Here is a 48,261-nt window from a genome sequence, read left to right as displayed (position 1 = left end):
AATGATGTGACGTTCTGTTAGCTGCATTCTCAACCTCCTGACCACATAATACCATGCTTGATTACTTATGCTTACAAACTGAATGAAGTTTTACAATACCCAAATTATCCATTTTGATACCACTTCAAAAAAAGAATGCAACCAAGCGTCGAAATTTTGTAGAGTGGAGGCAAGGCGATGAGCGATTAATCTGTAGCACCTGCGCGATAAATCTCCAACCGTACCGCCACCCAGCACGAACCAAAAACTAAAAAACGAGTAAATTCACAATTTTTGAAACCAGCGCTGTATCAGCCAAAAACCTTCGTACTATCGCGGTATTTTTCGGTCGAAAGCAGTCGCCAACTCCCATCACCCAAAAGTTCCAAAACCTGCTGGTGATATTTCAACAAACTCAATCGGTGGCCCACACTCACAAATGTAGTTTTAGTTGCTTGCAACTGTTCGTATAAAAGTTGCTCGTTCTTCAAATCCAAAGCACTTGTGGCCTCATCCAAAATAGCATATCGCGGTTTCGTCAACAACAATCTAGCAAAAGCTAAACGCTGCTGTTCTCCCAGGGACAAAATCTCGACCCAATCTAAAGCCTCATCAAAACCGCCCAATCTGTCCGGCAAATCTGCTAAGTTGACTAATGCCAAAACACAGCGCAATTGTTCCTCATCAACCTTGCTGCTGGTATTGGGATAGAGAAGTTGCGATCGCAAATTGCCCAAAATCAGATAAGGACGCTGCGGCAAAAACAGCATTTCTCCCAATTCCGGCCGCGCCAGACGACCCGTTCCCGAGTCCCACAAACCCGCAATAGCCCGCAGCAAAGAACTCTTCCCAGAACCGCTTTCACCGACAATTAACAGTCCTTCTCCCGGCGACACCGCTACCGACAAATCCTTAATCAAAGTCTTTTGATGCTTCGGAGTATCTAAAGTAACCTGTTTCAGCATCAACTGAGAATCTACTACGACATCTATAGTAGTTCCTCCGGCACGAGATACCGCCTTTTTTGCTTCCAAAGTATCTGTAAATACAGTTAAACGATTGATACTAGCTGCAAAAGAACTAAGGGGTTCAATGCGACTGACAATCAGTGAAAAAGCGGCTAAAACCTGACGGAAAGCAAAACCCGCCTGAGTGATGTCTCCAAACTGAATCGTATCGGTTGTGTCGGCAAAATAAGCAGGAGCGAGAAACAAAGCCGGAATAATCACCACAGCATACCCATATCCAGTTGTAAAATAATCCAAATTTCGCTGCCAGCCAATTAGCAAATTAAAATTGCGGAATACTTCCACGAACCGCTGCTTTATTTGGATCGATTCTCGCTCTTCCCCTCCATAAAAAGCAATGGATTCAGCATTGTCGCGAATGTGAACCAGTCCGTAGCGGAAATTAGCTTCTTGTTTAAGTTGCTCGAAATTCAGAGGCACTAATTTTTGACCAAAAATCAGACTGGCGGTCGTCCCCAACATAGCATAGACAATCAGGAAAATTGAAAGTTGTTTCGAGATTGACCACAGGATACCCGTGAAAGATATGATATTAACTATTGAACTCAGGAGCGCCAGCATAAATGTCAAACTTGTACGAGTAAACGATTTGACATCTTCAGAAATTCTTTGGTCGGGATTGTCGATTTCCTTGTGTGAATTTATTTCGTAATAAGCCCGATTCTTAAAATACTTGTCCAGGAACTTATTTGTCATCCACTGTCGCCAGTAGAGACTCAATTTATCTTGGATGTAGCCGTAAATTACCACAATGGGAGTGCCGACTGCAAAAACCCCTGCATAGACAAAAAGATACTTCCAATAATTGAGCTGGTCTTTTTTTGCCAGTGCTGTATTGAAAAAGTTACTGACGTAACTAATGATTACATTCAAACCGCTTACGGACAGGGACAATAACAGCAATAAAGCTAAAAAAAACCACGACTGCCAATGCGCTATCAATCTGCCTTTAAAAAACCAAAAAGCGCTCAAAGGAATAATTAGCATCAAGGCAACAATGATAATTGTCGGGGAATCAATAATCTGCTGCAACAAACTAACTAACCCAGCAGCAATATTATTGACAAAATCCGGAAAAAGAGCGGCACCCCCCAAACATACAACACTAACGAGTACAAACATAGCAGCGAACAGAAATATTAATAACAGCGCTACTAATCCCAGAAAAACCCTGCCTCCTCCAGGCTCTAAAGGATAAAAGTAAGGCTGAGCGATCGCAATAAATTTTTCCCACAACTGACGGTCAAATCGATTCATTTTTACTGTTTGCAAAACTACTTCAACTGTTCTAACATATCAAGTTTGATTCCCCATTGTCGCAGTAATTTATTTGGGAGTTTAGGGAAGAGATTGGTCTCCTATGAGGTGCGCGGTCACGACTACAATTAAATTGGTTTGTAGTGAGGACTTTAGTCCTCATGAAAATCAGAGGACTAAAGTCCTCACTACAAACCAGATCGCGGTTATTTTACCGGAGATGATGTCACTCACAGAGGAATATTTGTTTTCCGATTTAAGTCGTGGAGACGCAAACAGTTTGTAGGTTAGTTGTGGGGTAAATCTAAAATCTTAAATCTATGGGATCGGGAGAAGTGGTGGTTTCGCCGATCGACTCCGACGACGATAGATTGTAGTAAAATCGGTGGCTAATCCCCAAACTAACTTGCTTGAGCACCCAATACAAAACAGCAATAACGACAAATGTTGCAGCCATTACTACAACCGGACGCTTACCAATCAAATCATTCATGACGGTGTTAACCAACGCATCGGGGTTAGTCAGGATGTCCCAAGTGTTGAACCGGATAAATCGTCCTAAATAAATGCCGATCGCCGAAAGTGCGTGTATAGTTATCTCCGTTGCCAGAATAAATCTACCCCAACCCTGTTGCTTCAGATAGTAACCCAAACCCATCACCGACAGTACATAGGCCTCAAATCCCGCCAACATAAACACCAGATACTGCGGAATCAGCGCCAATGTCACCACCCACACCGAGTTCCCCTCTTTAATCTGCTCGATCAGGTGAATGATATCAGTTAAAACGTAGGGTGCATTGGGCAAAAACGCGATAAACCAGAAAAAACCGCCCCACCAGCGGAGAGAGCGAACTCCGCGCTGTCGCAGCACCCAGATATCTAAAGCCATTAGTGCTAGCGTAATTGCGATCGCCCCCAAAACGTAAGTTGTACCCACATCTTGCACAATGTGCTTGAGATAGGACACAACATGGCGCGTGCTAGGCAAAAAAGTAGCGCCCAGGAGAACCCACGTACCCCACAGCAGCCAGCGCGATCGAGGTTTGCGGAAGAGCCAAAAACTCAACGCCAGCGGTACTAAACCTAAAAACAAATTCCAAGACATCCAGCGGACATTCTGTCCCATTGCTGCGATCGCTTCCAGGATTAATCCCATCATGTCAGTTTTTATACAATTAAAGGTTTCATGCAGCACCGCTTTCTCAGCAGCGTGAATCTATCTTAGTCGCTATAGCATTCGGAAGAGTTGACAGTTGACAGTTGACAGTTGACAGTTGACAGTTGACAGTCTGATTTGTAGGGTGCGTCAGCTAGCCACTTCTCGCTCCCCGCTGTCACATTACATAAAGGTACGTTGTTGCGCTTCAGCGCTCTTCGACGATCTATGAAAGAGCGCTGAAGCGCAACAACGTACCTAAGGAACCTACAGATAGGTTTTGCCGATCGGAATTTCGATCGCAAAAGTCGTTCCGCCTCCGACTTGGGAGAAACAGTCAATCTTGCCCTTGTGCTTTTCTACCACAATCGAGTGCGCGATCGACATTCCCAAGCCAGTACCTTTCCCCACAGCTTTTGTCGTAAAAAACGGGTTAAAAATGCGATCGATCACCGCCTGCGGAATCCCCGTACCGTTGTCCGAAATTTCCACCCTCACAGTGCCCTGGGCCGTGACACCAGTGCAAATCACAATCCGGCCGCTCTTAGTCGCTGCTTCTGGAACTGACAACTTGTGATATTGTTCTTCAATAGCATCAATTCCATTAGCAATAATATTCATAAACACTTGATTCAGTTGGCTGGCATAGCACTCCACCGGTGGCAGTTTCCCGAACTCCTTAATTACTTCAATTTCCGGGCGCCTATCGTGACTCTTTAAGCGATGCTGCAAAATCAACAAAGTGCTATTAATTCCCGCGTGAATATCGACAGGCTTCATTGCCGATTCGTCCAGCCGCGAGAAATTTCTCAGCGACAGCACAATTTGCCGGATGCGATCGGTTCCCACCTGCATCGAACCTACAAGTTTTCTTAGATCCTCAGTCATGAAATCCAAATCAATCTCTGCAATGCGATCGACAATTTTTGCATTAGGTTCGGGATACTCATGTTCGTAAAGATTCACCAGATCCAGCAACTGTGTAGTATACTGGTGTAGATAAGCAATGTTAGCGTGAATAAAGTTAACCGGATTATTAACTTCGTGGGCGATGCCTGCAACTAATTGACCCAAAGAAGACATTTTTTCAGTTTGAATGAGTTGAGATTGAGCAGAGCGCAATGACCGCAGCGCTGACTCTAGCTCTGTAGCTCTTTCTCTTTCTCGCGCCTCGCTTTGTCGCAGAGCTTCCTCTGATTGTTTCCGAATCGTAATATCCTGGGCAAATCCAATTATTACCTTTGACTGACCCTGAGAATTTCTGCTAAAAATAGTATCCCGACTTTGCAGCCAAAACCATTCACCGTTTGCTGCCAGCATCCGGTACTCAATTTCCCTGATTTCGCCATCTTTAATTTCTGCAAAGCTCGCGTGATATTCCAAAATTTTTGGCAAATCTTCGGGGTTAATTAACTGAGTCATTAGTGATGAACCCATCGCTTTAATTTCATCAAATGTATAGCCAAGAAGCGTGCCCATAGAAGAATTAGCATAGACATTTCGCTGTTCTTCCAAGTCATAAAGATACAAAATGCCGGGAGTAGCATCCGCAATTTTTTGAATAAACTGCTGGCTCTCTTGCAAAGCTAACTCAGCTTGTTTGCGATTCGTAATATCAATAGTGATACCGTCCCAAAGAATATCGCCGTTTGCTTTAGCTTCAGGACGCGAAATTGACTGAAACCAGTGAATTTTTCCTGAAGGCAGCACGAACCGTCCTTCCCAGTACCAAGGTTGCAAAGTTTGCGCTGAAATAGCAACAGATTCGTTATAATCTTGGCGGTCGTCGGGATGAACCAAATCTATTAGCAAAGCCGCATTTTTACGAAGACTTTCTGGTTCTAGCTCAAACATTTCTAGGGAAGCAGGACTGACGTAAGGGAAACTTAAATAACCATCTCCACCAAGCAAACATTGATAAATTACTCCCGGCACATTTACAGACATTTTTTGGAATTTCGCTTCACTTTTTTGTAGTGCTTCCTCTGCTTCTTTGCGCTCCGTGATGTCAGTAATTGAACCAACAATGCGGACAGCTTTTCCAGATGCATCCCACAAAGCTTGTCCGCGACTGAGTATCCATTTGTAGGTGCTGTTGTAGCACCACAAGCGGTATTCGGTGATGTAATGCGGCGTTTTTTTGTCTAAATGGTCTTGGAAAGCTTGCATTACTAAATCTAAATCATCGGGATGCGTGTTTCTGTTCCATTCGTCAAAGTAATCGAGCATGGGGATGTGTTCGTATCCCGTGATTTCTTTAAATCGATCGGACAGAAATATTTCTCCTGTTTGCAAGTTCCAATCCCAAATGCCGTCATTGTTACCTTTGAGTGCTAACTGCCAGCGTTCTTCTGTTTGCATCAATTGAGCAGTTCTTTGTTCGACTCTATTTTCTAGTTCTTCATTGAGCTGTTTGAGACTTTCTTCTGCCTGTTTCCGCTCGATCGCAATTCCCGCTAAATGCCTGACAGATTCTATCAATTGCAGCTCAAAATTTTGGGGAGTGCGCGGTTGGGCGTAATACATACCAAAAGTTCCCAAAACTTGACCCCCAGATGAGACAATAGGAGTAGACCAGCAAGCTCTCAGTCCAAAACTCAAGGCTAAATCTCGAAAGTCTTGCCACAAAGGATCGCTGGCAATATCTGTAACGATCACCTGTTCGCAGCGATAGGCAGCAGTGCCGCAAGAACCGACATTCGGGCCGATGGCTACTCCATTAATAGCAGCATTATAACTTTCTGGCAAACTGGGCGCGGCTCCGTGCAGCAAATGTTTGCCGTCTGGAGCTAGAATCAAAATCGAACCCATGACATTTTTAGATTGCTGTTCGATAATTTTAATTAAAGTATTTAAAGTATCGCCAAGAGTTGCGTCCTGAGCAATCATTTCTAAAATTTGTTTTTGACCTGTCAACCAATTTTCAGCTTGCTTGCGCTCGGTAATGTCCCGGGCAATCCACAAAGCCGTGTTGTCTTTCATTGGCGAAATGGTAGCAGCAAACCACTTTTGTTCGCTGCCAATTTCCAGGTGATATTCACAATTCAAAGTTTGATTAGTAGAGACAGCGATAGTAATTTGCTCCAAAAAAAATTCTGCTGTTTCTGGATCGAATAGATCGTGAATTTTTTGACCTATAACTTCCGTCGGTGGCTTGTACAAAAGTTCGGGATTTGTCTGGGCAACTTTTAGATAGCGTCCCTCAATATCGAACACAAAAATTACGTCGTTCATGGCAGCGAACAATGCCCGCAATTCTGCTTCTGAAGCTTGCAGGGCGAGTTCAGCTTGTTTGCGATCGCTAATGTCGCGCCCCACTCCTTGGTATTCGATCGCCGCACCTCGATCGTCAAAAGTTGCCCTGTCAGTCCACTGTATCCAGCGAATTTCGCCCGTGTCGAGAATTACGCGGTGTTCCCAGGTAATAGCGGGATTTTGTAGGCTTAAAGAATTGAAAATATCGCTGCAAAAGTTTCTATCTTCTTCCCAAATCAAAGGCATAAAAGAATTGCCGATCAGCTCCGATCGCGATTTATTGAAATAGCGGCAGTAGGCATCGTTGACAAAAGTCACAACTCCGCTGGGCAAGAAACGGCAAATAAGTTCGGTTTGGTCTTCAATAATTGCCCGATAGCGAGATTCGCTCGCTTGCAGCGCGGCTTCTGCTAGGATGCGATCGCTAATGTCTGTACCGACGAACAGCAGCCCGATCGATCGCCCTTTGGAATCGACCACAGGTTTGTTTCTCCAGGTTATCCAGACTTTTTCCCCATTGCGGCGGATGTTTTCATTTTCGTGTTTGAAGTATTTGTCCGGCTGTGCCACACAGTCTCGAATCATTATGACTAACTGATTTTCCGACAATGTGGCCGGATCTACAATTGTGCCGATCGCACTTTTGCCAAGAATTTCTGCTTGTGAATACCCGAAAAAATTTTCCGCAAACTCATTAAAAAAAGTAATCTTGCCTTCATTGTCTAACTGCACAATCATGCTGTTAGCGTTCTCAACCAGTTGTCGGTACTTAGCTTCGCTCGATCGCAGCATCGATAGGCCGTACATCCCCGTAAAAACCGCCACCCCGCTCAAAACTGCCAGCAAGCCACCTCCTGAGAGCAACCACCCCCGCCGTGGCGAATTCTCGGGCCATCCTCCTGCGGGAATTGCTGCCAACTGCCAGGAACCGTTGGGCAAAATCACTTCCAACACCACCGGATTGTTCTGAAAAATCGAGTTGTCGCCGAAAAACACCTCACCTGACACTCCCTTCGCGTCTTTCCCCCGGACAGCGTATTGCACCTTGGCTGAGGGATCGTTGAGTCCCGCTTCCTCAAGCAGGACATTTTTTTCGAGGATCACACCGATCAACCCCCAGTAAACTCCTGTTTCGGGCTCGGCGTCGGGGGGGGTCAGAAAAATTGGCGATCGGCTGACGAAGGCCACGCCTCCCTCCAATAATTGCACGGGCCCGGCAAGCAGAGTTTTTCTGGTGTCGATCGCATCTTTGACCATTTGCCGCTGTTTGGGTAGCGTCATCAAGTCAACGCCGATCGCCTTTTCATTTCCATCCTTCGGATAAATATCAGCGATCGTCGTCCCTTTAACTAAAGTGATGTTGCGAATGCCGGTTTGCTGTGCCAGCAGAATTCTCGCCGTAGCTGCAAACTCGGCTGCGGTGATGTCTGGGTTGTGGGAAATGTCAGCTACCAATCCCCGGATCAAAAATAGCCGGGAATTCAAAGAACCTTCCAACTTTGAGCGGACTGTGCTGAGCCGATCGATCGTGCTAGCGCGGTTGTGTTGCAAAAATCGCTCTTGTTCCGATCGGTCTAAAATGCCAACTCCGACCAAAATTGCTACTAATGCCGAAAATGCTGCTAAATACGGTGAAATTTGGAATTTTTTCAGCTTAAAGTATTCCATCTGTCGGCAGTTCAACTATATTTTTAAGTCTTTAGATAGATTTATTTTAGTTTCATTTTCCTATGCCGATGCAAGATTTCCGGCAGACGGGGCTTTTCACAACTCTGCACGAGTTTTGTGTGTTCTAAGCTGTTGTACATCTAAATTGTTTATTTCAATTTCCTCGCACATTCTCCCCATTGGTGTCAACTTAAGGTCAAAAACTTTTGTATTTTTCGTTCGCAGCCGAAGCCAGATCCCCCTAAATCCCCCTTAAGAAGGGGGACTTTGAGTGCTTCTTGTCCCCCCCGACCTAAGGGGGGTTAGGGGGGATCTGGCATTAATCATCAGACAGAAGACTGGAATTACATTTGACGTGTTTGTTGACACCAATTCCCTCTCCCCCTCTCCCACTCTCCAGACTCGCGCACCCGAAACACGGGATTTGTTGGCTAAAATAAGGTTAGCAATAATTTTTGTCAGCGCTGGGCGCAAATAATTCATAGGGGCAATTTGATGCAGGAACAGTTGATGGAAGCGATCGCACCTTACCGCGATCGAGTAGATTATCTAGAAGTTCGCCTCGAACAAAGCGAGTCAACAGCCATTAGTTTTCGCGGCCCTCAGTTAGATGCAGTCAACCGCAGTTTCAGTCTAGCCGGCGGCATCCGCGCCTGTCACAAAGGCGGCTGGAGTTTTGTAACATTTAACGGTTTGGCTGAATTAAAAGCCCGGATTGAAGAAGCTGTCGTGCAGTCTCGTTTGGTAGGTAGCGAAAAAACTGTACTAGCAGATGTCACTCCGATTCAAGATTATGTAGCGGTGGAATTCGGTCGCGATCCGCGGTCTATTACTCTAGCAGAAAAACGCAAGTTGCTCGAATCTTACAACCAATTGCTGTTAGATTTCGACCCGCGAATTCAGACGACAATGGCCGGTTACAGCGATCGATTCGGGATTACTTATTTTGTGAATTCTCAAGGAAGTTGCATTGCTCAAGAGCGTTTGGACGTGACGGGGCGGTTTGGGGCGATCGCCCGCGGGGAAGGCGGTGTCGTCCGTCAAGGGTTTGAATCGATTCATTCGCGATCGGATTACAATGTCTTGACAAATATTGAAGATCGTGTTAAAAGCGCGGCGGTGCGAGCTGTGGGCCAATTAGAAGCAAAACCGGTCAAAGGCGGCCAGTATCCAGTGATTTTAGACCCTTATTTGTCGGGGGTATTTATTCACGAAGCTTTCGGCCATTTGTCGGAAGCTGACGGCATTTACGAAAACCCGAAAATGCAGGAATTATTGACTTTGGGCAAGCCTGTGGCGATCGAACAATTGAACGTAATTGACGACGCAACATTGCCGGGATTGCCGGGAACTCTCAAATACGACGACGAAGGAGTGCCTGCTCAGTGCAAGCATTTAATTAAAAATGGAGTTTTAGCAGCGAGAATGCACAATCGCGAGACTGCGGGCAAAATGGGGGAAGCTCCGACGGGAAATGCTCGGGCTTTGAGCGCTACTTTTATGCCGTTGGTGCGGATGACTAATACTGCGATCGAATCTGGCGCACATTCTTTCGATGAAATGGTGGGCGACATTGAGGAAGGAGTCTATGCAGTACGGATGTTGGGAGGACAAACCAACGGCGAAATGTTTACCTTTGCAGCAGCCGAAGGCTTCATGATTCGCAACGGCAAATTGGCCGAACCGGTGAGTGATGTCACCTTAAGCGGCAACGTATTTCAGACTTTAAAGGATATAGAGTCGATCGGCAACGACTCAGTTTATGCCTACGGCGGATGTGGAAAAGGTGGCCAAAGCGGTTTAGCTGTCAGCGTCGGCGGCCCCCATTTGCGGATCAAAAATGTTGTAGTCGGAGGCAGATAATATATAGCCTTTCGAGCTTTCATATGAGGTACTCATGGGGATAGGGCATAGGGGATAGGGCATAGGGCATAGGGCATAGGGCATACCTCACTTTTTTTAGAACCGCTATATAAAAACTGTTGAGTTTTGAATTTTGAGTTTTGAACTCAACAGTTTTTATCCCCATCGGCGAACCCAAGAGTTCAATAAAAAACCCGGTTTCTTGAAGAAACCGGGTTTTTTTCTACCAACTAAGAGAGGATTGAAAAATTATCGGGTAGAGGTTGCGGGAATTCTGCATTTCTCGCGCAACCCTCTCAACCAAACTACGGGCTAATTTTAGTGGCAGCGACTTAAAGCTGTCTCATCTCATCTTCAAGCACCCGAACCAAATCTTGATTGCCGCTGGCTCTAGCGACTTCGATGCGGTGCATCAGTTGCTTTTGAATGTTAGCGCGGTGGGTTTCAGCGATTTTTTTTACGTTTTGGCGATTTGTGTTCATGGTGAACGTTCCTTATATTAAATTTGGTGTAACTCCTACTTCTTTAATATAGCGCAAAATTTCAAAAAGTATCTAAATTTACAAAAAGTTTACAGTTATTGACCGATCGACCACAATAGTGTATACTATCTCGCATAAGTCAATAGCGATATCTTGACATTTCCAATAATTTAAATAGTAGGCGTCGGTCAGATTCCCGCTTCCCAACAAAATAATTACGTAGTTGCGCTTCAGCGCTCTTAGGTACGTAGTTGCGCTTCAGCGCTCTTAGGTACGTAGTTGCGCTTCAGCGCTCTTAGGTACGTAGTTGCGCTTGGGCGCTCTTAGGTACGTAGTTGCGCTTCAGCGCTCTTTGATATAGACAAAAGCGCCAAAGCAAAGGTACGTGCCTTAGTCAAAACTGAAAACTTCCCCCAGCACCTCTAGCAAATGGTGAAGGTGTGCGAGCTCGTGAGTTGCCATCAGCGAAATCCGAATGCGACTGACACTGACAGTCGGAGGCCGAATCGCCACAGCCAAAATACCCATTTCCTTGAGTTGGCTGCTAACTGCTAAAGCTGTGGCTGCATCTTTTAACAGCAGACTGAAAATTGGGGAGAGGGAATTGCTAATTGGTAATTGGCGATTGGTAATCGCCCCATATTTGAAAGTTTCAATATTTTGTTGCAACCGAACTCGGCGCTCTGGTTCTTGCTGTACAATTCTCACAGCTTCCAAAGCAGCCGCCGTGTCAGCCGGCGTCAATGCTGTAGTATAAATCCAACTCGCGGCTCGATTGCGGAGAAAATCAATTAAAGTAGCGGAGCCCGCAACGTAGCCGCCCAAACTTCCCAAAGCTTTGCTAAGCGTGCCAACTTGAATTAGCGGCAATCCCTTACAGCCGAAATGTTCTGCACAACCGGCACCGCTAGCACCGAAAACTCCTGTAGCGTGAGCTTCATCTACTAATACCATACAGTTAAATTGCTCGCCCAAAGCTAACAACTCCGGCAGCGGACACAAGTCCCCATCCATGCTAAACACGCTATCGGTAATAATTAAACACTTGCGGAATTTAGCACGATTTTGTTCTAGCTTGGCTTTTAAATCCTCAAGATTGCAGTGATTGTACTCTAGCGCTGTTGCACGGCTGAGTATGGCTCCATTTTTGAGACTCGAATGATTGTACTTGTCAGATAATATCAAATCGCGCTGGCCGACAACTGATGCGATCGCCCCTAAATTCGCTAAATACCCGGAACTGAATACTAAAGCGTCTTCAGTTTGTTTTAAATTAGCAATAGCCAGTTCTAGCTGTCGGTGCAAATCGCGGTGTCCGCTGACTAACCTCGAACCCGTCGCACCCGTACCAAATTCCTTAGTTGCAGCCATCGCCGCTTGAATCAACCTGTCATCGCCGGCAAGTCCCAGATAATCGTTGCTGGCAAAGTTAATCAGCCAACGGCTTGCTAATTTTACCACAGGCCCCGGACAGCTTTCGATCAATTGTGGCGATCGATACCAATCGGCCCGGCGAACAGTGTCCAGGGACTTCTCTAGCCAAGCGTAAGGGTCTGCATTCATATTGTCCAGCGATCGAGTAATAAGTTATATTGTCTTATAATCAGTCCCTGCCTATCAGAGAAGCATATGCCACTCACTAAAAAATACAGATTAGTCACCCGCAGTGATTTTGACGGTCTTGTCTGTGCCGTTTTACTCAAAGAACTCGATATGATAGACGAGATTAAATTCGTGCATCCTAAAGATATGCAGGATGGAAAAATCGAAATAACAAATAACGATATTACCACCAATTTACCATATGTTGAGGGAGTTCATCTAGCTTTCGATCACCATTTTAGCGAAACTCTCAGACATGAAAAAATCAAAATCAACCACATCATTGACCCCTATGCAGCTTCCGCAGCCAGAGTGCTGTATAAATATTATGGAGGCAGAGCAAAATTTCCTGATATTTCCGAGGCGATGATGCTAGCAGTTGACAAAGCAGACTCCGCTCAATTTGCCAAAGAAGAGGTTTTGCAACCGGAAGAATGGGTGCTGTTAAACTTCTTGATGGACGCCCGCACTGGCTTGGGCAGGTTTAAAGAATTTACGGTTTCCAATTATCAGTTAATGATGGAGTTAATTGATTACTGCAAAAATCATACCATCGATGAAATCTTGCAGCTTTCTGATGTGAAAGAAAGAGTAGACCTTTACTTCGAGCAATCCCAAAAATTTGAAGACCAAATACAGCGCTGCGCCAAAGTTTACGATCATTTAGTCGTTTTAGATTTGCGTAACGAAGATGTGATTTATGCGGGAAATCGTTTTGTAATTTACGCTTTGTTCCCCGAGTGCAATATCTCGATTCACACACTATGGGGACTGAAGCAACAAAATACTGTTTTCGCCGTTGGTAAGTCAATCTTCAACAAAACTTCTCAAACTAATATAGGGGAGTTAATGTTAAAATATGGTGGGGGCGGCCACCGGAATGCGGGAACTTGTCAGATTGAAAATGATAAAGCTAGTAAAGTTTTGAAAGAGTTAATTGCCCAGATTGAGCAAAAGGGTTAAATTAAATTAACTTGATATTTTTGGCAGTCAGGACTTGAGTCTTTGATGATTTAAATTTTCAGGATTCAAGTCCTTACTACAAAAGGGAATGTTTAGAACTCAAGTCCTTGCTGCTAGCGGGAGTTTAGTCCTCAAGGTTTTGAGGTTGGGGGTTCGGGGCGTTGAAATTTTCTGCACTCTTGCCTTTGACTGGCGGCAAATAATCTACTAAACCCATATCAAAAGCCACATCCGGCAAATCGGCAGCGTTATAATTTCCTGCTTCAAACAATCGCCCAGGAGTAAAACAAGGCTGCTTCAATCTTACCACTTCGCTAGGCGAAAACATTCCCCTAAACATTTTGCGTTCGAGTCCCATAATTTCTGCTCCTAAAACAACTCTCGCATTAATCTTAACAATTTTTTGCCTGTCGCTTCCCAATTAAATAAATCCGCCGTCTCCCGAGCTTTTTGGGCTACCTGAAAACGCATGGGATCCTCCACAATTTTTCGCAACTGTTCGCGAACAGACTCAACATTTGGTTCGGCCCAATGAGGAGCATTTCTAATTTTAAGATACTGAGTATCGTAACATTCTCCGACGGGAATTAGATCGTGAGCAATGGGATAACAGTTAGCACTATTTGCGTACTCCGTCGGGCCACCGTACACAGTCATAGCGACTGGTAAACCCGCAGCAAAGGCATCCAAAATTTTAATCGCAAAACCCTCGCCACGAAACGGAGCCAAAAAAGCATCTGCTGATAAGTATAAATCCGCTAGTTCTGTTTTAGTAAAAAATTTAGGCTTTATCTCTATTTTCGGCTTTAATTTGCCGAATTGTCTTTCCATATTTATGATATGTTCGGTTATGGCATCAGGATTTTTGCCACCATCTTTGACGATCAACTCTACGTTGGCATCATCTTGAAACTCTTGATAAAATGCTTGGATGGCGAGATCCGTGCCAAATCTATACAAGTCAAAAGAATTGGTCATGTGCAGAATAGATTTTACATCGTTCTGGTTTTTTTTAGGTCTGGAAGAATAGAGTTGCGAAATTAAAGGATTGAAACCTAGAGGTATGACGGAGACTTTTTTTGTCGGACATCCAGCTTGGACTAAAACGTTTTTAGAATATTCACTGACGGCTATGATGTGGGATGAATTGTTGACAGCATCGTAAATCCAGTAATCATATTCATCATCATTTCTGGCGAATTCGTAATTGATGGCAAAAAATTCTAAGTTGAGGTGTCCGCTGAGTTCTTTTAAAAAGAAAGGTTTCCAATAATGAGACCATTTTAGCTGAAATAAATCTGATGGTGCGGTGTTCATCCACTTGGCTAGGAGGTGGTTTTCTTCGGCTGTGGAATAGCGTGTGAGGTGAGATGCGATTTCTGAGGGTTCGACTGAAATAGAAATCCCCATTTTGTCTAAGGTTTTCGCCAGCGATAGGGTAATGTCGGCGAAGGAATTAAAATTTTGAAAGCCGACGTTAAAGTGAACCATAATTAGTTATTGGTTATTGGTTATTGGTTATTGGTTATTGGTTATTGATTGTAGGGTGCGTCAGGCGAGTAGGTTTTCAATACAAACTCAGGATTTTTGCCCTGACGCACCTTGGGTTTATTGAGGTGAGAAGGTTTTCAATACAAATTCAGGATTTTTGCCCTGGCGCACCTTGGGGTTTATTGAGGGTTGATTAATTAATACCATTTCTCTAAAATTGTGCAACACTCTTCGACCCCCCCTAGCCCCCCCATGAATCAGGGGGGGAACAAGAATACTGTTATTTCGTTGAAAATTGGTATAAATTATTCATAAAAACATTTGTACAAGCCTCCACGTGAAAGATGCGGATTCATGAGATTGTTGATATAATTTAGGGATGTTCGAGTGCGACGCACCCTACGACTCACATCTCAAAATATACGATTTAAATGCGGTACAGCTTAGGATTTTGCTAAAGTGTAAGGTGCGTCGCTTGATGATTTTGCATATATAGCCTTTCTCAAAAAGATGAGGTATGGCTGACGGCTTATATAATAAACACTAAGAGGGGCTGAAGCCCAACAACGTACCTCATCTTTTTGAACACCGTTATGATTTAGGGATTGTTGATGGCGACGCACGCTACGACTAAAATCTAAGATCGCCAATGGTATGATTTTGCTAGGATGCCGATCGCACTAATATGACTGTACAGTCGCATCCGCGCGCCACAGCTTCCGGGATGTTCCCCTGAATCACCTGTTTCAGCAGCCCTTCGCGACTGGCTCCCAGGACGATCGCATCACATTGATCGTTTTGAGCCAAATCAATTAAAGCATCCGACACCGACTTAGCGCAAACCGCAGTCACTATTACTTCACAACTAACCCGCCCCTGAATAAACTTCGCAGCTTGCTTTAATTCGGCGCGCGAGGGCTCCGCAACAGAAGGCTGGTGCACCTGACACAATTTAATCTCCGATAAGGCACTCGCAGCCACGAAAGCAGGTAGCAGCCGCAATGCCGCAGCTTGCTTGTAACTGCCGCGAATTGGTACTAACCAGCGCTGCAAACCCATCAGTGTGTGCAATCCCAATTCTGGCGCCCGAATGTCGGAATTGGGCGAGGAAAATTCAGTCTCTGGTGTCGCTGATGAATTTGATGTCACAAATTGAGAATTTTCTGCGTCATCAACTCCTGCGGCATTTAACTGCCATTCTGTAGACGCATATTCCCGCCCGCTGCTAGCGGCTGAAAACTCATTTTTCTGGCGTGTTACTAATAGTTTTTCGCTCCATTTAACTAAAACTACTTCGCAGCCTGCTTGCCGAATTACGGTATCGACCACATCGCCAAAAATGCGTCCAGTTGTGGATAATTCGCCTTGCCAGCCCATCAAAATTAGGTCAATGTGACGCTCCCTAATTGTCTCTAAAATCGCGTGAGGCACGTCGTGAGCTACCCGAATTTGAGTGTGTACTGGCAAGTTCCAATTGCGGATAATGCGCTCGGCTTGTTGCAGCAGGCGGCGGCTTTTTGTGGTTCGCACTGCGCTTTCTGAGGGGGAACTGTTGCGCGGTACGATGATGATTTGCAGGCATTCTAATTCATAATTGCGATCGCGCGCAATGGCGGCCGCGAGTCGCAGCAAGGCGGGTGCTGTTTGCGGGTTGGAAAGCGGCACTAATAAGCGGCCGTTTCCGACTTGTGGCGCTCTGGTTTGATACACTACATAGGATGGTTCTGGATGCGGGCCTTGGGTTGTTTCTCCGCTGAGGCGATCGGATTCTACTCGGATTATGTCGCTGCGGGTAATAATTCCAACTAGATGCCGTCCTTCTATGACGGGCAAGCGGCTGATATTGTAGTGATTGAGTCTGTACAGTACCTCGCTTAGGGTATCCTTGGCTTTGACTGCGATCGGCTGTGCAGTCATAAATTCTTTGAGCAGTGTCTTGCCGGACAAATTCTGCTCGCTGGCTTTTGCTAAATCGGTTTGACTGATAATGCCGACCAGTTTACCATTTTCAACTACCGGAAAGCCGCGGTGGTGCGATCGCGAAAAAGCCTGCATCACTTCATCGAAAGTCAGTTGACTCGAAAGAGTTTCAACTCGGCGCTGCATCACGTTAGCTGCGTACAAGTCGCTCAAACCATCAACCGCAGGTTTATCTTTGGTGAGATGAATGCCGCTAAACTCCAAAAGGCGATCGTACAAAGAGCCGCTGTCCACCTTTTCGGCGACTAAATAAGCAACTACAGAACAGATCATCAAAGGTAGCACCAATTTGAAATCCGCCGTAATTTCAAACACAATAACTACCGCCGTAATCGGCGCCCTAGAAACCGCACAAAAAAACGCTCCCATTCCCGCCAAAGCGTAAGTTACCGGCAAACCAACACCCAGCCAATGTGCTTGGATAATTCCCACGATATGGCCGAGTGCCGAACCGAGAACTAAAGAAGGTGCAAACAATCCTCCCGGAGCTCCCGAAGCTGCGGAAAGAATTGTCAAACAAAAGTGAGCGATAAAAGCAATTAAACTGGTGGTTCCGCTAGCTTCTCCGGTTAGCAAAAACTCGCGCAAACCAGTATTATTGCGAAAATTTTCTGGCAAAGCAGCGATGACTATACCACAGATAAACCCCGCACAAGCAATTCGCCAAGGTAAGGCTAATTTCAGCGTTTTTCGATTGAAGTGCAAACCAGCAATAATCCCTTTGCTGAACAAAGCTCCCAGCAATCCCGCTAAAACTCCTAACAGTATATAGAACGGAATTTCCTGAGGAAAAAAACTAATTTTATACTCTCGCAAATTGAGATTTAAACTATCTCCGCCCAAAAGCTGCGAAACAACCGCACCGATGAAAGAAGCAATAATTGCCGTACCTAAAGTCAAGCCAGAAACATCGTGCAGCAGTTCTTCAACTACAAACAAAACCCCTGCAATCGGAGCATTAAAACCAGCAGCCAGTCCCGCCGCTGCACCGCAAGCAATCAATTGGCGGCGGTAGTCTGGGGAAGTCGGCATCAAGTTACCTATCCAGCCGGCCAAAGACGCTCCAATTTGGACGGTTGGGCCTTGTCTTCCCAGGGTTAAACCGGAACCAACTGCTAAAATAGTGGTCAGAAGTTTAACGACAGCTACTCGTAAATTCAAAGAAAGATTGACACCAGCGAGGGCAGCTTTGACGTGAGGAATGCCACTACCAGCAGTTTCTGGAGCGAAACGTTCAACTAAAAAACCTGTTAGAAACCCGCCTAATAAACCGACAGCCGGAAGCAAAATTAAAGCTGGAATTAGCGTTGAGGTAGCAACTCGCCAACTGCCGAGCCATCCGACTCCTAATTTGAGCAAGACGCCAGCCAATCCTGAAATTAAACCGATCAGGCAAGCTTCAAAAATAGCGAGGCGTTTGGGGCGTAAAAAAAGCTGAGATTCGATGACGCTGGAAGGTTCCCTAAGTTGTTTAGGGATAGTAATGTACGGCATAAATAGGGTAGATGACCTAAGAATTGTATGCTCGATTAGACTTTAGCAAACATTCGGTATGTTTGGGGAAATACAGCAAATATTAATGGCTAATTTACTATTTTTTCGATGCCATAATTTTGATTTCTATACTATAGCAGTTCTCGTAAATAATCATTTTACAAGACGACGGTCTAATACATCGATGTCAGGAGGTTGAACAGTTATGGTCAAAGTAGGAAGAGCAGGGTTTATATATCTTTGTTCTTGCCTAAGCATTGTTCCAAAATGAAGCAAATTTAATTAGAGTGGCAACACATTAAAGAAGATGAATTAGCTGCGACATTAATTGAGATTACAAAGTGTTGAAAAATTTATGATTTTTCTTGAATTCTTTTAATTAGGTTTAGTGCCTTTTCATAATCATCTTTTCTTGCTTGTTTCTGAAATAAGTCGGCGGCTTTTTGTAAATCTTGTATCGCACCCTGCTTATCTCCTAATATCGCTCGCGCAATACCAAGGTTGGCGTAGGCTTCAGCATAGTCTGGGTTGATTTTTATAGCCTGGTCGTAATCGGCGATCGCACCCTGCTTGTCTGCTAAGCTCGATCGGGTGACACCTCGGTTATAGTAGGCATGAGCATTGTTGGGGTCAATTTTTAGGGCTTGGTCGTAATCGGCGATCGCACCCTGCTTGTCTCCCAATTGATCGCGGACTAAACCTCGGTTGTAGTAGGCTAACGCATAATTAGGGTCAATTTTCAGGGCTTGGTCAAAATCTGCCTTCGCACCCTGCTTGTCTCCTAATTTTGCTCGGGCGATACCCCTGCCCATATAGGCATTGGCATAATTAGGATTAAGCTTAATTGCTCGATCGCAAGCCTCTACAGCGCCCTGATAATCTCCTTGGTGGTACTTCTGTCCAGCCAAATTATAAAATTCCTCCGCCGTCATCCCAGGCGCCCCAGCCTCACTCACAAGCTGCACGGACAAATCCACTCGATCGTAATGCTCAATCTGTGCCGCCGCGATCGATTTAGCTTCTCTGGCGTCAACTGCGGGGTGGTGGGCGATGAAAATAGTTGCAGTTAAACCAATTAATGTTGCTGGTATTCGGTGATGTAAGTTCATAATTTTAGTTAAAAATTTATTTTTTCCGAACTGTCAAATCTGAGAAATCCTGTGTTATACCAAACAGTAAATATTTTTGATATGGCAATCATAAATCAATACGCTTGGGTTAAGACCGTCCGGTCAATAAAACGATATGAAAAATAGACTCTGCGTTGGCGCGTGCCTGCCCGTTGGCGAAGCCGCCCTGAAAGGGCTAGGGCTTATGCTTCGTTCCTCTCTTCGGACAATTGCTAACCCAAGCGTATTGAATCATAAATGATTTAGATAAATCTGTAGGGGTAGTACCTTTCTTTGCCTACCCTCCTACTTATACTCTTTTTTGCAAAAAGTTGTTTTTGGTAGTGCGAGTTCAAGAGGGCGCACTACCCAAGTTAGCGTGTTCGATGCTCTCTAGATTATTGAGGACTTGACGGTGTGCCTTGAATTTTTTTAATTAACTCTAGCACCTTTTGAGAACTCTCATTGTCTCCTTGTTTCTGAAATAAGTCGGCGGCTTTCTGAAGATCTGCGATCGCTTCTTGCTTGTCTCCTAATTGTGCGCGTACACCACCCCGGCCTATGTAGGCTGGTGCATTATTGGGGTCAATTTTTATGGCTTGGTTGTAATCGGCGAGGGCAGCTTGATTGTCTGCTAAGATATACAGGATAAAACCCCGCTTGATGTAGGCTTCAGCATATTGGGGGTCAATTTTTATGGCTTGGTTGTAATCGGCGATCGCAGCCTGATTGTTTTTTAACCTTAAGTGGGTAACACCCCGGTTCAAGTAGGCTGAGGCATTTTTGGGGTCAATTTTTATGGCTTGGTCGTAATCGGCGATCGCACTCTGGCTGTTTCCTAAATCATCCCGGGCATTACCCCGACCGATATAGGCATTGGCAAAATTAGGATTAAGCGCAATTGCTCGATCGTAAGCCTCTATAGCACCCGGATAATCTTTTTCGCGGTACTTCTTGACACCCAGATTATAAAATTCCTCTGCTGTTTGCTCGTTCCCCAGAGGCTTGCTGGCCACACGCACAGACAAATCCATTCGAGCATAACTATCACTGATTGATTTGGCAGAGTTTGTTGCAACTGCGGGCGGCTGGGCGATGATAATAGTTGCAGTTAAACCAATTAATGCTGCTGGTAGTCGTCGATTAAAATTCATGATTTTAGTTGATGGTTGAGTGTGGTTTTATAACTTTTAAAGCTGAAAGTTTCTGCGATTCTAGCGACTTTCAGATATTAGATTAAGGAAGATTTTATGTTGTCCCTTGAATTCTTTTAATTATCTTTAGTACCTCTTGGTACATCTCTTTGTTTCCTTGTTGCTGAAATAAGTCGGCGGCTTTCTGAAGGTCTGCCACCTCTCCCTGTTTGTCTCCTAAGCTCGATCGCGTAATAGCACGGTTGAGATAGGCAAAGGCATAGTTGGGGTTAATTTTCAGGGATTTTTCGTAATCGGCGATTGCTCCCTGTTGGTCTCCTAATTCATCGCGAACATTACCCCGACTGGTATATACCGCAGCATCGTTGGGGTTAATGTTCAGAACTTGGTTGTAATCGGCGAGGGCACCCTGCTTGTCTCCCAATTGATAGCGAGTTTTCCCGCGGTTGTAGTAGGCTTTGGCATCGTTGGGATTAATTTTCAGAACTTCGTTGTAATCTTGTATCGCACCTTGCTTGTCTCCTAATCTATTGCGGGCATTGCCTCGATTGCCGTAGGCTTCGGCATACTTAGGATTAATTTTCAGGGCTGCGTCGAAATCGGCGATCGCACCTTGGTTGTCTCCTGAGCCTGAGCGGGCAATCCCTCGGTTGTAGTAGGCATTAGCATAGTTGGGGTCAATTTTCAGGGCTGCGTTGTAATCTGCGATCGCACCCTTATTGTCTCCTGAGGCTGAACGGGCATTACCGCGATCGTTATAGGCAGAAGTATAATTAGGATTAAGCGCAATTGCTCGACTGTAAGCTTCTATCGCACCCTGATAATCTCCTTTGTCGTACTTCTGTCCACCCTGATTGTAAAAATCCTCCGCTGTTTCCCCTGCCGCCGATAGCTCACTCGCAACTTGCACGGACAAATCCACTCGATCGTAAGTATCAATCTGCCCAGTAATTGATTTAACAGTGATTGATTTAGCTTCTCTGGCGTAAACTGCCGGGCATTGGGAGATCAAAATAGTTGCAGTCACACCAATTAATGTCGCTGGTAGTCGGCAGAATAAATTCATACTTTAAGTGGAAAACTGAGTATTGGTCGAGACAGTTTGATCCTCAAAAGCTCTATCTTGGCATGGATCGATGCGGTCAATAGTTTAGTTGTTTATGGTACAATACGGTTGACTTAAGAACAATCTGACTTTCAAGAAATGCCTGTATTGCCTAGAAAATCTTGAGATGACATTCGTCAAAAAGCGTTAAGTCCACCGTATTGGTTTATGGTGATTCTTGAAGTCTATTAATTATATTTATTGCCTTTTCGTAAAGAACTTTATTGCCTTGTTTCTGAAATAATTCTGTGGATTTCTGAAGATCTGCGATCGCACCCTGCTTGTCTTTTAACCTCGATCGAGTAATCCCCCGATTGTAGTAGGCTAAAGCATAGTTGGGGTTAATTTTCAGGGCTTGTTCGTAATCGGCGATCGCACCTTGACTGTCTCCTGAGTCATCCCGGACATTGCCCCGATTGACATAGGCGGTGGCATTGTTGGGGTTATTTTTGATGGCTTGGTCGTAATCTGCGATCGCACCCTGTCTGTCTCCTGACTCATCGCGGAGATTGCCTCGATTGATATAGGCATTAGCATCATTGGGCTTAATTTTTATTGCCTGGTCAAAATCTGCCTTCGCACCCTGCTTGTCTCCTGAGTTCGATCGGACAACACCGCGATCGTTATAGGCCTCGGCATAATTGGGGTTGAGTTTAATCGCTTGAGTGTAAGACTCTATAGCACCCGGATAATCTCCTTGTTTGTACTTCTCTACAGCCTGATTGTAAAATTCTTCCGCTGTTTGGTTTTGTGTCAAAACCTCACTCGCTACCTGCGCGCCTAAATCCACCTTCGTTGAAGCCAACAATCTGAAATTTTGGTCGATTGGAATTCTCAATGAAAAGCTTTTATTTTCGGCATAACTCGGTTGACAATTTACTAAACCTGTGGTTGTTGAAACAACTAATCCTGTCAACAGTCCAGTCAAGATTTTAAACTTCATCCTAATCTCCACCTTTTGGTAATTTCAAGCAACTATTTTGACATCTGCGGTTATTTAGGCGATCGCCTCCACCAGCGTTGTCAAATCCGGCACTTCTAAATCCGGCTGGGCGCTGGCCGGCAGTGTCGCACCAAATCCTGTTCGATCGTATCTCCGATTTACCCAAACTGTCGATATTCCCATATATGAGGCTGGTACAATGTCGTGATACAGGCTTTGAGCGACGTGCAGGAGTTTTGACGGTGGTATGCCCATTTTCTCGATCGCCATTTCAAAGTTGCGAGTTGACGGTTTGTACGATCGTACTTGTTCCGCCGTAATTACCCAATCGAATTCAACTTTTAAATGTTTGGCAGTACCAACAAACAAATCGTCATCAATGTTGGAAATTACCGCCAATTTATATTTTTGCTTGAGCGCTCTCAAAGCTGCAACTGTATCCGGGAAAGGCTGCCAATTTTTTATCGATTCAACCAAACAATTAATTTCTGTTGCCGACTCTGTTTCTGTCGGTTCAAAACTAAATCTTTTACCAATTTTTCTGACTATTTCTTGCAGGATTTCCCGATATTTGATATACTCACCCTTGTCTTTTTCCAGTTCCGATTCAAACTCAGCAAACATTTCTAAAGTTCCCTCATCGCTAAAATCGATTTCGCGGTTGGACAGCAACTGTTTCAAGACTGGTAATATCCCACTTTCCCAATCTATGAGGGTGCCGTAGCAGTCAAAACTCACAACTTCAAATTGATTAAAATCTAACATCTGTCATTCCTCCTATTTTATCGAGACTGAGCCAGTCCAACCTATAGAAACCGATTTTTTACAGAGATTAAAGGCGATCGACCAGTTTCTTAGGAAAAAACCCGGTTTCTGAGCAGCAATCCGTAAGTCCTGTTGATTCTATTTTACGGTTGATATTCAGCAAAAATTTCAATTTTGCCGACAATATTGCGATTGAAGTCTGCCAACTCTTCTGCTGGAATCCAATACTCTTGGTGAATCGAACTGCCGACTGTTTGGACGGGATATTTATTCAAGAATTCAGCCAAAACTCTAAACCTGGTTACATAACCAAAATATCCCGATGCTGCATCTTTGGTATTCCAATCTCGTGCAATTTGTATGGCATATGCTTTGTGAAGTACGGGATAAAAAATAGGCTGGAAAGACAGTCGCGGCGGAAATACCATAAAATCGCTTTCTTTAATTAATTCCATTTCTTTTTTTCCGACTGCTCTAAACAGAGTTACCGTCTCTTTATCTGATATGTTTATATTTTTAAACCAATCTTTCCAAGCCTCCCAATTGTGAATTATTTTAGCCACTTCCTTGTAACCAGCAGCCCGAGGATGGGAACCGTCATTGTTGGTAAGTTCTTCGATCCAAATCTCTGATTTTTCCAGCGGGGTACAAATATCTAAATAAGGCACATTTAACTCGCTACAAACTTGGGAAAACTGCTCGGATAAACTGGCTATTCTGATTGTGCGCTCGACATCAATAACTGGCGGCGGCCCTATCATTAAGACTGGCACTCTTTCTTTCGCAGAGTTGAGAATATAGCGGAGATTTTCAATTGACTTTTCAAGTAAGACGCGAGTTTTTCCGTTTTCAAAATAAGTGTCGTTGACGCCAAAGGAAAATACTATTCTGCCGTCGCAGTAGTGAGGTAAGCGACAAGAAATTTCGCTGAACCACCGAGTTTCTATATCCGTACTGGTTTCTCCCCGCACTCCTAAATTATAGTAGGTGATATCCTGTCTTTGCCCGCTGGCTGCCGCACAAACACGTCCTGTCCAACCAAGATATTTGGGGTCGCCTGTACCATTGACAAAAGAGTCGCCGATAAAACAAATACGCATATTATGTCTGGGAATGGGGAATGGGGAATTGGGAATTGGGAATGGGGAATGGGGAATTGGGAATTGGGAATTGGGAATGGATAATTGGGAATTGGGCGGAGCGAAGGGATTGGCCAAACAGGGAATTGAGAATTGGGAATTGGTTATTTTTTATTAGAAAAACTCCTCACAAGTAACCACTAACCACTAACCACTAACCACTAACTATTAACTACTAAGCTGTTGGGCATCTTAATTGTATTTTTTGGGCGGTTTCTGGGAGCCACCACACGGGTGCATCTCACTCACTTTTGGGGAGGGCGAAGCATGACCGCATATAAATTATTAGTTATAATCCCATATTGACTGCGGTCATGCTTCGCCCCTACAAACATATTTGTTAAAACCAGATGCACCCCACCCACAAGCATTTTATCAAACTTGACTGCACAATTTAAATGCACTTGGGCTTAACCACTAACCACTAACTATTAACTATGAACGATTACCAATTATCGATTGCCAATGCCGTATGCCCTGTTTGCCCAATTCCCATGAATTTAGTTTTTGCCGGTGACGGACAATCCCTCTACAATTACAGATGGTGTGTGGCAAGAACCGTTCCACTCGGAGTCTCCTCCTAATTCTACCAATTGTTTGAGGACGCTGTAGACGTTGCCGGCTACCATGGTGTCTTTGATTCTGCCGATTATTTGACCTTTTTTGACTCTGTAGCCGAGATCGACGTTAATTGAAAAATCGCCGGAAATTCCGGCACTGCCGCCGAGCATTTGATCGATGACAATGCCGTCGTCTAATTGAGTGATTAAGTCAATTAACGATCGCTCTCCTGGTTTAATCAAAACATTAAACAAACTCGGCGTTGGATAGCTGCCCAAACCGGGGCGAAATCCGTTGCCGGTGGTGCCGCTTCCCAAGGCTCGACCGGTGGTGCGATCGGTATAAAATAGCTGCAATACTCCGCTGTTGATAAAGACGATCGCCCGAGTGGGAGTACCTTCGTCATCAAAAGGACAGCTATAGGGCCCGATATCCGGCTGCTGCGAGAGAGTGACAAGGGGCGATGTTACTTGTTGGCCCAATCGATCGTTCCAAGGAGAAGCGCCTTCGAGTACCTGTTTACCATTCAACGCCGCACAGACAGTCCCCCACAGCAAATCGGCTGCTTTGGCTGTAAACAGTACCGGCACGCGGCCCGTGGCGGGGGCTACATTTTCTTTCGCCCATTCCAAACGCTGCAAAACGCGCTTGGCGCTGGTGGTTAAGTCGAGGGTGCCGCGTTCGGTTTCGCCATCCCAAATGTTGAGGAAATCTTCGCCGCGGACTAATTCTGCTGACAAATAACCGCTGAGGGTGGTGTCGGTGTGGCTAGAATCCAAGCCTCTGGTATTCAGCAAGCGGGTGCTTTCGATTTCGCAGTCGAGCTCGGCGGTGCAGAGGCTTTCGGGATAGGCTTCGCGGACGATCGCGATCGCCTCTTTTCCCCAGTTTACTAACTGTTCGGCTGGGATTGACACTCCGCGATCGGGATACACAACTTTGTCACCGGTGCCGAGTTCGATGGTTTCCGGCTCGTTGAGTTGCGAAAGTGCGATCGCGCGATCGACCAAAATCTGCGGTTCCACGGGCCCGTAGGCTACCGCCAAACCCGGCCGCCCGTCCCGCCACAGCCGCAGCGCAATGCCTTCTGCTTGGGCAGTTTCTAGCTGTTTGAGGCGGTTTGCTTCAAAAAAGACCGGCCGCGAGAGCGATTGCGATTCCAATACCTCAGCAGCTTCGGCACCTGCTTTGGTGGCTAATTCTAGCAGTTGTTCTGCTGATTGGTGATTGGTCATTGTTGTAGTTGACAGTTGACAGTTGACAGTTGACAGTTGGCAGTTGACAGTTGACAGTTGGCAGTTGGCAGTTGGTAGTTGACTGTTGTCATTTGTCGGTTGTCATTTGTCATTGGAAGCAATTACCGATTGCCAATTACCAATTACCGATTGCCAATTACCAATTACCAATTACCGATTACCAATTACCAAATTTTTGCGACCGATGCCAGATCGGTTATTGCCAAGGGATCGACTAATTAGTTAGTTAATTAGTTAGTTCGTGCAGCAGCCAAAATCCTGCAAAAGATTCCGATTGTGGATTCGACTGAATTGCTAAAAAATGTACTTGTTTTGCTTGCTTTTTCGCCGCTTCAAATCCTTTCGCTTCTTTCTCAGTTGCTGAGTCTCTGAGATTAGCTATAATCCAGCGATCGTTAGCTCCCGTATCTAATACCAGCCTAGGGATAGGGGCGCTATCATATCTGAGAAAAGCTAATTCCAAACCCGACATCCAACCTGCTAAAGCCGTTGCTCTCGATGAGTAGATGATTAATCCTGGAATTTGTGTTTCCGGGGCGAGGCGTGTCATCGGGAGTCCGAAAGCTTCGCCAAATCCAATATCCCACTCGGACATTTCGTCAAAAGCTGCGATCGGCAAACTCACAAACGACCATTTTTCGCCGATCAAGGCATCCGGCAGCGCTATGGGCGTTTCGGGTACAAATTGAACGGTGGGGTTCACAACCGGCTGATAACCCGGTTCGGCGGGATAAACGTCTTGCATCCGTTCTTCCAGCCACAGGCTGAGGGCGAGGGTGCGGCGGCTGGAGGCTGAGGGAATATCCAATTCCTCGCAGGCTTTGGTAATCATGTTCGCCATTTGGCGGCGAAAAAAGCGGATTTTTTCGGGTGGTTTCGGTGCAGAGGCGATCGCATCTTTAATTGCACCAGCCAGCCACAGGGAATTCACGGTTGTACTGGGGCAGAATTGCGAATAGCGAAACAGAGATTCTGCCTTGTCGCCTACATTCAGCGGGCTTTCGCAAATCAACACTTCCCATTTTTTTTTCTCTCGCTCGTCTAGGATTGGACGGCTGTAAAAGTCGAGTTCCCAAATAGTAGCCATGCCGCGCTGTTAAAAATTAATCCTTTCTCATGTTACCTGACATCGGGCAGGTTTCTGATGAGTGAGAATTTAAGACTGATTTTCAATTGCGGGCGATCGCGCTTACCAAAGAAATGGGTTTAAAGCCCCGTCTTTCAAGACGGCTTTTCTTGATTCTGGATATAGCGTTTGAGGACTTCCAGTGGCGCTCCTCCGACAGAAGCAGCAAAATAGCTAGGACTCCATAAAGCTTCTTTCCCGCAAGGCTTTGGAAACCCCTCTTGTCCATATTTCCTGCTAGAAACGCCCTTGAGTGCATTCACCATAGCAGAAATCGATAGCTTGGGAGGATACTCGATCAAAGCGTGGATGTGGTCGCTTTCTCCATTAAACTCTCGAATCTGAAAATTCATCTTCTTAGCCACATCCCTAAACGACGCTTCAATCACCGCAAGGCTGTTGGCAGTAAATACCGACCTACGATATTTGGTCACACAGACCAAGTGAATTTTCAGATCCGTAATGCTGTGCCTTTCTTTGCGAAGAAGAGTTTTCATCTTGAGCGCACCGATGTATAATTGAGCAACAGACCAACTATAGCACCTCAACGTGAAAGCCAGATATCGCTACCGATTCTACCCAACAAACCAGCAACGACAAAGCTTAAGTCGGTTGTTCGGCTGCGTCCGGGTAGTTTGGAACGATGCGTTGGCTTTGTGCAAGGCTTCCTCCAAATTGTCAAGCAACGGAGATTTGCAGAAATTGCTTATCACTGAAGCGAAAAAGACTGAAGAAAGGTGCTGGCTGTCAGAAGTTTCAGCAATACCATTGCAGCAGTCCATCGCCGATTTAGGTGTTGCTTATAAAAACTTTTTTAGCTCTCTCAATGGCAAGCCCAAAGGCAAAAAGTTAGGCAGTCCCAGGTTTAAGAAAAAGACCAATCAGCAATCGGCAAGACTAACTCGCGGCGGTTTTTCAATTAACAATGAAACGGTTTACTTGGCAAAAATTGGGAGTGTAAATCCAATTTGGTCAAGAGAACTGCCGTCTGAACCTAGTTCTGTAACAGTAATTAAAGACTGTGCCAACCGTTATTTTCTCAGTTTCGTGGTCGAGATCGAACCAGTCAATATCAATCCTAAAAACCAAAGCATTGGGATTGACCTGGGGATAAAAACCTTCGCGTTCATGAGTGATGGCACAAAAGCTGAAAGCCCAATCTACACAAAGATTGACCGCAAAGTGAGGAAGTTGCAGCGCAAGTTGAGCCGACAAGAAAAAGGCTCCAGAGGCTGGGAAAAGACTCGGATTAAAATAGCCAAAACGCACAACAAAATTGCGGACACGCGCCAAGACTTCCTGCACAAGCTATCGACTAAAGTGGTCAGCGAAAACCAAGCCATCATCTTAGAAGACTTGAATGTGTCGGCAATGATGAAAAACCGCAAACTTTCTAGGGCAATCAGCCTTCAGGGTTGGCGACAATTCAGAGTATTTTGCGAGGCTAAGTCGGTCAAATACGGCAGAGAGTTTGTAGTAATTAGTCGTTGGGAACCGACCAGCCAAGTTTGTTCCGAATGTGGATACAAATGGGGCAAGCTAGACTTAAAAGTGCGGTCAGTGCAGTGCGTAAATTGCGGGGCTACACACGACCGCGACGAGAATGCCGCCAAGAATATAAATAAAGTCGGGATGGGGAATCGCCACGACTCTAAATGCACGTCGAGACGGAGTAAAACTATTTCGGTAGTATCTGTCGGTGAAGCGTGAAGAATCCCCGTCCGCGACGGTCGGGGAGTATTTCAACTAACTAATTATGCCTCTGCCTACTTGGCGGGCGATCGCACTTTCCCCAAAAATACCGCTCTCCCTCGCCGCTTCCCGTCTAAATTTCCGCAGCAGCACCCAACCGGACACATTAGCAATTGCGATCGTAACAGTTCCCCAGCAATCTCAACCCGCGATATTTGTTAAACTTGTCGAAGCCAAGGAAAACTCAAACTATAGCTTGATCCCATGAGACAAATCATTCTCGACAAGATTGTTTCAACCCTACAACCTTTAGATTTTGTTCTCGCTTTGTGGCAGGGAGGTTCAGCAGCCCACGGCTACACAGACGAATGGTCAGACCTCGATATTGCAGTTGTGGTTGCAGATAACTGCGTCGAACAAGCGTTTGAGATTGTCGAAAAAACTATCGCCGAAATTGGTGAAATCGAACTCAAATATCGAGTTCAAGAACCTGCTTGGCACGGTCAATCCCAGTGCTTTTGGTGGCTCAAAGAAACCCCACCGTTCTTGCTAATTGATTTTGCCGTTTTCCGGCGCAGCAGCCGCAATCCGTAGGGGCGAAGCATGACCGCAGAAAATATGGGATGATAACTAATAATTTATATGCGGTCATGCTTCGCCCTCTTCAAAAGTGAGATGCACCCCAGGGACAAGTCCCGATCGCTTTTGACAAAGCCAATTTAATTGTACCGCCTCATTTGGATACAAACAAGCATCTTTCCCAAATGCAAGCCAGATTCAACGAAATCAAAATTCGTTTTGATTTGCTGCAACCTCTGGTCAAAAAAGAGATATATCGCGGTCATTTAGGAATAGAAATTAAATAACTGTGGGATGGGCGGGAGAGCCCGTGCAGAAAGGACGGGCTCTCCCGCCCATCCCACAACAATCATCGAGCGTGTAAGTTATTAAATTTTCATTCCTTAGTAGATGCGATCGGCAACTATCACAACTGGACGCTTTTACCCTTGGTGGAACGGGAGCATCTCAGGCAAGGCGAATATATCCGTAGGGGCGAAGCATGACCGCAGAAAATATGGGATTATAACTAATAACTTATATGCGGTCATGCTTCGCCCTCTTCAAAAGTGAGATGCACCCGGTGGAACTCTTGGGCACGATCTACCGTCCCCACAGATACGACTTTAAACTCAAATATTTCACCCGAGATTTTCCGGCCGCAATAGTCGATCGCGTCACACCGCTTTTCTGCATTGCCAATCTGGAAGATTTAGCAGCAAAACAGCAAACAGCCGAGGCTTTTTTTGCAGATACATTACCGCAGGCAGAAGCTAAATTATACTCTAATACCAATTCTCAAAATTAGTAGTAGGGTGCGTCAGCCACTTCTGGCTCCCCACCTAAAAATTAGGCTCCTCGCTGACGCACCCTACAATATCTTCGATCCTTCAACCGCAGATGTCAGACAGATGCAACACAGATAAACGCAGATAATTTCCGGGTGTTTTCCGATTTTTGTAAGAGGTCTATTATACTCTAATACCAATTCTCAAAATTAGGGAAACAGGACTGCCGTTTCGACCCAGAGATGACCGACAAGGCACTGCAATTTGCCACGCAGATCGCGAAAACGGTAAAACCAGTTTATCAAGGTAATATGAAAGTTTTAACAATTGGCATAAAATTTAGGATTGTAGCAATATACTGTCAATCTTGTGCAAGAATATCCTATTAAACCTAGAGGGCTGAAGCCCAACAACGTACCTCATCTTTTTGAGAACCGCTATAACCTAAAGTGCTAAAGATTTCGTTCCTAAAGCGATTAATATAGTAGCAGCAACCTTAAACATTAACATCCCATGACAAAACTCAGCGTCAACATCAACAGAATCGCCCTCCTCAGAAACTCTAGAAATATCGGCATTCCCAGCGTTACCGAAGCTGCAAAAACAGTAATCGCCGCTGGAGCGCACGGCGTCACAGTCCATCCCCGCCCCGACGAAAGGCACATCAAAGCTGCCGATGTTTACGAATTAGCCAAAATGCTAACCGTCGAGTTCAACATCGAAGGAAATCCGTTTCAGCCGCCATTTATGGATATAGTTTGCGATGTCAAACCGGCTCAGTGTACCTTAGTGCCAGACGCTCCAGACGTGCTCACCTCGGATAGCGGTTGGGATATTCCCGAAAATCGCGATCGCCTCTTACCAATTATTGAAAAATTAAAAGACAACGGCATCAGAGTCAGCTTGTTTATGGACGCAGATGCTGCTCTCATGCCCCTAGCCAAAGAAGTTGGAGCAGACCGAGTAGAGCTGTACACGGAACCCTATGCAACTGCTTTTCGTGAAGGGAATGTAGAATCTGTTTTTCAACAGTATGTTTTAGCAGCTAAAGCGGCTCAATCTGTAGGTTTGGGAGTGAATGCCGGACACGATTTAAATTTGCAAAATTTAGCTAAGTTTTGCTCTATTCCTGATATACTAGAAGTCTCGATCGGTCACGCTTTAATTGCGGAAGCGTTAGAAATGGGCTTGTCGAACACAGTAGAAGCTTACCTAAAGATTCTGTCGGGTTCCTAGTACAAATAAACCTCGCTGTAAAAGCCCGGTTTTGCACAAAAATCGCAACTAAACCCGCCTGGAGAAACGCTACTCGCCTCTAAGCGCTCTCTACAAAATAGAGTTTGTGCGATCGCCCGCAACAGCTAACAGTAGAAACCGTCACCCCCTGCGGGTGATAGCGGTTTTCTAGTAGCAAGCTAAATCCCGGAGCGAAGATACCGGGTTTTTTGGGCGTTGGCATTTTTTGGGGCCAACTCCCCGATAAAAGCTTTAATTTTCCTTGACCAAATTACTAATATTTTCACCGATACTATGCTGTCAGGAGTATGATTAAAATGTCACGGCAAACTGAGGCTACCACTTAGCTCCCGCATTGTAAATTTGCTACCAGTAGGTTTGGTGCAAGTACGGGAAATTCAGGTATCCTCTATACTGCTGTAGCCGATCGCGATCGCGCCTACTTAATCCGGTGCAAACAGGCAAACACAAGTAACCATATACAACTCCTTACCCCTGCCAAGTGCGACATGAAAAAACTAATTTTACTGACTGGAATGCTACTCATGATGACGGCAAAATCCGTATTTGCCAGCCCTGTAGCCCCCAAATTTGAACCGAGCGAGCGGATGGCCGCTGCGGAAATTACACAAACTGTTAATACACCCGTTACTTCTGTCCTAGTTGCTAAGCAAGAACCGATCGAGCCAACATCAGTTACCCCAGCCCCGGTTGCGAAGCTAGAGCCGATCGAGCGAATGTCAACCTCGGAAATTCGAGCCACCATCAGCCAACCAACCACCTATATTTTTGAAGGCGTCAAAGGGCGAGAACTCACACTCTCGCTGTGGGCGGGAAAACTGACAGCCCAACTGTACAGCCCCAACGGTCAAAATCTGGGAGTTGTTGACAAAAGTGACAATCAGTGGATAGGTCAGTTGCCAGAGTCCGGCATTTATCGCGTGCGAGTTACTCCGAAAGGTGAGACTAGCGCCTTCGTACTCGAACGCGACTTTAACGCCAAGTGGACTTATAGGCCCGATCGCGCACTTCCCATAGCATACGGGGAAACAGAAGCCACAGTTAGGCTCAAAATGTCCGGCTACCAAATCCAGCCCCTGACAGTTCCCGGAAAACAGGGACAGACAATCACCGTGAATGCTAGCAACAAAAATCTCGATGTGGCGATCGAATCTCCATCGGGACAACTCCTAGATCAAGGCGAAGGTCAAACTTTTGCTCAACTCCCCGAGTCTGGCACCTACAAGGTGCTGATAGTTGCCAACAGGCCAGTTAAATCCTCGATCAGAGTTGCGGTGCGATAGATCGAGATAGATAGCAAAAACATTCTTGAGGGCGATCTAAATTTCCCTCGCCCAACCACAAAAGCTCGCCCGAAACGCGAGCTTTTTTTTGCGTAAAATCAACCGCCCAGAACTTCAACAGTTGACAGTTGACAGTTGACAGTTGACAGTTGATCTTTGGTAGGGGCAGTGGATGGTGCGTGCCTGCCCTCTTAGTTGACCTGTGACAGTTTGAGAATAACCTCTACCCTTAAGTCCGAGTATTGGAGTAATGAATAGTCTGATTTTAATTTCTCCCGCTCCGGCGGGCGGGCTTTCAACCAATTCTTTCTGGTTAGTTATATCAATTCTGGTTACACCGAAATGATGTTGACAGTTAACTGTTAACTGTTAACTGTTGATTGTTGATTGTTGGCGGATTAAACAATACCGATGCAACCGGAAACAATATTAGGGGAGCATCTCAGTTTTGGAAAAAGCATTTTTTTTACAGTGCGAGCGTCCCCGCTCGCGAGTAGTGTACAGCTCGCGAGCGAGACGCTCGCACTGCGCTATAATTTCGATTTAACGTAACTGACAACTGTCAACTGACAACTGTCAACTGTCAACTGACCTCTCAACCTTCGATCAGTGCTGCAAAACGTTCTTGTTTCCAAATACAGCTTAAATCGGAGTCAGCTACAGCTAGCTCTCGGTATAAATTAGGCATAAATTCCACAGCCCGCTGCAAATTGTCAAGGGCCAAATCAGCAAAGCCCAGCAGCGCATAACAGCAAGCTTGATTGTAAAAAGCGTTAGCAAAATTAGGATTGATTTCTAAGGTAGTTTCATAGCAAGCGATCGCCTCTGAATAGCTACCTTGCCGCGCCAATTCCACACCCCGATTGTACCAAATCAAATAATCCTCAAAGATACACTCTGATGTGGGAGTGAACTTGGCATTTTTCTGATTTAAGCCGACTAATTTTTGCAAAGCAATTCGTCGCTCGCCTACAGCTTCGGCTCTGTCCGGTTTCAGAGCGATCGATCGACTAAAACTAGCCACTGCTTGCTTGTAAAGTCCCATGGAGTTGGCAGCTAGACCGCGATTGTACCAAGCCTTGGCATCATCTGGGTTAAACTCGATCGCGCGATCGAAACTGTTGAGCGCCTGATAGTAAAGCTTGAGTTCCAACAGAGCATTCCCTCGGTTGTACCACGCCCAAGGCGCCTCTGGCTGCAAACTCAAAGAGCGATCGAAACTCAGAACCGCCTTCTGGTAAAGCCCCATATCAATTAGCAAAAGTCCCCGGTTGTGCCAAATACTCGCCGCATATGGGTTGAACTCCAGAGCCCTGTCAAAACTGTTAAGAGCCTCCAAAAAGCGGCCCAACTTTCCTAAAGCAATAGCCCGGTTGTGCCAGCCAAAGCTCGCATCCGGCTGCACCGCCAAGGCCTCATCAAAACTTGAAAGCGCCTCTAAGTGTCGTTCTAAGTTGCCCAAAGCCATACCTCGCCCGAACCAAGCCTTATAATGATCCGATTGCAAGTTCACAGCTCTGTCAAAATTCGCCAGAGCACTATCATGATCGTTAGCTTCGAGGTGGCGCGAACCCAGATGATAATACCAAGCCGCTTCCAAGTTTTGAATTAAGTTCATAATACTTCGCATCTATCTTAGGGATGATTCTACACGAAAAATGCCCGGAGTTAAACTGTAATTTGACTACAAATCAGAAAATTTTGATACAGGGCGATCGCCCGTACAAACAGCCATTAACAACCTCAACAATTGACAGTTGAAACCGACTATTTTCCTCTCATCAAATGCTCTTTTAGCTAACCACACTCATCACTGGTTGGAGCTGCTGCAAATCTCAGGCTGGCGCGAGTCACGCAACTATTACCAGAAATCAGACTATTCATTACTCCAATCCTCGGACTTAAGGGTAGAGGTCGCTCTCAAACTGTCAACTGTCAACTGTCAACTGTCAACTGTCAACTGTCAACTATTACCCCATCCAAAATTAGGTTTGCAATTACACTAAAAGTGCAAATCTCGTAGTGCCAATAGATCCAACTTCTGCTTACCCAATTCAAGCAACCACAACCGCTGTTTGAGCAGTCTCGCTCAACAACAACCTGCCTGAAGCATCAATACTAAAATCCTTCCCCAGCACAAAACCCTTGCCCATCAAGCGCTTGCAAACAACCAGCGCCGTAATGCGGCGAATTTCTTCCATCACATCAGCAGGAATCAAATAACTCAAACTCCAGATCACCGACTCACAGTCAGACCAAATCAAGCGCTCAATACTGACAATCATCAAAGCAGCTACGCTGTCTGTTGACAGCCGCCCTCTGAGATCTGCAATCAAATCTTTACCAATTAAGCTATTGCGAGTCATCATCGCTCTAGCCATCTTTCCAATTTCTTGTTCGAGTTCTAAATGATTCATGCTTGGCACTGGCTGTTATGTTTTTAAAGCACTAATCGGAGTAAAAACAGTGACTGCTACCAGGCTCTGCTCTAGGGTAGCTGACGCAGGCTCTACCGCAACTCCTTTTAACAAAGTATACCTAAAGAAAGATTAAAAATGTATCTAAAGGCAGATACTAAAATTTATTTTTTTTATCATAAATGGATGAAAAACTTCCCACAACAGTTGGTCTGAGCAGCAACTCAGAGCCTGAGGCAAGTTAAGAATTGGTAAATTCGATACATAATAAAGATGTAGTTGCTTCGGAGAAAAAATAGCAATGGCTGCACAAGGGCCAGATATCGATATTGCCCCCTATATCGACCACGCCCTCATCGATCCGGGCGCCACTCCCGAGCAAGTAGAACACTGCTGCCAACAAGCAGAAAGATTTGGGTTTGCCACAGTTTGCGTGTATCCCGCCTACGTGCGACAAGCGGTAAGTCTTCTGCACGGCACAAAGTCAAAAGTTTCGACAGTCATAGGTTTTCCCACGGGAGCAACCACATCAGCAGTCAAACTCTACGAAGCTCTAGAAGCGGCAGACAGCGGAGCCGTTGAGTTAGATGTCTCGGTCAATTTAGGATTGTTGAAAGCCGGAAAAAGCGACGAATTTCACCGGGAATTGGCCGAAATTTGCGAAGAAACCGGACTAACTATCAAGGCGATTATCGAATGCTCGATGCTTTCTGATGAGGAAAAACAATTAGCGGCTGAGCTTTGCATGGAGGCGGGCGCCGTTTATATCAAAACTAACACGGGCTTTTTTGGTGGGGCGACAGTTGAAGATGTACGGTTGTTGAAGGAATTTACTAAGGGAAGAGTTGGTATTAAAGCGGCCGGAGGAATTCGCACTCACGAACAAGCTATAGATTTGATCGTGGCTGGTGCGACTCGTTTGGGGACTTCTCGCGGCCCGGAATTAATCCGCCAGCGGGATAATTTAAATCAGACTCATTAGTGATGGAAAGGTACGTAGTTGCGCTTGAGCGCTCTTTCATATATCTAAGAAAAGAGCGCTAAAGCGCAACAACATACCTCAAAATTAATTCCTAGTCATTAGTGATGGAAAGGTACGTAGTTGCGCTTGAGCGCTCTTTCATATATCTAAGAAAAGAGCGCTAAAGCGCAACAACATACCTCAAAATTAATTCGTATAAGAGTGCCGTTGTAAATCTAAAATCTATAATCTAGTGACTCGAACTTACAAAGCAATTGGAATCAATCTTAAGAGTGCGCCGATCGGCGAATCCGATCGCCTGCTGACAGTTTTGACGCGGGAATTCGGCTTAATTAAAGCCGTAGCACCGGGTGTTCGCAAACAGCGATCGAGCATTGGCGGGAGAAGCGAGTTATTTGTCGTCAACGAATTGCTCATCGCTAAAGGTCGATCGCTCGACAAGATTACCCAAGCGTCCACCGTCGAATCCTATCCGGGTTTGAGCCGCAACCTAGGAAAACTATCAGCCGCGCAATATCTGGCCGAATTGGCGATCGCCAGCGCCCTTTCCGACGAACCCCAAGAATCACTGTTCTTTTTGCTGGGCGAACACTTGAGCCGTTTGGAGCGTTTGTCCGATCGCACAGAAATCCAATCCGCCGCCCTGCTAGTCGCCCATCTAGCCCAGGGTATTTTTCACTTGTTAGCCCTAGCAGGCCTCGCGCCCCAAGTCCAAGTCTGCTGTGCCACCAGAGTGCCGCTCGTCCCCAATCTCAGCGATCCGAACTGGAAAACCGGGTTTAGTATACCCTCTGGGGGAACCTTCAGCTTGCCCGAGCTAGCTAACCTAGAGGCAGAACTTTCCTCACAAATCGGCAGCCTGTACAGATCCAGCTCCCGTTCCCCGCAAACGAGTGACAGCAAACACTTGACAAATTTCCATATCAATGGTAAAGAATTAGCGGCACTGCAACAGTTGGGTAGTGCAGAACTAGAAGAGGGGATTGCCGATCGCGCGACTTGGATATCAGTAGAAAATATTTTGCGGCAATATGCCCAGTATCATTTAGGTTGCACGATTCGATCGGGAAGCTCGATCGACACGTACTTGGAGAGTTTTGAGTTTTAAATTTTGAATCTCGTGGAGTAAAAATCTCACCCAGCTTGCGGGATATCCGAACCTGTAAGCAATTTCAGGTAAATGCTCAAAATTCTTGCAAAACTAGATAATAAGAAAAGTTACGAGTTATTAAATTTAGAGGTTAACGCCTCAATTTGAAATTCCCATCCCCCCAAGCTCAACCATCCCAGGCGATCCACCCCAAATCCTATGATGCGACTGTCCGATACTGATTTGAGAAGATCTATTTTAGCTGTGACCCACCACAAGATGGAAGAACGAGAAAATTTTCCAGATTTTAACTCATCGCCCGTCTTTGCCGATCGACAATGGAGTAACGCCCAAGACCCAGAAATGGACAAATATCCCACAAATCCAGAAACAGACTGGAACAACGGCAACAGCCAGCAACCAGAAGCCATCCCCGCGCTGTCAACAGCAGCAACCGCAGCAGATCTCGCGGAAGCAGCAGGCGAAACTCCCGAGCAAGAAACCGGATTTCTGCCGGTGCTCAAAAACCGAAATTTTCTAGCGCTGTGGAGCGGGCAAGTTTTCTCGCAACTAGCAGATAAAGTTTATCTCGTACTGACGATCGCCCTGGTAGCCAGCAGATTTCAAGCGCCAGATCAAACCATCAGCAGGTGGGTATCGGCAATCATGATCGCCTTTACCATTCCTGCGGTATTATTTGGGGCTGCTGCGGGCGTATATGTCGATCGTTGGTCAAAAAAAGCAGTGCTCGTAGCCACAAACCTGCTGCGGGGAGGCTTCGTCTTGACATTGCCTTTGCTGTTGTGGCTCTCCGACGGGTGGGAACTCGGTCAACTACCGCTCGGATTCTGCTTGCTGCTGCTAGTGACATTCCTAGTTTCCACCCTAACTCAATTTTTCGCCCCAGCAGAACAGTCAGTAATTCCCTTAATTGTTGAACGCCGCCACCTGCTATCGGCAAACTCGCTCTACACCACAACCATGATGGGTTCGGTGATTATCGGCTTTGCAGTCGGAGAACCCTTACTAGCCTTAGCCGACACTCTATTTACCAATCTCGGTGGCGGACTCGGCATCGGCAAAGAATTAGTAGTCGGCGGAAGTTACGCCTTCGCCGGAGTGCTGTTGCTGTCGATGAAAACAGGCGAAAAAAACGAAGTCGAACACGAACCGCCGCATCCCCTAGCAGATTTAAAAGACGGGCTGCGTTACATCAACGATCAACCGAAAGTCCGCAATGCTTTAATTCAACTAATTATTCTATTTTCCATTTTTGCAGCATTAGCAGTTCTAGCGGTGCGGCTGGCGGAAATCCTGCCCGGTATGAAAGCGTCACAATTTGGCTTTTTGCTGGCTGCGGTGGGCGTCGGGATGGCTGCTGGGGCGACGACTGTCGGCTATCTCGGCCACAAATTTTCTCATTCCCAACTTAGTTTAATCGGATCTGTTGGTATGGCAATTGCTCTGATGGGTATTTCTGCATTTACACACCATTTGTGGATCTCGGTGCTGTTCATTACCCTGTTGGGTTTGTTTGCTTCGTTGGTGGGAGTGCCGATGCAGACGACAATTCAAGCAGAAACCCCAGAAGAAATGCGGGGAAAAGTCTTCGGGCTACAAAACAATGCCACTAATATCGCTTTGAGTTTACCGTTAGCTTTAGCGGGAGTAGCCGAAACATTTCTGGGTTTGCCAACCGTATTTTTGGCTTTGGCAGGATTGGCGATCGCAGGTGGCGTCTTAACCTGGTATATTTCGCGTAGCACTAATAGCAAAGTCGATCGAATTTAAAACATAACAAACTCTGATTTACTCGAATGCACATCGCTTGGCTAGGAAAAAAATCACCTTTTTGCGGTAACGTAACTTACTCCAGGGAAGTCACTAACGCACTATTAGACCGGGAATACCAGGTCAGTTTCCTGCACTTTGCCCAAGAAGCGGGCCAAATCGACAGGAACAATACGGCGTGGAGCATGGCAAATGGCAAATGGGGAACTGGAATTACTCCAACCTCATATACCAATTCGCTTTCGCCCGCGAGTTGCAACGAAGTTTCTTTACCTTGTCACTACAAATCGCAAATTTATACGATTCCAACTCTCAAATCCCGCACAGTTTTGATGAAGTCTTTGCGGCGGCTGAAACCGGATGTTGTTCACGCTTCCCTGACGCTTTCGCCTCTAGACTTTTTGCTGCCGGAAATTTGTCAAGAATTGAATTTGCCTCTGGTGGCGACTTTTCACCCGCCGTTCGATCGCAAATTGCGGAATTTGACATCGGGAACCCAACACTTGATGTATCAACTGTACGCTCCGTTTTTGGCTCACTACGACTCGACGATCGTGTTTTCACAGATTCAGCGGGATATTTTGGTCAAGTTGGGAGTGCCGGAAGAAAGGGTGGCCGTGATTCCCAACGGAGTAGACGCGATGAAATATTCGCCGGGGCCTTCGGGGTTGAAATCGGAGTTAAAGGCCGATCGCATATTTGTATATCAAGGCCGCATTGCCCCCGAGAAAAATGTTGAGGCTTTGCTGAAGGCCTGGAAACAATGTAATTTTGGCCCTGGCAACGTATTGGCGATCGTAGGCGACGGGCCCCTCGCCGCCTCGCTGCAACTGTCCTACGGCGAAGAGGACGGCATTGTATGGCTCGGATTTGTCGCCGAGGAGGAACGCCGGATCGAAATTCTGCGCGGTGCAGATGTATTTATTCTGCCTTCTTTGGTGGAGGGATTGTCCCTGTCGCTGCTGGAAGCGATGGCCTGCGGTTTAGCTTGCTTGGCAACGGATGCCGGTGCTGACGGCGAGGCGTTGGAGGAAGGCGCGGGGATAGTTTTGAACACTCAGCGGGTGCGGAGTCAGTTACTAACTTTGCTGCCGTTGTTTTGCGATCATCCTGAGTTTGGAATGCTGCTGGGCCAAAAAGCGCGCCAACGGGCGATCGAGCGCTACACTCTCAGTCAAAATATTACTGAGTTGGAAAAGCTTTATGCAGAAGTTTTGCAGAGGCAGCGCGTGCCAGTTCGCGGTTTAGCATGATTTAGCAGGAACAAGAAAAGGAAGAATGCTCGTCCCCAGGCAGAGCCTCTGGGTATCGGTTCCCAGGCTCTGCCTAGGAACCAGTTCAATGCCCAATTCTCAATCCCTCCGCTTCGCTTCGCCCAATTCCCAACAGAATGACTTACAAAAATCCTGCTCCTACAGTTGATATTATCATCGAATTGGTCGATCGCCCGCAGCGACCGATCGTACTTATAGAACGCTTGCATATTCCCTACGGTTGGGCGATTCCCGGCGGCTTTGTCGATTATGGGGAATCGGTAGAAACGGCGGCAAAACGCGAAGCTTTAGAAGAAACAAGTTTGAATGTAGAATTAATCGAGCAATTTTACGTTTATTCCGATCCAAATCGCGACGCGCGGCAACATACAATCAGTATTGTATTCTTGGCTGCGGCAACTGGCGAACCTCAAGCTGCGGATGATGCTAAAAATTTACAAGTTTTTGAGTCTTGGCAGATTCCCGAGCAATTGTGTTTCGATCACGATCGCATTTTACGCGATTATTGGCGTTACCGTCATTACGGATTGCGGCCGCGTTTGACAGTTGACAGTTGACAGTTGACAGTTGACAGTTGTTATGTTTTGGTGACAATAACCAAATAACCAATTCCCAATTCCCAATTCCCAATTACCAATTACCAATTACCAATTACCCATTACCCATTACCAATGAAAATATTGACAATATTAGGTGGAGGTGCATGGGGTTCGGCCCTGGCAAATCTGGGAGGTAAAAAGGGCGATCGGGTAAATTTGTGGTCGCGCCGCAGTTCTTTTAGTCTAGAATCGGTTATAACTGGCGCCGATGTTGTGGTTTCGGCAGTTTCGATGAAAGGAGTTGGCGAAACAGTCGATCGCCTGCTTGCCTTAAATCCAAATCCCCGTACAATTATAGTTACTGTCACCAAAGGTTTAGATCCCGCCACGACGCGCACTCCATCTCAAATTTGGCAAAATGCCTTTCCTAATAATCCAATTGTCGTACTTTCCGGCCCCAATCTTTCCGAAGAAATTCAGCGAGGATTACCCGCTGCCACGGTAGCGGCGAGTTTGGATTTAGCGGCGGCGAAGCAAGTACAAACTATTTACAGTTCGGATATTTTTCGGGTTTATGTGAATCAAGATCCCTTGGGGACTGAGTTGGGGGGCACTTTGAAGAATGTTTTTGCGATCGCCGCTGGTGTTTGCGATGGTTTACAATTAGGAACTAATGCTAAATCTGCTTTGTTAACTCGCGCCTTGCCGGAAATGATTCGGGTAGGGGTTCGTTTGGGATCTCGCGCTGAAACTTTTTATGGTTTGTCTGGTTTGGGAGATTTACTCGCTACTTGCAATAGTGCTTTGTCGCGCAATTATCGGGTTGGTTTCGGATTGGCGAAAGGTAAGTCTTTGGAGGAAGTTTTGCAGGAATTGCAGAGCACTGCTGAGGGAGTTAATACTACTAATGTGTTAATTGATTTGGCGGATCGGCGCGAGATTGAAGTCCCTGTTTCCAGTCAAGTTTACCGTTTGCTGAATGGTAAAATTACTCCCGAACAAGCTGTTTTATCGCTGATGGAACGTGCTTTGAAACCGGAGATTTAAGAACCGTACAGGTGGCGATTAGCGAAAATTCATCAACTGCGATCGCAAATCGAGTACAACCAGCACCAAACAACTTACTTAAATTCTGGAAACTATGGTTAAAATACCCAATTGGTTAATCTATGCACTCGTTTGTTCATTATTATACGGCTTTTGGGGATTTTTTGGCAAGTTAGCAACTAAATCTATTGACTATAAAACAGTTTTTGTTTATGAAACAATCGGCGCTATTTTAACTACAGTATTTATTCTGGCCAGCAGTAAAGACTTGAGTCTTGAGGGGAATATTACAGGAATCGTATTTGCTTTATTAATCGGTGTTTGCGGAACTGTAGCATCGGTGATTTTTCTGAGATCCATTGAAAGCGGGCCAGTTATCAGCGTCATCAGCATTACATCACTGTACCCGCTAATTACTGTATTTCTATCATATTTCTTCCTGAAAGAAGCAATTACAATCCCGCAAATTATCGCTCTTGTGCTAGCCATAGTTGCAGTTATACTTGCGTCTTAGTTGAAATATAGGAGTTATCAAAAAAGTATTGTAGGGTGCATCGCTCTTGACAATTTAGGAATCAGTTTGAAAATCTCGCAGCGACGCACCCTACCAATATTTAGAGCAGCATCACTGAGAATGAGTTTTTTAGAAAAGGCGCTCTAATTTTTTGTATACTTCATCATCGTTACGCTTACCAACTAGAATAATTTCTACCAAATCTTCTTCGGGATTAAAGTTGTAAATAATCCGATACTCGCCACTATCTACCCGATAATAACCCAGATATCCGATTAATTGCTTGCTATCATTAGGTAAAGGATCGACATTCAGCGCTAACACTTTTTTAGCAATTTGAGCCGCTATTTTAGGTTGCAAACCCTTGAGAAAGTCGAGAACTGTTTGTAAACCATCAAGTTTCGCCATTTGCCAGTTGTTTTAGTGTTTCTACAAAGGTTTTAGTACCAACCATTTGAGACTGACTCAGAGCAGATTTTGCTGATGAACCTAAAAGCATATCTTCTAATTCCATCAGTCGCTCTATCAAGCCCTGATAGGCATCAGCGGACATGATTACGTGGCTGGGCTGCGATTTATCTGTGAGTAAAACTGGCTCCACAGCAGCTCGGTTAAAGACTGTCCCCTGTGGATTACATACTTCTGCGAGGGTATAGCTTTGCATGACAGATGTTATGAGTTTGGGTTATGTCTATTTTAAGCAAAATCGGCAGGGGTTGGGAGGTCGATCGATAATTTGGGATTGCAAAAGTAGTCCTGAATGCAAAAAATTAGGTTTTTGAGAAAAATCGCGCACATCTGGGAGAAGTTTCGCAGTCTCGTAAGGTGCGTCACTGTTGAAAATCTAGGAATCAGCTTGAAAATCTCGCAACGACGCACCATACCAAGGAATGCAACCGAAAATGATATAAATACGCTCTATTTACCGCCGTAATAAAACGCAACTTCTTTGTCTTTTAGCGGTGCAAAGTCGGCAGCAATTAGCATTGGATCGAGTTCTGCTTGAGGCAGGTGTTTGACTCCAATTCGGACAATGCGCGATCGCATGGTGTTCGACACGCCGCTGCGCTGTCTTCCGGCTTCTAATCCCATTACTTTCTCGTACAGGTCTAATTTTGCTTTCGGAATCGCAGTGCCGTCAAAATCGATTCCTGAGGCGATCGCCACATCGATCGCATCTGCACCAGTTGTCGATTGAGCTGCTGAGTTTGTTTCTGAAGACATTGTGCTGTGATATCAAAGTTTGTTGTGGGAGCATTTTATCAGAGAAGTATCCCCATCTACGAAAAAAAGCGATCGACCTCTTTAATATCCACATTTCCCCCGCTGACAATTACACCAACTCTGCTATTTTCTGCTTTCACAACTCCAGACAGCAAAGCCGCCGCAGCTAACACTCCCGTAGGCTCGACAACAATCTTCATCCGCTCCCACATAAAAAACATTGTATTGCGAATTTGCGCTTCCGAAACAGTTGCCATATCGTCCACATAATGCAGCACCAAAGGAAAAGTTAATTTCCCCAAAGAAGGTGTGCGCGCGCCGTCAGCAATTGTATCTGGGTTGCTAACAGTTTGCAGCGTTTTGGTGCGGAACGATCGCGCGGCATCATCTGCTTGCTCCGGTTCTACACCTATGACTGTACACTTGGGAGACAAAGTTTTAGCTGCGATCGCACATCCCGACAATAAACCTCCACCGCCGCAGCAAACCAGCAGCAAATCCAACTCCCCAACTTCTGCGATCAATTCCATCGCCGCCGTACCTTGTCCCGCGATCACTCGCGCGTCATCATAAGGAGGAATAATTGTCAAGTGTTGTTCTCTCGCAATTTGGGCGGTGAGATCTTCGCGGGAATTGCGAGTGCGATCGTACAAAACAATTTCGGCACCGTAGCCACGAGTCGCTTCTTGCTTGACTTTGGGCGCATCTGCTGGCATTACGACAGTAGCAGGAATTGAGAGTAATTGTGCGGCAAGGGCGATCGCCTGCGCGTGATTTCCCGAAGAAAAAGTCACTACTCCGTTGAGTTTTTCCGTTTCAGATAGCTGCATCAAGGCATTGCAAGCACCGCGAAATTTAAACGAACCCGTCCGCTGAAAATTCTCGCACTTGAAAAATACTTGAGAATGGGTTTGTTTGTTGACTGTGTGCGAAGTCAGCACCGGTGTCTTGAAAGCTTTGCCCTGCAATCGTTTTGCCGCCGCCTCCACATCAGCAAAGCAGACTTGCAAAGCATTTTTATCGGTAAGGTTGGCTGTCATATTTTTTTCTGCCTGGGGTGCTTGGGCGGCATTATATCATACATAGAATCAAAGCTTAATCAATTTTGATGATATGACATATCGGAAATAATTATCAATAGACTATTGCAACTAATTACCAAAAGCGTTGTAGGATAAGTTGAAGATTATTGCAATTAATTATCAAATAGTTTAGGTTAGGTTAGGAGATCGATTGATGAATGCAAAGTTTAAAGTGCTAGCAAGCGCTAGCGCAGGATTGTTGCTGCTAGCGGGTTTGACAGCGAATGCAGTCGGAGTTGGGCAGAAGGCGATCGCGCAAACAGCACCAAAGGGCGAGCGAGATTTAACAGCACAAGCAGCTATAAGTCGCATTAGGATCGTATTTGCCAACCGCAGAGATGCTACAGACTTGCAAAACAAAGCCAATCAAGTAGCGCAAATACTATCCAAAGAAATGGGAATTCCTATTGATGCAGTCATCGGCGACGAAACCGCTGCTGTAGAAGCTTTGAGGGCCGACAGGGCAGATGTCGCATTTGTAGCAGGGCGCGCGGCATTAAAAGCAGAACAATTAGCCAAAGCGCGGATGTATTTAGCAGAAGTTCGCAGCGATTATTCCGGCGGAAATACCTACGATTCTGTATTTGTAGTGCGGCAAGATAGTCCGCTGCGCCCCAAAGGTTCAGCAAAGCAAACCCTCGAACAATTGAAGGGTAAAAAAATGGCTTTCACTTCTCGAACTTCCGGTTCGGGATTTATTTTCCCAGTCTCAGAATTAGTAGGTCAAGGATTAGTCTCAGGCCCGGATAGACTCGAAAGTTTCTTTGGAAATGTTACCTACGGCGATGGTTACGGCAGCGCTTTGCAATCAGTTTTAAGAGGTCAAGCAGAAGTCGCAGCAGTTTCCGAATACGCTTTACTACCGCCTTGGATTACAGCAGAAGAAGGCAAGAAATTGCGAGTTTTGCAGCAGATTCCAGGAGTTCCAGCCCACGGAATTGTAATTGACGATCGCATTCCGGCACCGATGCGCGAAAAACTTATCAATGCTTTCATGAAAATGAACGAACCTGCAAACAATCAATTGTTCCGCAGTTTGTACAATTCCCAAAAATTAGTAAAAGTCGATCATGCGCGCCATTTGGCAACCTTGCGCCAAGCTTTGCAGCGCGCTAAACTCGAACCATAAAACAAAGGTTCGTAGTGAGGACTTCAGTCCGCAAAAAAAGCCGGACAAAAATCCTCACAGTAAAACAAAGGTTCGTAGTGAGGACTTCAGTCCGCAAAAAAAGCCGGACAAAAATCCTCACAGTAAAACAAAGGTTCGTAGTGAGGACTTTAGTCCGCAAAAAAAGCCGGACAAAAATCCTTACACAGTAAAACAAAGGTTCGTAGTGAGGACTTTAGTCCTCAGAAAAAGAAGGACTAAAGTCCTCACTACAAACCTATTTTATTGTAACAGTTAGATCGTAAATTATATTAAGGGCAAAGTTTATCAACAAATATTTACCAAGTTAATACAGCCAATTAAAAGTCAGCTAAACTAAAATTTTTATGTGTATCTCTTACTCATTCTCGCGCGAAGACAATTAAAAAATCTTCCCTCTTCCTTCTTCCCTCTTCCTTCTTCCCTCTTCCTTCTTATTATGACTATCGAATGCAGTAAAATAGAAACAGCTTATTCAACTTCGCTAAAACGCCCGATTTTGAACGGAATTGATTGCAAAATAAAACAGGGCGAATTTGTAGCGCTGCTGGGTTTAAACGGTGCAGGAAAATCCACACTTTTGCGTTCATTTGTCGGATTAGTTCCCGTCAAAACCGGAGAAATTAGAATTAACGATACAGTAATAACTCCGCGCACATTGAGGCGAATTCGGCGCGATATTGGCTTGATTTTTCAAGGCGGCGGATTGATTAAACAGCTACCTGCGATCGACAATGTGCTGTGTGGTTGCTTGGGAGGATTGAATACTTGGGAGACTCTGTGGGGTTTTCCTAAGCAAAAGCGCGATCGAGCTTTTGAATTACTGGCAAACTTCGGACTGCAAGACCTAGCATACCAAAAAACCGGACTGCTCAGCGGCGGACAACAGCAAAAAGTCGCTATTGCCCGCGCCCTCATCCAATCTCCCCAGATTTTACTCGCAGACGAACCCACCACCGGATTAGACGTAATCGCCGCCCAACAAGTAATGGAAATCCTCGCTAAACTGCACCGCGAACAAGGGATGACAGTAGTTGTAGTATTGCACGACTTAGGAATGGCAAGCAGATATCCAGAAAGAGCGATCGTCCTAGATGCCGGTCAGATAGTCTATGATGGCAAATGTCACAACCTGTCCGACAAATTCAGCAAACTAACACCGCCCAAACTAGCAGTGTGAACTCCCCTCTTCTCAACTCTTCCTCTGTGCCCTCTGCGCCCTCTGCGGTTCACAAAAAAAGCCCCTTCATCAAACCCAAAAATAGCCGTACATAAATCTCAAAACCAACTGAAATGATCGAAAAAAAATCAACTAACTTCTCAAAAAATTATAGCTTGATTAAAACCCCAGGTATTACAACAATCTTAATTGTAATTTATGGCTGGGCCTTGCAGGGATTAGAAATAGATGCCACAACATTGGCTAGCAGTTGGCCATACATGACAGATTTTATGTCCCGCTTGTGGCCCCCAAATCTCGAAATTATAGATGTTGCAATTAATGCCTTAATCGAAACAGTTCAAATGTCCTTGTGGGGAACGACTATCGGCGCAATTCTTTCCGTACCGATTGCGATTTGCAGCGCCCACAATATAGCACCAAAGTGGTTGCAATGGCTAGCTAATTTATTGCAAAATGCGGTGAGATCGGTTCCTTCAATTGTCCTGGGATTGCTGTTTGTATCCGCGACTGGTTTGGGCGCGCCTGCTGGTACTTTGGCTTTGGGAATTTATACTATAGGTTATCTTGCTAAATTTTATCAGGAGGCGATCGAGTCTGTGGAAGCGCGATCGATCGAATCGTTGCAAGTGGCGGGTGCATCTTGGCTGCAAGTTGCCCAATACGGCATTTTCCCCCAGGTGTTGCCGCTAGCGTTGGGTTACACGCTGTGGATGTTTGAATACAACATTCGGGCGGCTTCGGTGTTGGGTGTGGTGGGCGCCGGCGGTATTGGTTTTGAATTAGTCAATTATATTCGAGCTTTTGAATACAATAAGGCTACTACGATGATGTTGGTATTGTTAGTTGTCGTGACTGCGATCGATGTTATTAGCAGCAAATGGCGGCAGCGGTTGGAAACGAGGTAATACCAATTATTGGCGTTGCTGAATCAGGGTATGAGACGAGAAAAAATGCGAGATTGGAGCCGAAAATGATTTCTGGGATTTTGATTGGGAATTGGAACATCTCCAAATT

Annotated in this window: 43 protein-coding genes; 19 read left to right on the top strand and 24 right to left on the bottom strand. The window is 45.6% G+C overall.

Going from position 1 to position 48,261, the window contains the following annotated elements:
- Positions 1-290 precede the first annotated feature (290 nt).
- The 3 genes from JGK16_RS28440 to JGK16_RS28430 all read right to left on the bottom strand — a co-directional run bounded on the left by JGK16_RS28440 (position 291) and on the right by JGK16_RS28430 (position 8,346).
- The gene (locus JGK16_RS28440; protein ID WP_293193395.1) at positions 291-2,264 is read right to left on the bottom strand and encodes an ABC transporter ATP-binding protein/permease; all 1,974 of its coding nucleotides are present in this window, start codon (positions 2,262-2,264) and stop codon (positions 291-293) included.
- Between the two features lie 304 nt (positions 2,265-2,568).
- Positions 2,569-3,426 carry a DUF1361 domain-containing protein gene (locus JGK16_RS28435; protein ID WP_293193394.1) on the bottom strand — a complete coding sequence of 286 codons (858 nt, stop codon included), beginning with the start codon at positions 3,424-3,426 and terminating at the stop codon, positions 2,569-2,571.
- 264 nt (positions 3,427-3,690) lie between these two features.
- A complete protein-coding gene (locus JGK16_RS28430) occupies positions 3,691-8,346 on the bottom strand; it encodes a PAS domain S-box protein (RefSeq protein ID WP_293193393.1) in 4,656 nt (1,551 codons plus the stop codon).
- 495 nt (positions 8,347-8,841) lie between these two features.
- On the opposite strand from JGK16_RS28430, the gene JGK16_RS28425 reads away from it, so the two are divergent.
- Entirely contained in the window at positions 8,842-10,209 is a 1,368-nt protein-coding gene (locus JGK16_RS28425) for a TldD/PmbA family protein (protein WP_293193392.1), read from the top strand.
- Between the two features lie 332 nt (positions 10,210-10,541).
- Here the strand turns inward: JGK16_RS28425 and JGK16_RS28420 are convergent, their stop codons facing one another.
- Positions 10,542-10,691, bottom strand: a complete 150-nt coding sequence (locus tag JGK16_RS28420) for a hypothetical protein (RefSeq protein ID WP_293143575.1) — start codon at positions 10,689-10,691, stop codon at positions 10,542-10,544.
- 390 nt (positions 10,692-11,081) lie between these two features.
- On the bottom strand, positions 11,082-12,254 hold the full coding sequence (gene bioF / locus JGK16_RS28415; protein ID WP_293193391.1) for an 8-amino-7-oxononanoate synthase: 1,173 nt from the start codon (positions 12,252-12,254) through the stop codon (positions 11,082-11,084).
- Positions 12,255-12,320: 66 nt separating this feature from the next.
- Here bioF and JGK16_RS28410 point away from each other — a divergent pair, with 66 nt between their 5' ends.
- Positions 12,321-13,256, top strand: coding sequence for an exopolyphosphatase (locus JGK16_RS28410; RefSeq protein WP_293185139.1), 936 nt, complete (start codon positions 12,321-12,323; stop codon positions 13,254-13,256).
- A gap of 124 nt (positions 13,257-13,380) precedes the next feature.
- Here JGK16_RS28410 and JGK16_RS28405 read toward each other — a convergent pair whose 3' ends face one another.
- The 9 genes from JGK16_RS28405 to JGK16_RS28365 all read right to left on the bottom strand — a co-directional run bounded on the left by JGK16_RS28405 (position 13,381) and on the right by JGK16_RS28365 (position 24,397).
- Positions 13,381-13,614 (bottom strand): hypothetical protein, encoded by a 234-nt coding sequence (locus tag JGK16_RS28405; RefSeq protein ID WP_293143588.1) that lies wholly within the window; start codon positions 13,612-13,614, stop codon positions 13,381-13,383.
- An 11-nt stretch (positions 13,615-13,625) separates the two neighbouring features.
- Positions 13,626-14,747, bottom strand: a complete 1,122-nt coding sequence (locus tag JGK16_RS28400) for a glycosyltransferase family 4 protein (protein ID WP_293185141.1) — start codon at positions 14,745-14,747, stop codon at positions 13,626-13,628.
- A 663-nt stretch (positions 14,748-15,410) separates the two neighbouring features.
- On the bottom strand, positions 15,411-18,221 hold the full coding sequence (locus JGK16_RS28395) for a chloride channel protein (protein ID WP_293185143.1): 2,811 nt from the start codon (positions 18,219-18,221) through the stop codon (positions 15,411-15,413).
- 353 nt (positions 18,222-18,574) lie between these two features.
- Positions 18,575-19,330, bottom strand: coding sequence for a tetratricopeptide repeat protein (locus JGK16_RS28390; RefSeq protein ID WP_293185144.1), 756 nt, complete (start codon positions 19,328-19,330; stop codon positions 18,575-18,577).
- A 398-nt stretch (positions 19,331-19,728) separates the two neighbouring features.
- Positions 19,729-20,484 (bottom strand): tetratricopeptide repeat protein, encoded by a 756-nt coding sequence (locus JGK16_RS28385; RefSeq protein ID WP_293193390.1) that lies wholly within the window; start codon positions 20,482-20,484, stop codon positions 19,729-19,731.
- Positions 20,485-20,578: 94 nt separating this feature from the next.
- Complete coding sequence (locus JGK16_RS28380; protein ID WP_293203546.1) at positions 20,579-21,550, bottom strand: tetratricopeptide repeat protein; 972 nt, start codon at positions 21,548-21,550, stop codon at positions 20,579-20,581.
- A 205-nt stretch (positions 21,551-21,755) separates the two neighbouring features.
- Entirely contained in the window at positions 21,756-22,532 is a 777-nt protein-coding gene (locus tag JGK16_RS28375) for a tetratricopeptide repeat protein (RefSeq protein ID WP_293185149.1), read from the bottom strand.
- Positions 22,533-22,586: 54 nt separating this feature from the next.
- Entirely contained in the window at positions 22,587-23,297 is a 711-nt protein-coding gene (locus tag JGK16_RS28370; protein ID WP_293185151.1) for a haloacid dehalogenase type II, read from the bottom strand.
- A gap of 143 nt (positions 23,298-23,440) precedes the next feature.
- The gene (locus tag JGK16_RS28365) at positions 23,441-24,397 is read right to left on the bottom strand and encodes a GDSL-type esterase/lipase family protein (RefSeq protein WP_293193388.1); all 957 of its coding nucleotides are present in this window, start codon (positions 24,395-24,397) and stop codon (positions 23,441-23,443) included.
- Between the two features lie 13 nt (positions 24,398-24,410).
- Here JGK16_RS28365 and JGK16_RS28360 point away from each other — a divergent pair, with 13 nt between their 5' ends.
- Complete coding sequence (locus JGK16_RS28360; protein ID WP_293193387.1) at positions 24,411-24,554, top strand: hypothetical protein; 144 nt, start codon at positions 24,411-24,413, stop codon at positions 24,552-24,554.
- Between the two features lie 382 nt (positions 24,555-24,936).
- Here JGK16_RS28360 and JGK16_RS28355 read toward each other — a convergent pair whose 3' ends face one another.
- The 3 genes from JGK16_RS28355 to tnpA all read right to left on the bottom strand — a co-directional run bounded on the left by JGK16_RS28355 (position 24,937) and on the right by tnpA (position 27,876).
- The gene (locus JGK16_RS28355; protein WP_293185156.1) at positions 24,937-26,232 is read right to left on the bottom strand and encodes a TldD/PmbA family protein; all 1,296 of its coding nucleotides are present in this window, start codon (positions 26,230-26,232) and stop codon (positions 24,937-24,939) included.
- 247 nt (positions 26,233-26,479) lie between these two features.
- On the bottom strand, positions 26,480-27,340 hold the full coding sequence (locus JGK16_RS28350) for a Tab2/Atab2 family RNA-binding protein (protein WP_293185160.1): 861 nt from the start codon (positions 27,338-27,340) through the stop codon (positions 26,480-26,482).
- Positions 27,341-27,474: 134 nt separating this feature from the next.
- On the bottom strand, positions 27,475-27,876 hold the full coding sequence (gene tnpA / locus JGK16_RS28345) for an IS200/IS605 family transposase (RefSeq protein ID WP_293185162.1): 402 nt from the start codon (positions 27,874-27,876) through the stop codon (positions 27,475-27,477).
- 52 nt (positions 27,877-27,928) lie between these two features.
- On the opposite strand from tnpA, the gene JGK16_RS28340 reads away from it, so the two are divergent.
- The 5 genes from JGK16_RS28340 (at position 27,929) to JGK16_RS28320 (ending at position 31,653) form a co-directional block, all read left to right on the top strand.
- Positions 27,929-29,089, top strand: a complete 1,161-nt coding sequence (locus JGK16_RS28340) for a transposase (RefSeq protein ID WP_293185163.1) — start codon at positions 27,929-27,931, stop codon at positions 29,087-29,089.
- Positions 29,090-29,135: 46 nt separating this feature from the next.
- Positions 29,136-29,339 carry a hypothetical protein gene (locus JGK16_RS28335; RefSeq protein ID WP_293185164.1) on the top strand — a complete coding sequence of 68 codons (204 nt, stop codon included), beginning with the start codon at positions 29,136-29,138 and terminating at the stop codon, positions 29,337-29,339.
- On the top strand, positions 29,336-29,665 hold the full coding sequence (locus tag JGK16_RS28330) for a nucleotidyltransferase domain-containing protein (RefSeq protein ID WP_293203545.1): 330 nt from the start codon (positions 29,336-29,338) through the stop codon (positions 29,663-29,665). The genes JGK16_RS28335 and JGK16_RS28330 overlap by 4 nt, the downstream gene beginning before the upstream one ends.
- Positions 29,666-30,170: 505 nt before the next feature.
- The gene (locus JGK16_RS28325) at positions 30,171-30,437 is read left to right on the top strand and encodes a hypothetical protein (RefSeq protein ID WP_293193385.1); all 267 of its coding nucleotides are present in this window, start codon (positions 30,171-30,173) and stop codon (positions 30,435-30,437) included.
- A gap of 493 nt (positions 30,438-30,930) precedes the next feature.
- Positions 30,931-31,653, top strand: coding sequence for a pyridoxine 5'-phosphate synthase (locus JGK16_RS28320; RefSeq protein WP_293185167.1), 723 nt, complete (start codon positions 30,931-30,933; stop codon positions 31,651-31,653).
- 79 nt (positions 31,654-31,732) lie between these two features.
- Here JGK16_RS28320 and JGK16_RS28315 read toward each other — a convergent pair whose 3' ends face one another.
- Entirely contained in the window at positions 31,733-31,876 is a 144-nt protein-coding gene (locus JGK16_RS28315) for a hypothetical protein (protein WP_293185168.1), read from the bottom strand.
- A 286-nt stretch (positions 31,877-32,162) separates the two neighbouring features.
- Between JGK16_RS28315 and JGK16_RS28310 the strand changes: the two genes are divergently transcribed.
- Positions 32,163-32,957 (top strand): hypothetical protein, encoded by a 795-nt coding sequence (locus JGK16_RS28310; RefSeq protein ID WP_293185169.1) that lies wholly within the window; start codon positions 32,163-32,165, stop codon positions 32,955-32,957.
- Positions 32,958-33,552: 595 nt separating this feature from the next.
- On the opposite strand, the gene JGK16_RS28305 is transcribed toward JGK16_RS28310, so the two are convergent.
- Complete coding sequence (locus tag JGK16_RS28305) at positions 33,553-34,575, bottom strand: tetratricopeptide repeat protein (protein ID WP_293185170.1); 1,023 nt, start codon at positions 34,573-34,575, stop codon at positions 33,553-33,555.
- Between the two features lie 436 nt (positions 34,576-35,011).
- On the bottom strand, positions 35,012-35,374 hold the full coding sequence (locus JGK16_RS28300) for a hypothetical protein (RefSeq protein ID WP_293185172.1): 363 nt from the start codon (positions 35,372-35,374) through the stop codon (positions 35,012-35,014).
- 301 nt (positions 35,375-35,675) lie between these two features.
- Here JGK16_RS28300 and deoC point away from each other — a divergent pair, with 301 nt between their 5' ends.
- The 7 genes from deoC to JGK16_RS28265 all read left to right on the top strand — a co-directional run bounded on the left by deoC (position 35,676) and on the right by JGK16_RS28265 (position 42,611).
- A complete protein-coding gene (deoC, locus tag JGK16_RS28295; RefSeq protein ID WP_293185173.1) occupies positions 35,676-36,356 on the top strand; it encodes a deoxyribose-phosphate aldolase in 681 nt (226 codons plus the stop codon).
- Between the two features lie 232 nt (positions 36,357-36,588).
- A complete protein-coding gene (recO, locus tag JGK16_RS28290; protein WP_293203544.1) occupies positions 36,589-37,464 on the top strand; it encodes a DNA repair protein RecO in 876 nt (291 codons plus the stop codon).
- 201 nt (positions 37,465-37,665) lie between these two features.
- Positions 37,666-39,237 (top strand): MFS transporter, encoded by a 1,572-nt coding sequence (locus tag JGK16_RS28285; RefSeq protein WP_293203543.1) that lies wholly within the window; start codon positions 37,666-37,668, stop codon positions 39,235-39,237.
- Between the two features lie 26 nt (positions 39,238-39,263).
- Positions 39,264-40,490 (top strand): glycosyltransferase family 4 protein, encoded by a 1,227-nt coding sequence (locus JGK16_RS28280; protein ID WP_293203542.1) that lies wholly within the window; start codon positions 39,264-39,266, stop codon positions 40,488-40,490.
- 137 nt (positions 40,491-40,627) lie between these two features.
- On the top strand, positions 40,628-41,068 hold the full coding sequence (locus tag JGK16_RS28275; RefSeq protein ID WP_293185179.1) for an NUDIX hydrolase: 441 nt from the start codon (positions 40,628-40,630) through the stop codon (positions 41,066-41,068).
- Between the two features lie 114 nt (positions 41,069-41,182).
- Positions 41,183-42,097 carry an NAD(P)H-dependent glycerol-3-phosphate dehydrogenase gene (locus tag JGK16_RS28270; RefSeq protein WP_293198358.1) on the top strand — a complete coding sequence of 305 codons (915 nt, stop codon included), beginning with the start codon at positions 41,183-41,185 and terminating at the stop codon, positions 42,095-42,097.
- Between the two features lie 94 nt (positions 42,098-42,191).
- Positions 42,192-42,611 carry an EamA family transporter gene (locus JGK16_RS28265; RefSeq protein WP_293185182.1) on the top strand — a complete coding sequence of 140 codons (420 nt, stop codon included), beginning with the start codon at positions 42,192-42,194 and terminating at the stop codon, positions 42,609-42,611.
- A 129-nt stretch (positions 42,612-42,740) separates the two neighbouring features.
- Here JGK16_RS28265 and JGK16_RS28260 read toward each other — a convergent pair whose 3' ends face one another.
- From JGK16_RS28260 to JGK16_RS28245, 4 genes are all read right to left on the bottom strand, one after another.
- Complete coding sequence (locus JGK16_RS28260) at positions 42,741-43,019, bottom strand: type II toxin-antitoxin system RelE/ParE family toxin (protein ID WP_293185183.1); 279 nt, start codon at positions 43,017-43,019, stop codon at positions 42,741-42,743.
- Positions 43,006-43,275, bottom strand: coding sequence for a prevent-host-death protein (locus tag JGK16_RS28255; RefSeq protein WP_293198360.1), 270 nt, complete (start codon positions 43,273-43,275; stop codon positions 43,006-43,008). The genes JGK16_RS28260 and JGK16_RS28255 overlap by 14 nt, the downstream gene beginning before the upstream one ends.
- A 254-nt stretch (positions 43,276-43,529) precedes the next feature.
- Positions 43,530-43,835, bottom strand: coding sequence for a DUF4090 family protein (locus tag JGK16_RS28250; RefSeq protein WP_293185185.1), 306 nt, complete (start codon positions 43,833-43,835; stop codon positions 43,530-43,532).
- A gap of 56 nt (positions 43,836-43,891) precedes the next feature.
- Positions 43,892-44,875 (bottom strand): threo-3-hydroxy-L-aspartate ammonia-lyase, encoded by a 984-nt coding sequence (locus JGK16_RS28245; RefSeq protein ID WP_293185186.1) that lies wholly within the window; start codon positions 44,873-44,875, stop codon positions 43,892-43,894.
- 196 nt (positions 44,876-45,071) lie between these two features.
- On the opposite strand from JGK16_RS28245, the gene JGK16_RS28240 reads away from it, so the two are divergent.
- From JGK16_RS28240 to phnE, 3 genes are all read left to right on the top strand, one after another.
- Positions 45,072-46,046: a phosphate/phosphite/phosphonate ABC transporter substrate-binding protein gene (locus JGK16_RS28240; protein ID WP_293185187.1), complete on the top strand. Its 975-nt coding sequence runs from the start codon at positions 45,072-45,074 to the stop codon at positions 46,044-46,046.
- A 457-nt stretch (positions 46,047-46,503) separates the two neighbouring features.
- Positions 46,504-47,244 carry a phosphonate ABC transporter ATP-binding protein gene (locus JGK16_RS28235; RefSeq protein WP_293193379.1) on the top strand — a complete coding sequence of 247 codons (741 nt, stop codon included), beginning with the start codon at positions 46,504-46,506 and terminating at the stop codon, positions 47,242-47,244.
- A 113-nt stretch (positions 47,245-47,357) separates the two neighbouring features.
- Entirely contained in the window at positions 47,358-48,152 is a 795-nt protein-coding gene (gene phnE, locus JGK16_RS28230) for a phosphonate ABC transporter, permease protein PhnE (protein ID WP_293203541.1), read from the top strand.
- Positions 48,153-48,261 lie beyond the last annotated feature (109 nt).

This window comes from Microcoleus sp. PH2017_09_SFU_O_A, assembly GCF_020738625.1.
Lineage (GTDB): Bacteria > Cyanobacteriota > Cyanobacteriia > Cyanobacteriales > Microcoleaceae > Microcoleus.
This window is presented reverse-complemented; position numbering and strand designations above follow the sequence as displayed.

Bases quoted from the DNA above. Each gene is read 5' to 3' on its own strand.
- JGK16_RS28375 (WP_293185149.1), bottom strand. From the start codon at position 22,532: ATGAAGTTTAAAATCTTGACTGGACTGTTGACAGGATTAGTTGTTTCA.
- JGK16_RS28405 (WP_293143588.1), bottom strand. From the start codon at position 13,614: ATGGGACTCGAACGCAAAATGTTTAGGGGAATGTTTTCGCCTAGCGAA.
- JGK16_RS28285 (WP_293203543.1), top strand. From the start codon at position 37,666: ATGATGCGACTGTCCGATACTGATTTGAGAAGATCTATTTTAGCTGTG.
- bioF (WP_293193391.1), bottom strand. From the start codon at position 12,254: ATGAATGCAGACCCTTACGCTTGGCTAGAGAAGTCCCTGGACACTGTT.
- JGK16_RS28275 (WP_293185179.1), top strand. From the start codon at position 40,628: ATGACTTACAAAAATCCTGCTCCTACAGTTGATATTATCATCGAATTG.
- JGK16_RS28335 (WP_293185164.1), top strand. From the start codon at position 29,136: ATGCCTCTGCCTACTTGGCGGGCGATCGCACTTTCCCCAAAAATACCG.
- JGK16_RS28420 (WP_293143575.1), bottom strand. From the start codon at position 10,691: ATGAACACAAATCGCCAAAACGTAAAAAAAATCGCTGAAACCCACCGC.
- JGK16_RS28385 (WP_293193390.1), bottom strand. From the start codon at position 20,484: ATGAATTTTAATCGACGACTACCAGCAGCATTAATTGGTTTAACTGCA.
- JGK16_RS28270 (WP_293198358.1), top strand. From the start codon at position 41,183: ATGAAAATATTGACAATATTAGGTGGAGGTGCATGGGGTTCGGCCCTG.
- JGK16_RS28265 (WP_293185182.1), top strand. From the start codon at position 42,192: ATGGTTAAAATACCCAATTGGTTAATCTATGCACTCGTTTGTTCATTA.
- JGK16_RS28410 (WP_293185139.1), top strand. From the start codon at position 12,321: ATGCCACTCACTAAAAAATACAGATTAGTCACCCGCAGTGATTTTGAC.
- JGK16_RS28245 (WP_293185186.1), bottom strand. From the start codon at position 44,875: ATGACAGCCAACCTTACCGATAAAAATGCTTTGCAAGTCTGCTTTGCT.
- JGK16_RS28315 (WP_293185168.1), bottom strand. From the start codon at position 31,876: ATGCCAACGCCCAAAAAACCCGGTATCTTCGCTCCGGGATTTAGCTTG.
- JGK16_RS28250 (WP_293185185.1), bottom strand. From the start codon at position 43,835: ATGTCTTCAGAAACAAACTCAGCAGCTCAATCGACAACTGGTGCAGAT.
- JGK16_RS28300 (WP_293185172.1), bottom strand. From the start codon at position 35,374: ATGAATCATTTAGAACTCGAACAAGAAATTGGAAAGATGGCTAGAGCG.
- JGK16_RS28305 (WP_293185170.1), bottom strand. From the start codon at position 34,575: ATGAACTTAATTCAAAACTTGGAAGCGGCTTGGTATTATCATCTGGGT.
- JGK16_RS28365 (WP_293193388.1), bottom strand. From the start codon at position 24,397: ATGCGTATTTGTTTTATCGGCGACTCTTTTGTCAATGGTACAGGCGAC.
- JGK16_RS28320 (WP_293185167.1), top strand. From the start codon at position 30,931: ATGACAAAACTCAGCGTCAACATCAACAGAATCGCCCTCCTCAGAAAC.
- JGK16_RS28360 (WP_293193387.1), top strand. From the start codon at position 24,411: ATGGGGAATGGGGAATTGGGAATTGGGAATGGGGAATGGGGAATTGGG.
- deoC (WP_293185173.1), top strand. From the start codon at position 35,676: ATGGCTGCACAAGGGCCAGATATCGATATTGCCCCCTATATCGACCAC.
- JGK16_RS28390 (WP_293185144.1), bottom strand. From the start codon at position 19,330: ATGAACTTACATCACCGAATACCAGCAACATTAATTGGTTTAACTGCA.
- JGK16_RS28235 (WP_293193379.1), top strand. From the start codon at position 46,504: ATGACTATCGAATGCAGTAAAATAGAAACAGCTTATTCAACTTCGCTA.
- JGK16_RS28400 (WP_293185141.1), bottom strand. From the start codon at position 14,747: ATGGTTCACTTTAACGTCGGCTTTCAAAATTTTAATTCCTTCGCCGAC.
- JGK16_RS28325 (WP_293193385.1), top strand. From the start codon at position 30,171: ATGCGGTCATGCTTCGCCCTCTTCAAAAGTGAGATGCACCCGGTGGAA.
- JGK16_RS28350 (WP_293185160.1), bottom strand. From the start codon at position 27,340: ATGGCTACTATTTGGGAACTCGACTTTTACAGCCGTCCAATCCTAGAC.
- tnpA (WP_293185162.1), bottom strand. From the start codon at position 27,876: ATGAAAACTCTTCTTCGCAAAGAAAGGCACAGCATTACGGATCTGAAA.
- JGK16_RS28370 (WP_293185151.1), bottom strand. From the start codon at position 23,297: ATGTTAGATTTTAATCAATTTGAAGTTGTGAGTTTTGACTGCTACGGC.
- JGK16_RS28330 (WP_293203545.1), top strand. From the start codon at position 29,336: ATGAGACAAATCATTCTCGACAAGATTGTTTCAACCCTACAACCTTTA.
- phnE (WP_293203541.1), top strand. From the start codon at position 47,358: ATGATCGAAAAAAAATCAACTAACTTCTCAAAAAATTATAGCTTGATT.
- JGK16_RS28435 (WP_293193394.1), bottom strand. From the start codon at position 3,426: ATGATGGGATTAATCCTGGAAGCGATCGCAGCAATGGGACAGAATGTC.
- JGK16_RS28255 (WP_293198360.1), bottom strand. From the start codon at position 43,275: ATGCAAAGCTATACCCTCGCAGAAGTATGTAATCCACAGGGGACAGTC.
- JGK16_RS28355 (WP_293185156.1), bottom strand. From the start codon at position 26,232: ATGACCAATCACCAATCAGCAGAACAACTGCTAGAATTAGCCACCAAA.
- JGK16_RS28440 (WP_293193395.1), bottom strand. From the start codon at position 2,264: ATGAATCGATTTGACCGTCAGTTGTGGGAAAAATTTATTGCGATCGCT.
- JGK16_RS28425 (WP_293193392.1), top strand. From the start codon at position 8,842: ATGCAGGAACAGTTGATGGAAGCGATCGCACCTTACCGCGATCGAGTA.
- JGK16_RS28260 (WP_293185183.1), bottom strand. From the start codon at position 43,019: ATGGCGAAACTTGATGGTTTACAAACAGTTCTCGACTTTCTCAAGGGT.
- JGK16_RS28430 (WP_293193393.1), bottom strand. From the start codon at position 8,346: ATGGAATACTTTAAGCTGAAAAAATTCCAAATTTCACCGTATTTAGCA.
- JGK16_RS28240 (WP_293185187.1), top strand. From the start codon at position 45,072: ATGAATGCAAAGTTTAAAGTGCTAGCAAGCGCTAGCGCAGGATTGTTG.
- JGK16_RS28280 (WP_293203542.1), top strand. From the start codon at position 39,264: ATGCACATCGCTTGGCTAGGAAAAAAATCACCTTTTTGCGGTAACGTA.
- JGK16_RS28395 (WP_293185143.1), bottom strand. From the start codon at position 18,221: ATGCCGTACATTACTATCCCTAAACAACTTAGGGAACCTTCCAGCGTC.
- JGK16_RS28380 (WP_293203546.1), bottom strand. From the start codon at position 21,550: ATGAATTTATTCTGCCGACTACCAGCGACATTAATTGGTGTGACTGCA.
- JGK16_RS28310 (WP_293185169.1), top strand. From the start codon at position 32,163: ATGAAAAAACTAATTTTACTGACTGGAATGCTACTCATGATGACGGCA.